We start from the raw sequence: 57,671 nt of genomic DNA, 5'->3' as shown, positions 1-57,671 counted from the left end.
ATGTCCTCTGCTAAATAAGCTGAATTTTCACTCTCAATCGGGTATAAAACAGTGGTTATTTTCAAATAAATTTGGGCATGTTGTTTCTATAGCATATACGGAAAGGAAACAATGTAGATGGAGGCAATACAAGCAATTGAGGAAAAAGATGTAGCAACAGCTATATTTCAATTTATATTCCCGTTTTCTTTTAAAACTGGATATGAACAAAATATGTTCCCTTTCTTACAAAAAAACGATTTTCGTCCTTTTCGGCTCGATCATCTCGATGATGAAAATACATATTATGGGGAGTTTAAAGTTTCACATCAAAATATGGAAGCATACTATCTTTCATTTACCAATAAAATTCTCTTTCCTCACTCAGAGCATCAAAAGGGCTTGCAACGTTATTCAAAGGACCTTAACTTAACTGGACATTTAACAACAAACCTTATTTCAATCCCATTCAAGATACACTCTATTGATGTAACACTTTGTCCTTATGAACTTGGCTTCTTAACAATTCGAACAGAAGTAAACACTGCTCCAAACATGACTTTATCTGAAGCAATCGAATTCGCTGCTCGCTTCCGTGTACTTGAAACTAAAAATGATACAAATGAGACTATTTGTATTGAATGTAACGGAAAAAAGTATTCCCAAGTTGAAAAATTCATTTTTGGTTATTTATTTCATGGTGTAACTGATTTCTTTGAAAAGAAGAGATTAAGAAGTTCATACTTTCAAACCTTCCCTTTCTTCGAAGACCAAAGAATGTACGTCCAAACTTTATTGTCACTAAAAGAAGGTATGGAACTTAATGAAGTGGATGTTTATCGTACTTCTAGTCTTTCCGGATTAACAAGTGATGGTAAGCCATATGTGAGTGCAAATAACCTTCCTTACATTCATGACTATTTAAAAAAACACGCTTACCAGAGATGGGCTCCAAATCGTTATTTCATAATGGAAGAACATATTTTTACATGTGTAACAAATGAAGGAGAACGCGAAATCGCTAAACTTGCTAGTCAAATGTTCGGAGAATTTTATTACGCTTTATTATTAAACCTATTTCATAAAATTGTTTTATTAAAAATGGCAAACGCCTATGCTGAGCTAAACATTGAACAAGATACTAATGAAATAGAGAAATTAATTTATTCGATCAATTCGTTCACTGCTAATTATTTTTCTTTAGAATTAGTATCCCAATCACAAAGTGAAGATATTTTCTTTCGCTTAAGAAAACTGTTTAATATTGAGGTTCTATACTCGAACGCGAAACAAAATCTTGATAGTTTGTTTAAATATCAAGAAAATGTCGCCTCTAAAAAAGATAGCCTTTTATTATTAATTTTAACGCTCTACTCTGTAGTGGGCCAAATGTTAGGGTTTACTATGATTGACCTTTTAAGAAACACCGATTCAAACAAAATATCGTCACCTCTTGAATTTTTCGCTCTATTAATTGCGATTAGCGGCATTGTCATTTCACTTATTTTAGGAGCCCAAAGTTTATACCAATGGGGTCTACAGCATAAACAAAGAAAAGCTTGGGTAAAACAAACGGTACTGTCTGCTGTAAAAGAAAAAGAGGATAAAAACTAAAGAAGGTTATTTTCAAATTCTTGGTGTGCTACAGTAAGTGAAATTTTTATCAGCGATTTTTTAAATATATCGACTTACCGACAAAAAACGACAAATGACAGGACTGGATAATAAAAAAAGGGTACTCCAAAATAAAACTTGGAGTACCCTTTTTATTATACGAATTCAGCTTACTTCCCTGCTTCGATTTTCTCTAATGCAGCAGCTACTTGTTCTTCAGTTAATTCATGTTGTATTACATAGCGGTTACGTGGGCTTACACGACATTCATGAGAACATGCACGTAAATATTTCGCTTCGTTTTCTTCAGAACATAAAATTTTCTTATTACATTCTGGATTTGAACAGTTTACATAGCGCTCACATGGTTCACCTGTAAAGTGATCTTTACCAACGATAACATGTTCTTTTTGGTTTACTGGAACAGCGATACGTTCATCAAACACGTAACATTGTCCATCCCAAAGCTCACCTTGTACTTCTGGATCTTTTCCGTACGTTACAATTCCGCCGTGAAGCTGACTTACATCTTCATAACCTTCACGAACTAACCAACCAGAGAATTTCTCACAACGAATTCCACCTGTACAGTATGTTAAAATCTTTTTACCTTCAAGTGTTTCTTTGTTTTCTCTAATCCAATCTGGTAATTCACGGAATGATTCGATATCAGGTTTAATCGCACCTTTGAAGTGTCCTAAATCAAACTCATAATCATTTCGTGCATCAATGATAACTGTATCTTCTTGTTTCATTGCCTCATAAAAATCTTTTGGCTCTAAATACTTCCCAGTTATTTCGTGTGGGTTAATGTCATCTTCTAAACGAAGTGTAACTAATTCTGGACGAGGACGTACGTGCATTTTCTTGAATGCATGCCCTTCTTCTTCATCTATTTTAAATACGATACCATCAAAACGTGGATCATTATTCATTGCTTCCATGTATTTCTCTGTTTGCTCTACAGTTCCAGAACAAGTTCCGTTAATACCTTCTTTTGCTACAAGAATTCTTCCTTTTAATTCAAGTGAATTACAAAATTCTAAATGCTCTGCAGCAAATTCTTCTGGGTTTTCAATTGTTGTGTACATGTAATATAGTAATACTCTGTATGGTTTTGTAGTTGCCAATGTATTTCTACCACCTATCTAATTTTTAAAATCATGTATAAGTTAACGTTCATATCAAAACATATATAATAAGAAAATGAATCCCATTTTCTTTTCTTTATACTATTTTCTATCAGTTAACAAAAATAAAAAACAAGATTACACATCATAACACTATGGTTATGTTGTAATCCCAATATATTATATATCATACAATTGCAATTCCATCAATTAATATGCTGTATTATCAGCTTTATGTTCACATAAATTTCAAAAACAGCCCTTTAATTCACTATGTTTCCCCATGTCACCACACCATAAACTCCCAATTCATTTTACATTATCACACCATCCATTGCATAAAGGCATATAATTTGCATTAAGGAAACTTTCGTGTTCAAATGAAATTATCACATAACATATTTAAATGTATTGAAATAATGAGTAAGAATAAATACAATAATTTCATCAAGTTAACATTTTAAAGGGGAAAACTACTATGAATAAAGATATAACAAAAGATAAACATCTCCCTTCTGAAAGTACAACTGTACAATCAGCTCACTTAGCTTTAAGTGGAGAAACAAAAGGCTGGAAAAGACTGTTACCATTTTTAGGACCCGCTTTTATCGCGTCCGTTGCTTATATTGATCCTGGCAACTTTGCTACAAATATCGCAGCTGGTTCACAATATGGATATTTACTATTATGGGTTATACTCGCTTCTAACTTAATGGCTGTATTAATCCAAACTTTATCGGCTAAATTAGGAATTGCTACAGGAAACAATTTACCCGAAATAGCTCGTGAAAACTTTCCAAAGCCTGTGTCTATCGGCTTATGGATACAAGGTGAACTAGTTATTATGGCTACAGATTTAGCGGAATTTATTGGAGCTGCATTGGGGCTTTACTTACTATTTGGAATCCCCATGCTACCTGCCGCTTTAATTACAGCAGCCGGATCATTTATTATCCTTGAATTTCAACGTAGAGGATTTCGTCCACTAGAAGCTATTATTACAGGAATGATTTTCATTGTAGTAATTGCTTTTGGGATTCAAGTTTTTTATGCAAAACCAGAATTAAGTCCCCTTCTTTCAGGACTATTTATTCCAAAATTCCAAGGTGTAGACAGTATATTACTTGCAGCAGGGATTTTAGGTGCGACAGTTATGCCGCATGCAATATACTTGCATTCTGCATTAACACAACGCCGTGTGGTCGGAACAACTGACGAACAAAAGAAAAAGATTTTTCGTTTCGAATTTATCGATATTATTATTGCAATGGTTATTGCTGGAGCAATTAATGCAAGTATGTTAATTGTAGCAGCTGCACTATTCTTTAAAAATGGCTTGCACGTTGAAGATTTAGATGTTGCTTACACTCAATTTACCAATTTAGTAGGTCCTGTATCGGCTGCATTATTTGGAATTGGACTTTTATCAGCAGGACTATCTAGCTCTTCTGTCGGTACAATGTCGGGTGATATTATTATGCAAGGTTTCATTCGCATGCATATTCCGTTATATTTACGCCGATTTATTACAATGATTCCACCACTAGTAATTATCGCTTTAGGTGTAAATCCAACATACGCTCTAGTCATGAGCCAAGTCGTCTTATCATTCGGTATTGCTTTTGCATTAGTACCACTTATTATGTTTACAAGCAATAAAAAAATTATGGGTGCGCTCGTTAATCACCGCATAACAACCTTTATCGCTTGGATCATTGCTGCTCTCGTTATCGTTTTAAATATCTTCTTACTGTATCAAACATTTGTAGGGTAATGAAAAAAGGGTATTCCAATTTTTATTTGGAATACCCTTTTTCAATTCATTATTTGTATTAATCCTATAAACTCTTTTTAAGATAAATTATATAATCTATTTCCAGACAATAATTCCCTTACGCCTTGAATAATCTTTATTTTCAGATTAAATTATATAATAACAAATACATTCTATTTTCATGTGAAAAGGAGCGAAAATATGTTTCCTTTATTAAAAACTGAAAGACTTATTTTAAGAGAACTTACCGAAGAAGATGCACCGCGTATACTACAATGCTTTTCTAATACTAATGTACTGCGCTATTATGGCCAAAAACCGTTACAAGATGTTGATCAAGTGAAACAAATCATTCATAACTTTAAGTTGAGTTACAATGCAAGAAGCGGTATAAAATGGGGAATCGAATTAAAAGACAAGAAAGAACTCATCGGTACCATTGGTTTTCACGATTGGTCTTCTGAGCATAAACGAGCCAATATAAGTTATGCCTTTTTGCCTGAACACTGGGGAAAAGGCTATGCGACTGAAGCTGTTTCTGAGGTTATATCATACGGTTTCCATACGATTCATTTAAAGCGGATTGGAGCAATTGTATTTCTTGAAAATGAAGCTTCCAATAAAGTACTATTAAAATTAGGTTTTGAAAAAGAAGGCGTTCTAAAAAATTATATGTATCAAGATGATATCCCATATGATACGAATTTTTACGCTTTATTAAAATCAGTTTAATAGAATTTATGTATAAAAAACCTTACTTTTAAAAAGTAAGGTTTTTTGTATTTATTCATTAGCAATATAAGCATTCTTATAAGTATAAATACCACCAAATTGATGCTTTTCAATTCCTTTTACATAATCCTTTTGTACATATGCTGAGCCAATATGATAAAGCGGCGCCACCGCAGCATCTTCTAATAATACCTGCTCGGCTTCTCGCAACGCTTCCCATCGTTTTTCCGTATCTAGTACAAAATCCGTTTTCGCTTTCTTTATTAATTCATCGTAACGAACATTAGAATAATTCATTTTATTATTCGGATTCCCTGTCGTAAATAACTCTAAATAACTAATTGGGTCTTTATAGTCAGGTCCCCAATTTGCCATAGTTATATCGTAATCACCTATTTGTTCTAACTGTAATTTTTGCTTAAATGGCTGTTGTTTAATTTGTATCGTTAACCCTTGCAAATTCTTCTCTAAATCACCTTTTATATATTCTGCCATACGTATTGCGTTATCTTGTTCGAACGTTAAGAACCCTAGGTTTACTTGTTCTACCCCAAGCTCTTTTTTCGCTTCTTCCCAAAGTTTTTTCGCATTTTGCAAATCATATGAGGAAATATCTCCATTTTCTTTTCTAAAATCTTTACCAGTCACTTCATTTACATGACCAACTGGTACAAGTCCACTTGCAGGTTTTGCTCCGTTATTAATAAAGTGAGCAACGAAATCATCTTTATTTAACGCTAATGAAATAGATTGACGCACCTTTTTATTTGCTAACGCGTTATTTTTTTCATTAAAACGAAGCATAGCAATTCCAGGATCACTCGACATATGTAATTCCTTATTCCCTTTATACTTGTCTACAACTTGCGAATTAATAGGTACTCGATCCAAATCTCCGGCTTCATATAAATTTACAGCTGTCATTGTATCCTTTAGGATATGAAAGTTTATTTCATCTAATTTCACTTTCTTTCGATCCCAATATGTAGTATTTTTCTTTAATTGAAACTCTTGTTCATGCTTCCATTTTTCTAATACAAATGGACCGTTATATATGAGATTACTAGGTTCCAATGCATAATTGTTTCCTTGTTCTTTCAAAAATGATTCATGCTGTGGTAAGTATATAGGTAGTGCTAACAACTGTAAAAAATACGGAACTGGCTGTTCGAGTTCAACTTCTAACGTATAATTATTTATCGCTTTAACCCCAAGTGCATCAAGAGGCATTGTTCCCTTATTGATCTCTTTCGCATTTTTTACATAAAAGAGCATGGACGCATATTGAGAGGCTGTTTCAGGGTTAATTGCACGTTTCCAAGCAAATATAAAATCATTTGCTGTTACATTATCCCCATTTGACCATTTTGCATCTTTACGCAAGTCAAATGTATATTTCTTACCATCTTCACTTCTTTTAAACGATTTTGCTATGGCTGGAGTAGGCTGATCTTGATCGTTTAATACATATAACCCTTCAAATATATTCTGCATAATGTGTGCTGATGTACCATCTGTTGTTTTCACAGTGTCCAGAGAAGGAATTTCTTCTGATACTGTTACATTTAACACTTGTTTTTTAACCTCTATGTCACTTTTATCCGCTTTATTATTACAAGCTGTTAATAATAAAGATGTAACAAGTGCCATTACCATTAAATGGCTCTTTTTTCGCTTCATGAGTTGTTCTCCTTAAATATAAAATATTATAAAGCGTAATATATTATAGCAGAAATACTAGCAGAAAGATGCGACATTCTTTTGAATATTTATTCGTTCAAGAAAAAAACTATCCTTTTAAAAGGATATGGATTACCTTGGAATCTTTTCGATTTTTAACGAAAAAAACATATAAACTAATAGGAGCTTAACTTTTCCTCAATAAAATCGAATTTAATTGTCGCTTCAATACATACTTTCTATTTTATAGCATCTAAATACCACAATACCAAATTAATATTTACGGATATTTTACGAAACTTTCGGAAATTAAGACGAATATTCTGGACTTATCGTTCCGGAATATTTATACTAAGTTACATGAATGGAGGTGTTATAAATTGGGTAGAAGTATTAGTTTTAACAAAGAACACGCTTTAAATAAAGCTATGCATTTATTCTGGGAAAAAGGTTATGATGCTACATATATATCAGATCTTATTGAAACGATGGGTATAAGTCGATCTACTCTCTACGATAGCTTTGGAGATAAGGATGCACTATTTAAACTAGTTTTGGAACATTATAAAAATTATGGCTCTCAAAAGAGAAATTTACTTTTTAGTGGTATAAACACAAAAGCATCACTTAAATCCTTTTTTTATCAACATATTGAAAAATGTTATTCAGGTGAGATTCCAAAAGGTTGTATGATAACTAATTCTTCACTGCTTATTGGACAAATTGACCCTGCCATAGAAGAAATACTCATAAATGATTTTAATGAACTTGAAAAAGTATTTAAGCAAGTTATCGAAGAAGGAAAAAAGAAAGGAGAAATTTCACAAGAGGTTGATACTGAATTAGTTGCATATTCTTTATTAAGTTTAAATCATAGTTTGAATGTAATGTCTAAATATAAAAAAGAGAAAAATTCAGCCTATCATCTAGTAGATAAGACTATTGCAGACCTATAGTCTTTCTTTTTTAAAGTTTCTGGAACGAACGTACCAAAATAAATAAAAGGAATGATAAAATTGACTAAAAAGACAAATTTTCTAATATTTATTTTAGCAATTAGTTGTGGTTCACTTGCTGCAAATATTTATTATGCACAACCAATTGTACAATTCATTGTAAAAGATCTGAACATTTCTTCTGATTTATCTGGATTGCTCACTACTTTGACACAAATTGGGTATGGATTGGGGTTATTTTTTATCGTACCGATGGCTGATTTATTGAAAAGTAAGAAAATAATAGGAATTCTTATCGGGTTAACTATTTTTTCATTAATTGGTACGCTAATTTCGACAAACGGAATTATTTTTTTACTATTAACAACTATAATTGGCATTGGGGCCTGTGCAGCTCAAATGTTAGTTCCACTAACAATGAGAATCGTGCCAATTGAAGAGGCAGGTAAATATGTGGGTAAAGTGATGAGTGGTTTATTGATTGGGATTATGATTGCTCGCCCATTATCTATCGGAATAACAGAGTGGTTTAGCTGGAGAATGGTATTTTTTTTTCATTAATAACCCTAGTTACCGTATTACTGTTAATTCTAAAATTTTTACCCAACTATGAAGTTATCTCAACTAGTAACATGACATATCCAAATTTAATAACTTCTATGGTAAAGCTACTAATAAATACTTCTCCTTTACAACAAAGAGCTTTTTATCACGCATGTTTATTTGCTGCATTTAGCCTTTATTGGACAGCTATTCCAATTTTATTAAGATCAGAGCCATTACATTTTTCAAATAATGAAATTGCATTATTTGGCTTTGTTGCAATTGCTGGAGCTTTATTAACTCCTACTATTGGTAAAATAGCAGATAAAGGTTATATTTTTACAATGACTAATGTATCATTGGCACTCGTACTATTATCGATCGTACTATTATTCTTTGTTCAAGATCATTCACTATTTAGCATAATTTTAATTCTTATCTCAGGTATCTGCATTGATATTGGTGTAGCAGGAAATTTATTATTAGGTCAAAAAATTATCTTTGGTTTGAATCCCGAGATAAGAAACAGACTTAATGGATTATATATGACTATTTTCTTTTTGGGAGGAGCCTTTGGTTCATGGATTGGAAGTTATACTTACTATAAATTTAATAGTGAAGTAACTTTACTCATTGGAGCTGCTTTACCTTTAATCGCCTTAATAGTTCATTTAATACACAATAATACAATAAGTTTATTAAAAACCAAAAATAAATACATGTCCTAACTATCAATGTACTCTAAAACTAGCGTCAACATCAAATTTTTTGGGTAGTATTAGCATTATCACTTCTGTTGCAAAGTTTTAAAAAATATAGTGAGGTTTACAAATTAGAAATAGGCTGTGGAGAAGATTCTCTCCACAGCCTAAAAAAGTTATCTTTGTAAACCTCGTTTATAACGACTTGCTTCAAATATAATACGCTCTTCATCTAACGTTTTACATTCGCCATTCCAAACGACACGTTTTCCGTTAATAATTACATCGCTTATATCTTTTCCACTAGCAGCATATACAAGGTGTGATAACACTTCATCCGCTGGTTGTAAATGCGGCTTATTAGACGGGTCAATCGTAATAAAATCAGCACACTTACCAGCTTCTAGTGACCCTGTTTGTTTCATCCCGATTACTTCTGCAGCCCCTTTAGTCGCAAGTGTAAGAGCTGTTTCAACTGGTAATGCTGTTGCATCTTGGTGAATACCTTTTTGTAATAAAGTCGCTATGCGCATTTCTTCAAACATGTCTAAATTATTGTTAGATGCAACACTATCTGTTGCAATTCCTACTTTTATTCCTGCTTCTAGCATCGCTTTTACATTCGCTATACCAGAACCTAGTTTTAAATTACTATTTGGGTTATGTGCTACTCGAACATCATGTTCTGCTAAAAATGCACGCTCATCATCATTTAATACTACACCGTGTGCAATAACTGTTGGGCGTTTAAACAATCCGCAGCTCGCTGCATATTCTACTGGACGTTTTCCGTACTGTGCTTCAATATCACGTACTTCACGCTCTGTTTCAGAAAGGTGGATATGAACCATTGTTTGATTCTCTACTGCAATCCGTGCGCACTCTTCTAACAATTCTGTACTACATGTATATGGACTATGTGGTGCAACCATCGTAGTTAACATGCCACTTTCGTTATAGTAACGCTTCACATATTTCTCAGCTTCTTCAATCGCTTTCTTTTCATCGTCTTTCGTTCCGAAGCTAAATAAAGTCCTTGAAACAGCAGCTCGCATCCCGCTCCTTGATACCGTTTCCATAATTGCGTCTTGATCTACTCCAATTGGATTAAACATGTCAGAGAATGATGTTGTACCACTTTTCACCATCTCAAGTAATCCTAATTCCGTACTAGCGACCGCAATTTGGGGAGTAAATTGACTTTCCAGTGGCCAAATTCTCGTCTCAAGCCATGGCTGTAATAACATATCATCTCCAATACCTCTTAGGAGACTCATTACAACGTGTGTATGTGTATTTACAAGCCCTGGTAAAACCCACTTTCCTTTCATGTCAATTACTTCATCTACTTCAAAATCATTTGCAAATTCTCCGCTCTTTACATCTATAATTTGATCATTTTCTACAATGATATATCCATTTTCTATCACTTCGTTTTGTTCATTCATCGTTACAATTGTAGCGTTTACATAAGTTGTTTTCAAAAGTATTTCCCCTTTCAACTCTATGAAGTTCCCTTTAATAAGTTACCACCATTATAGTAACTTATTAAAGATTAAGAGTCAAAAGATAATTTTAATTCTTTCGTTATTTTTCCCTTCAAAATGCTATATTGTTTTTCATTTGTATCTGCAAATGCTTCTTCCCGATTTGACTTTTCATCCATATAATTCAATTTCCCATTGAATTGAGTCTCTGTAAAATCAAATCTCTGCCCATCTATAAAGTTATAAAAGTGCCATACCTCTCTTACTTTTGTCTTTTTAATTTCTCCTCCGTATATGTCTTGAACGACAAGAGCTGTAACACCACATTGTCCCTTTGCTGGGTTTTCAATTGTCCACGATTTTATTAGTGCTTCATATATTCTTTTTTCCTTTACATCATCCATTCTAATCTTCCCCTACTATTAATAGTTTTACACATCATATTTCAAAAGAGGCAGTAAACGACCCTTAAAGACAGTTGATGGTGTCTCTCCTATTAACTGTGCTCCCATTTTCAAGTAATATCCTTTTGCATTCGGATCACTATCAATTGTAAAACTTTTTAATCCTAGTTCATTGGCTTTTTCTATTACATACTCCCAAAGTATTTTCCCGTAACCTTTTCCTTTGTAATGAGGATGAATGTACAAGAAATCGAGAGCCTTATCATTACGTAAAAATGAGAAAAAACCAATCTTCGCATTATCGTTTACTAAAACATATACAAAATTATTTTTTATGTACTCTTCCGTAATTGTTAAATCTTCCTTACAAGCAAGTATGAATTCTTCACTATAATTCCACGTTGCTTTTGAATGTAGTGCGAGTTCACTTAATTCATTTGCTTCTCTTAATAATGCTTCTCTTATCTTCATGGTTCTTTTTCCTCACTTTCAATATGTACACTACTAAATTGATTCGGAAAGCACTTCAAAAAAACCTTTAATTTCCATAAATTAGAAATTATTTTTTATAAATCTTTATTATAATCAGTACGATTTTCAACAATTTTTTTAAAGAAAAAGAACGCCATCCCTAAAAGTTGGCGTTCTCTTTTTCTAAATTTTAATCTTCAAGCTCACTCATTCGTTTTACTATTTCGTACGATACAAACCTATACAGTTTCTACTACCGCTTCAAGCATTGTTCCATTTTTAGCATAGTTCGTATGCCAAGAAAAAGCTTTTTCTAAAATATGAGGAGTTTGTCCACCTCTTATTTTTGCTTCTTCGTAATAAGCTCGTAGCTGTTCACGATACATTGGATGTGCACAATTCTCAATAATAAGTTCCACTCTTTCTCTTGGCGCAAGTCCCCTTAAGTCGGCATATCCCTGTTCAGTGACGATAACATCTACATCATGTTCAGTATGGTCTACATGAGAAACGAAAGGAACGATACTTGAAATGTTACCACCTTTCGCAATCGATTTAGTAACAAAGATAGCTAGGCGGGCATTTCTTGCAAAATCGCCAGACCCACCAATACCATTCATCATTTTTGTACCTAAAACGTGAGTAGAGTTAACATTTCCGTATATATCTAATTCTAATGCAGTATTAATTGAGATTAATCCAAGGCGACGAATAATTTCAGGATGATTGGAAATCTCTTGTGGACGCATCATTAATTTGTCACGATATTTTTCAAAGTTAGAAAATACTTGTTGCATTTTCTCTTCAGAAAGCGTGATAGAACAACAAGAAGCAAAATTGACTTTTCCAGCATCCATAAGATCAAAAACTGCATCTTGTAAAACCTCGGAATATACTTCTAAATCTTCAAATTCTGAATCTAACATTCCATGCAATACGGCGTTAGCCACTGAACCAATTCCTGATTGTAACGGCGCTAAACGATTTGTTAATCGGCCTACTTTGACTTCTTCTCGAAGGAATTCTATTAAATGCTGTGCCATAATAACAGTTTCTTCATCCGGAGGAACAATTGTCGATGGCGAATCCAATTGATTCGTAAACACAATTCCCTTTACTTTTTCAGGATCAATTGGAATACCGATTGTTCCAATTCGGTCATCTGTTTTCACAAGCGGAATTGGAAGCCTCTCCCCTTGTTTACCTGGTTCATATAGATCATGTAGCCCCTCTAATTGCGCGGATTGAGCCATATTCATTTCAATAATAATAGACTTAGCATTTAAGGAAAACGCTAAGGAATTTCCAATTGAAGTGGTTGGAATAATCATTCCGTCCTCTGTAATCGCAACCGCTTCCAAAATAGCGAAATCTATATCCAGAACGTCAGCACGGAGTAACTCTGCTGTATGAGACAAGTGTTGATCCACAAATAAAAAGTCTCCGTTATTAATTCCTTTTCGCATAGTCGCGTCAGCTTGGAAAGGTAATCTTTTCCCTAAAATTCCTGCCTCAGCAAATAATTTGTCTACATCCGATCCTAAAGAAGCCCCAGTATAAACATTTACTTTAAAAGATTCATCATTCTTAACTCGGTTTACAAGCGCAAATGGGACTGCTTTTACATCACCTGCACGTGTAAACCCACTTAAGCCTAAAGTCATTCCACTTTGAATCCAGGAAGCTGCTTCTTCAGGTGTAACTACCCGATCTTTTAGATGTTGATCTCTGATTCTATCTAAATTGTTCTCCATATGTAATCCCTCTCTCATTGAATATTCATAATTATTTTACACATTAACACTATCAAAATAGGGATTTTAGTATACAATGCCGAAAATTCAGACAGAACAGCAAATCTAGGTTCTAAAGCAGAAAAATTTAGAATCCTAGAAGTTTACGGAAATAACTAGCGTATGATTGACTAACTGGTACTCTCTCACCATTATCCATCGAAAGTACAAAAGTAGAATGGGTATCAGGATAAATCGCTTTAATATGATTAACATTTACAATAAACGAACGGTGACATCTAATAAATGAATCTTTCGGAAGCAAGTATTCGAATTCTTGCAGAGAGTATTTATGTGTTCCTGATAACTCTTCTGAATTCACATACGTCTTTTTATCTTTAGCCTCTAAATACATAACCTTTGAAAAAGGAACCGGAATCCAGCCGTCTGTTGTTTTTAAAGTAACAACTGACTTTCCATCCGTTAAAGCTGGATAAATTGCCGTTACGCACCCTTCAAGCTTTCCATTGTTTGAAAATGGTACAGCCATTCCATGATAAGGAATACCAAAAACATCCCGATTAATAAACTCAGAGGTTTTTTGATTCATCACCATCGCTTTATGAGCAATCGTTCCTTCCTTTATAGGATCCCCGACACTAATCTTTAAATCAATTCGTTTACTTGGCCGATAGTAAATATATTCTTTCGTATTCGAAACAGCAATTGAAATTTCATCTGAAAATAATTCCCCAACAACATCTAGTAATAAACCTAACGTTCTATCTTCCATTCTATTAACACCTCATTCACTATTATACTACTATTATGAACGAGCATCTGTTGCTTTATAAAAAGTTTGATTTTAGGTTACTTTTAAAATTAGTTTTATTCACTATTACTTCGTTACTACAAAAAACCTCACTTCAGAAAAGTGAGATTTCCTCTCATACAATATTTCTTTATTTTTTGAACGACTATAGAATAAGATTTATTTTTTATTAAGTAAAGTGAATTTAAGAATTTATTGCCCCTATTTCTGTATAATAAATAATCCCAAATTACAAACAGTTTGGGATTATCTTTCTCATTTATTATGCGCATCTAACCACGAAATTAAATCTTTAAATACTTCATCCTTATTTACTTCATGAAACATTTCATGTCTACCATTTTCATATAAACGTAGTGTCACGTCTTTCACACCACATTTTTTATAGTTTTCATATACTTCTTTTACACCTTTCCCCATATCGCCAACAGGATCACGATCACCAGAGAATATATGTATTGGAAGATTCTTTGGCGTCTTCTTGTATTCTTCTAGTTTATTTACTTCTAATACTCCAGAAAATAATTCTCGGTAAAAACTCGTCGTACAAATGAAACCACATAACGGATCCGCAATATATTTATCAACTTGATTATTATCTGAAGATAACCAATCAAATTTTGTACGATTTGGCTTAAAGTTCGAATTGAAGTTTCCGAAAGATAAAAAGTTTAACATTGGACTTTTCGTTTTTGCCCCGCGCAATTTCATTTCGATTGTTGCTACTTTATGACCAATAGCTCCTAAAAGCCCTGGATTTCCACCTGTTCCTGAAATTAGAAATCCATCATATAGTTCACCCCTATGTTGTACAGCACGTCTTGATAAAAAAGAACCCATACTATGTCCAAGTAAAAACAAAGGACTTGACTGTTCTTCTTTTATCCTTTCTGAAACAAAGATAACATCCGATACAACTTGATTCCACCCTATATTTGGTTCAAAATGACCATAATCTTCTTCTTTTTTTACTGTTTTCCCATGTCCTTTATGATCATGCGCATAAACACCATAACCTGCTTCCAATAAAGCATCTACAAATTCTGTATACACCCCTGCATGCTCTGTCATGCCATGTGCAATCTGAATAATTCCTCTCGGATCTCCTTCTGGTAACCATTTACGCAAATAAATTTCCGATCCATCCAATGCCGTAACGAAACTTTCCTGTACATTCATTTCGTCAGCCCCCAAATTTATTATGTATACCTTTAAGAAAAATGAATATCCATTCACTTTTCTTATTTTATATTATATGTAATTGCTTTCATTATGACAAATGATGTATTTTTCAGACTTGCTTTCAAACTAATCTCTTGACGAATCAAAAATAAAATTATATAGTTACTTACATAAAGTAATTATATAATTTTTAGGAGGTTTCTACTGTTATGATGCCATCACTATTTTTAGCACATGGTTCGCCTATGCTCGCTATTCAAGATACAGACTATACACGATTTTTAAAAACACTTGGAGAAACATATAAACCGAAAGCAATTGTTATTTTCACTGCTCACTGGGAAAGTGAAGTATTAACGATTTCCTCATCAGATAACGAATATGAAACAATTTATGATTTTGGAGGTTTCCCCCCTGAGTTATACGAAATCAAATATCGTGCGAAAGGCTCTTCTAGCATTGCATCTATGTTAGAAACAAAATTTAAGAACAAAGGTATTCCAGTCCATCATAATATGACGAGAGGTTTAGATCATGGTTCATGGACACTCCTGCATCGCATGTATCCAGAAGCAAATATTCCTGTCGTGCAAATATCAGTAAATCCATTCCTTTCTGCAAAAGAACAATTTGAAATTGGAGAAGCACTTAAAGGACTCGGACAACAAGATATTTTAGTAATCGGTAGTGGCGTTACCGTTCATAATTTACGAGCACTGAAATGGAATCAAACTACACCTGAAAAATGGGCAATTGAATTTGATGATTGGATTATTAAACATATGCAGAATAACGATAAAGATGTATTGTTTAATTGGGAGAATAATGCTCCTCATGCACAATTAGCCGTACCAAGAGCAGAGCATTTTGTTCCTTTGTTTATTGCAATGGGAAGTGGCGAGAATAGCGGTGAAGTCATTCACCGTAGTTATGAGCTTGGTACATTAAGTTATCTCTGTCTTCGATTTTAAAGAAAAAGGATGAAGCACATGTTGCTTCATCCTTTTTCTTTTTCATTCACTTAGTTAACTAACTTCCAAACGTTGTTTCTCTGATACTTCTTCGTTCTTATTATGAAAATAAACCCAAATACACGCAATAAATAATAGTGATGATGTAGAGAGGAAAACATATTGGAAGCCTGCATGCGCTGCAATTTGTCCCCCGAGCACTGGCCCAATCATATTTCCTAAAAACTGAAACGACTGATTATATCCAAATATTCGTCCCGTAACATGGGTTGGTGTATGTTGTTTTAGTAGAGTTTGTACGGAAGGCAATAATCCTGCTTGTGCGATACCTAATAAAAATCGAAGAATTAATAGTTGCCAAGCTGAGGTTACAAATGCTTGCGGGATAAAAATAATTCCAGCTGCAAACAACGCTACAACTAACGTTTTTTGAGGACCGATATGATCTGATAATCTTCCTAGTCTTGGTGCTGCCAAAATAACTGCTAATCCTGTCGCTGACATAACTGCACCCGCAATTGTTTCAATATGTGCAGTATGAGGACCTACTAAATTTTTCACGTACAATGTAACAATGGGTTGAACTGACATATTAGCAAGTTGAATAATAAATGTTGTTACAAATAAACTAATAATTAAATGCTTCGCTGGGACCATCGTCCATACTTTTTTCGGCTGTGTTTTTTTTGCTTGAGCAGAGTGATTTTCTTCATGCAGGAAGAAAAAAACGATGAGAAAGGAAAGGAATAAAAAAGCTCCTGTAACAAGAAAGACATGACGCATTCCAATTAACTCAGACAAATAACCACCAAGTAATGGGCCAAGTAATGAGCCGCTCACGCCCCCGGTTGAAATTGTGGAAATCGCCCAACCTGAATGTTCTTTCGGAGTTTCTGCTGCAATAAATGTCATCGCGGTTGAAAGGAAACCAGATACTGCTCCCATTAAAAATCTTAGTGCGACTAGTTGATACACATCCGTTACAAACCCCATAAGCGTCATAATAATCGCCATACCGAGGCTCGCACGAATAAGCATCAATTTCCGTCCATGTATATCACCAAGCTTTCCCCATATTGGCGATACGATCGCACCCATTAAAAATGTTACACCAAATGCAAGTCCCGACCACTGTGCAATATTTGAAGTGCCAGTTACTCCTAATTCCTCAATATAAAAAGATAAGAAAGGAATTACTAAACTCATACCGGCTGCAGTGGTAAAACAACCTAGCCAACAAATCATTAAATTCCGTTTCCAGCTGGCCATTTTCACACCTTCTTTCTTTAGATACCCATTCTACACCCTTTCTTGTAAAAAGTTTAGTAATTTGCTTTATATGCAAGATTTACTACAAAACCCGCTATTTTCTAGTAAAAACCACTACATCTCTACATCATTTTCATAATAAAACCAACTCCTCTATATGAAGTTGGTTACTTATTATTTATCGGTATTAAACGAGCATTACAATTTCTCTCGTAAAACTCAATGGGACCTGCTTGTCCAATAATCGCATATTCATATCCATCTTGCTTCATATTATATAAACAATGATGCAATAATTCTTTTCCTACACCTTTCACTCGATTTTGTTTCGCTATGCCCATCGGACCAAACAATCCTTTCTTTCCTCTCACTACATCGTAACAGGCGAAACCAATTATCACTTCCTCCTGCTGTGCAATATAGATAGGTAACTTTTCATTATATGTCCGAAATCCGTAATCAACCGACTGTAACCACCGTTCACCAAATTCATCCGCCACAAATCGTGATAACTTATCAAAATCAGAAGGACTAGCTCTTCTTACATGACAAAATAATGTATTATAAATAGATTTAAAACTATTTAAATCAACCGCTAAGTCTCTCGGTGCAGCTGTAATACGTAATATATCTTCTTGCATTTGTGTATGTATAAATTCGCCAATATCTGTATCTACACGAAATAATGCATACATAACATGTCCTTCATTGATTACTACTTGCTGAAAGCGTTCCATACGTTTCTTCGCTATTTGTAAAATTTCTATCGCTTTATAAGATAGTTTATATTGCCCTATTTTTTTATACTCTTGATTATGTAAATCGAATCGTTTTCGTAACGAAAGTTTTTCTAAAAAATCTGGACCCACTTTATGAAACAAATACATAAATAACTCAGCGCAAACTCCTGTACCTTCTTTACACATACCTATAAACAGATGGACTGGTTGAATTATGTTACACTCACTCTCTTTTGCTGCAATCTCCAATATTTTATGCACACGTTTTGTATATTGAAATTCCTCCATATGTGTTTCCATCCTCTACTAATTTACTAACAAACCGTAACCATAAATAATTGAAACAATTACACCCACTACCAATATACCTGGAAGTAAATTTGCCACCTTGATTTTAATAATACTAAGCAAGTTCAATCCAATAGCAGATATCATAATGCCGCCCGTAGCCGTCATCTCCACTATAAATTGGTTCATTAATTCTTTTGGGACAAAACTATTAATTTGTGTTGCAAAAACTGCAATACCACCTTCATATAAAACAACTGGAATCGCCGAAAATACTACGCCAATTCCTAGAGTTGTCGTTAATATAATAGAAATAAATCCATCGATAATCGCCTTTGTAAATAAAATATCATGATTTCCGCGAATCCCACTGTCAAGTGCACCAAGTATCCCCATCGCGCCAATTGCAAAAATTAAAGTAGCTGTTACAAAACCTTCTGATATGCTACCTTTTCCTTTCGATCCAACTTTATTTTCTAGCCAATCCCCTAAATGTTTTAACTTTTCTTCTAATTGTAACCATTCTCCAATTACCGTACCAATCACTAAACTCAGTATGACAACAAGAAAGTTTTCACTTTTTAATGCCATTTGAAGCCCAAGCACAGTAACCGCTAAACCGATTGCGTGCATTATCGTCCCTTTCATACTTTCTGGAATCCTACTAAATAATTTACCAAGTAAAGTACCAAATATAATACAAATCCCATTTACAACTGCTCCTAATATAACCATTTCTCATTCTTCACCCTTCGAATTCTTTATTTCTATATTTTGGTTTATACATTGATTTACAGGTTATCTATATGTTAACTTAATATTGAGAATATTAACAAATGTTTTCCACTACATAACCCGCTATTTTTTGTAACTTTAATTACCTTTAATAGATTCAGTGTTAATTTAATTGCGGGATAATATTAAAAGGGAAGGTATATATGAAAACTTTACTAAAACGATTTTTGTTAATAGCCTTTTTCATTACACCGATTGTTTTATTAATCAATTACTCTTTTATTTCAAAAGCAAAAGACAAACCCGATTTGCAAAACAAATCTAGTAAAACCGCTTCAAAAAGCGAAAAGAAAATAGAAGACCAAGAAATCACACTCACCTTCTCTGGTGATACAATGTTTGATTGGCAATTACGTCCTATAATCGAAAAGAATGGGGCTGATTACCCATTTCAACATGTAAAAGAAGAAATAAAAAAAGCTGATATTTCTTTTGTGAATTTAGAGTCGGCATTTACAACGAAAGAAAAGAAAGCACCTGGGCAACTGTTTTGGATTAAAAGTGATCCATCTACACTACAAGCTATTAAAAACACTGGATATGACATCGTAAATATTGGGAATAACCACACACTTGATTATGGGCAAGATGGATTATTAGATACGATTTCTCACGTAGAAAAATTAAAGTTCCCTTACATTGGAGCCGGAAAAAATGCGAAAGATGCATATACAGCACGAGAAATGACCGTAAAAGGGAAAAAGTTTAAATTTCTTTCCTTCGTTCGATTTATGCCTGATTCTAATTGGGTAGCTGGTGAGAATAAACCTGGCGTTGCGAATGGCTATGATTTAAATCTTGTAACAAAAACAATTAAAGAACAAAAACAAGATGCAGACTATTTAATCGTCTATATGCATTGGGGCGTTGAAAAATCAAATCGTCCGGTAGAATACCAAAAGCAATATGTACCTAAAATGGTTGAAGCAGGAGCTAACGCAATTGTCGGAAGCCATCCACATTGGTTACAAGGGTTTGAGTATTATAATAAAGTTCCTATCGCTTACTCATTAGGTAACTTTTTATTCCCGAGTTATGTGAATGGGAAAAGCGCTGAAACTGGCGTATTAACTTTAACTTTTAAAGGAAAGGATGTCCAAATGTCATTCAATCCTTATATCATTCGCAACAACCAAGTTTCCCCTGTAAATGAGGGAGAAAAGAAAAAAGCTCTTCAATATTTACAAACAATTTCAACTGATGTAGAAATTGATGATACAGGGAAAATAAAAAACAAACGAAACTAGACAGCTCAAGATCTATTTCTCTGTAATATACTTTACAGAATAGGTGATAAACATGCTGAAAGACTTATTAGAAAATGTAAGTTTGTTAGAGAACGTTTATAAAATTTCTATAGCAGTTCTACTTTTATGTTCCTTTTATTCTGTGAGACTATTTAAAAAAATAAAGCGAGAGAGAAATCTTACTCCTTTTGAATTTACAATGTATGTAATCATTCGTATTGCGATACTCTTTTGGTTAGCTAGCTTTATTCTTCTTGAATTTAATGAGTACCTAGTTTAACTATAAAAAAGATAGAACAAGCACTATATTCCCTCGCTTGTATCTATCTTTTTTATTTACATTCTAACTCTTTCCTTCTATTAAATAAGCAAATCAAACAAAACAGGGTTTTTATTAAGTTCCATAAATTGAATATTATTTTCTTTAAAGCGAGTAATTAATTGCTCATAATCTTCTTTATGTTTTAATTCTACGCCGACTAATGCTGGACCATTTTCTTTATTATGTTTCTTAATATACTCAAAGCGCGTAATGTCATCTTCTGGTCCTAATCCTTTATCAAGAAATTCTCTTAGCGCACCTGAACGCTGTGGAAATTCAATGATGAAATAATGCTTTAACCCTTCGTAAATGAGAGAACGTTCTTTCATTTCTTGCATTCTATCAATATCATTATTTCCACCACTTAGCGTACATACAACTGTTTTACCTTTTATTTCATCCCTGTATAGATCAAGGGCTGCAATAGAGAGTGCACCAGCCGGTTCAGCTACAATCGCATTTTTCTTATACAGTTCTAAAATCGTCGTACAAACTTTCCCCTCTGGTACTAAAACAATGTCATCAATTACATCTCTACAAGTTTCAAAAGTTAACTTTCCTACCTTTTTAACCGCTGCCCCATCAACAAAACTATCTATTTTCTCTAATGCGACATTATCATTTTGAAGAAAAGCCTCTTTCATAGATGCAGCTCCCATCGGTTCTACACCAATAACCTTTGTAGTAGGACTAACACCTTTTACATATGTACCAACTCCTGATGCTAATCCACCACCGCCAATTGCTGTAAAGATATAATCAACTGATTTCTCCATATCATGCATAATTTCAACTGCCACTGTCCCTTGACCTGCAACGACATACGGATCATCAAACGGATGAACAAATGTCATCTTATTTTCTTCACAATAGCGCTGTGCTTCTTGGAAAGAGCTATCGAATGTATCACCAACTAATACAATCTCTGCGAAATCACCACCGAAAAATTGTACTTGTGATACTTTTTGTTTCGGTGTTGTTGTGGGCATAAATATTTTTGACGTAATCTTCAATAAATTACACGTATAAGCAACTCCTTGCGCATGATTACCAGCACTTGCGCAAACAACACCGTTTTGTAATTTTCCTTTCGGTAAGCTTTGAATTAAATTGTACGCACCACGAATTTTGAAAGAGCGAATTAATTGTAAGTCTTCTCGTTTTACATAAACGTCACAATCATATTTCTCAGATAAAACTGTATCACGTTGTAACGGTGTTTTAATAACGATATCTTTCAGGCAATTATGAGCCATTAAGATATCTTCAATTTTCACTCTCTCCTTTACCTTTTGCACCATTATATATCATCCTTATCTCTTTTAAATTGGCTCAATCAAAATGTGGGATTTTCAGGACAGCCCCTGTATTCGCCGATGTTACCATTTGTGCATAACGTCCGAGCCAGCCAGTTTTTACTTTCGGTTCTGGTCGTTTCCATTCTTTTTTACGCTTATCTAATTCTTCATCACTCACTCTTACTTCTAGTAAGCGTTCTTCAACATCAATACATACAATATCCCCTTGTTCAAGAAGTGCAATCATCCCGCCAGCTGCTGCTTCTGGTGAAATATGTCCTACTGAAATTCCACGTGAAGCTCCAGAGAAACGTCCATCCGTTAATAATGCAACCTCAGCACCTAATCCCATTCCAGCAATTGCTGATGTTGGTGCTAACATTTCTGGCATACCAGGGCCACCTCTTGGTCCTTCATAACGAATGACAACTACATCTCCTTTTTTCACTTTCCCAAGCATAATGCCAGCAAGTGCCTCATCTTGTGAATTAAAAATAACGCAAGGTCCTTCAAAACGCTTTACTTCTGTTGCACCGCTTTTAATAACTGCTCCATCTTTCGCAAGGTTGCCTTTTAATATACGCAATCCTCCTTCCTCACTATGAGGGTTTTCGAGAGAGTGAATAACTTCCTTATCTTTAATCTCTGCCTCAGCAATATTTTCTCTTAATGTTTGCCCAGTAGCAGTTATTCGATCAAGATGAAGTACTCCTTCTTTCCGGCTCATCTCTTTCAAAATTGCACTAATCCCGCCCGCACGATCAATATCTTCCATATGCCAATTTGAGGCTGGACTTACTTTACATAAATGGGGTACACGTCTTGAAACTGCATCAATACGGTTCATATCATAATCTAGTCCTGCCTCTTGTGCGAGTGCTAGCGTATGTAATACTGTATTCGTTGATCCACCCATCGCCATATCAAGTGCAAAAGCATCGTCAATTGCTTCTTCTGTTACAATATCACGTGGCTTAATATCTCTTTCAATTAAAATTTTCAATTTCTCTGCTGCTTGTTTAATTAACTCTTCGCGTCTTGGATCAATTGCTAAAATACTCCCGTTACCAGGAAGAGCTAAACCTAACACTTCACATAAACAATTCATAGAGTTCGCGGTAAACATACCCGAACAAGAGCCACAAGATGGACAGCCATGATCTTCAATATCTTTTAATTCTTCTTCTGAAATTTTCCCAGATTGATAAGCTCCTACTCCTTCAAAAACGGAACTCAGATCAACAACTTCTCCTTTAGATGTTTTTCCAGCCGCCATCGGGCCGCCTGAAACAAACACAGTCGGAATGTTAATACGAAGTGCAGCCATCATCATACCTGGTGTAATTTTGTCACAGTTTGGGATACAAATCATGCCGTCAAACCAGTGTGCATTTACAACCGTTTCTACTGAATCTGCAATAATTTCACGACTCGGAAGAGAATAACGCATACCGATATGTCCCATCGCAATACCATCGTCAACTCCAATTGTATTGAATTCGAATGGTACCATACCTGCCGCGCGAACTGCCTCTTTTACAAGTTTCCCAAACTCGTTCAAGTGTTTATGCCCTGGAATAATTTCAATAAAAGAATTACAAATCGCTATGAAAGGTTTATCAAAATCTTCATCTTTCAAACCAGTTGCTTTTAATAAACTACGGTGCGGTGCTTTATCAAAACCTTTTTTAATCATGTCACTTCTCATCTTGTCAAATCCCCTCTTACATATTTTTCATTTATACTCTCTTACTCTATTTCTTTACTAATTCTTTCGGTGCATGAATCCAGCTCATCATTTCACGAAGCTCTGCTCCTACTTTTTCTAATTGATGATTTTGTTCTGCTTTTTTCATTGCGTTATACGTCGGACGCCCTGCTTGATTTTCTAAAATCCATTTCTTCGCAAATTCACCTTGCTGAATTTCTGTCAGAACACGCTTCATTTCCTTCTTCGTTTCATCTGTAACAATTCTCGATCCTGTTACATAATCTCCAAACTCTGCCGTATCTGAAATAGAATGGCGCATAGTCGTTAATCCACCTTCGTACATTAAGTCAACAATTAGCTTTAATTCATGCAAACATTCAAAGTATGCAATTTCAGGACGATATCCGCCTTCTGTTAATGTTTCAAAACCAGCTTTCACAAGTGCAGTTACCCCGCCACAAAGTACAGCTTGCTCTCCGAATAAATCTGTTTCTGTTTCTTCTTGGAATGTCGTTTCAATTACACCTGCACGTGTACAACCTACACCTTTTGCATACGCAAGTGCTACGCTTAATGCCGTGCCCGTAGCATCTTGATGTACTGCGACTAATGCCGGAACACCATTTCCTTCTTGGAATACACGGCGAACGAGATGTCCTGGACTTTTTGGTGCGACCATCGCTACATCTACGTAACTTGGCGGATTAATTTGTCCGAAGTGAATGTTAAATCCATGTGAGAAAAGTAACATTTGTCCTTCACGAAGATTCTCTTCTACCTCTGCTTTATACACATGAGCTTGCTGTTCATCTGGCAATAACATTTGTACAACTTGTGCGGTTCGAACCGCTTCTGAAACAGACATTACTTCAAATCCATCCGCTTTCGCTACTTCATACGACTTACCAGGACGAACACCAACTACAACCTCTACACCAGAATCACGTAAATTTTGTGCTTGCGCATGACCTTGTGATCCATAACCAACTACTGCAACAGTTTTTCCTTGTAATAACTCTACATTTGCATCTTTTTCATAATATGTTTTCATATTCCATACACTCCTTATAATTTATTTACTTGCAGAACATCAATTAATTTTTTCAACTGACTAACAAGTAATGTCGCTTCATTTTCAGTACAAACTGCTGTGAGTTTCATTTCAGAAACACCACTAGTATCTCTTTCTTTTAAATGTAAAGAAGAAATATAATAACCACGCCGAGCAAAAATCCCACTTATACGTAATAAGACGCTTGGCTCGTTATGAATAACGAGTGAAAAAGTATGACTCATTCTTCCCACCTCTTCATAATCATTTCGTTATTCCCTTTGTTTGGCGGAACCATCGGAAATACGTTTTCACCTTCTTCTACACAAAAATCAACTACGACAGGACCTTCGTGAGCAAATGCTTCTAACATCACTTGTTTTGCCTCGGTTGAATTTGTTGCTCTTAATCCCTTTACTCCATAAGCTTCTGCTACTTTCACAAAATCTGGTGATCCAATTTTTGATTCTGATAAACGATTTTCATAAAACATTTCTTGCCATTGCCTTACCATCCCTAAAAATTTGTTATTTATGATAAATACTTTTACAGGGATGTTATTTTCAGCAATTGTTTGTAGTTCTTGAATGTTCATTTGAAAAGAAGCGTCACCTGCAATACAAATGACAAGTTCTTCTTTTTTAGCTAGCTGAGCACCAATTGCCGCTGGAAAACCAAACCCCATTGTTCCTAATCCTCCAGAGGTAAGGAACGTCCGAGGTTTTCTTGCTTTATAGAAGTGAGCAGCCCACATTTGATGCTGACCTACTTCTGTTGTGACAATCGCTTCACCATTCGTTAATTCACTTACTAAGTTGATCACATGCTGTGGTTTTAACTCAGATTCTTTTTGCTTATAAGAAAGTGGATATTCTTCTTTCCATGTCTTTACTTTCTGAAGCCATTCGTCTGTTTGTGTATAAATAGACATATGTAACAGCATGTGTAACGCTTTTTTTACATCACCAACAATCGGATGTTCTACAGTTACATTTTTATGAAACTCAGAAGAATCAATATCAATATGTACTTTTTTCGAGTGCGGAGAAAAAAGTTCTAATTTTCCTGTTACACGATCATCGAAGCGAACACCTAATGCAAGTAGTAAATCACAATCTGTTACCGCCATATTAGCAGCGTATGTCCCATGCATACCAAGCATCCCTAGAAACAATGGATCATCCGGTGGATATGCACCAAGTCCCATTAAAGTTGAAACGACTGGAATACGGTTCTCCCTTGCGAATTCGAAGAGTTCATCGGATCCACCTGAATGAATGACACCTCCTCCAATATAAAGAAGTGGACGCTTAGATTTTGAAATTGCTTTAGCCACCTCTCTAAGTTTCATGTTGTCTGGTACAAGTTCTGGTTTGTACCCCGGAATATCAACTTCTTCATTAAAGAAACTGGTGACTTTTGCATTTTGAACATCTTTTGGAATATCAATTAATACTGGTCCCGGGCGCCCGCTTTTGGCGATATAAAAAGCTTCTTGCACAATTCGTGATACATGATTCACATCACGAACCTGGTAATTATGCTTCGTAACAGGTACTGTAATTCCGACAACATCCGCTTCTTGAAATCCATCTTTACCAATTAAAGGCGTTGCAACTTGCCCGGTAATGACAACTAAAGGAATCGAATCCATATAAGCGTCTGCTAAACCCGTAACTAAATTTGTCGCCCCTGGGCCAGAGGTAGCAAAGACTACCCCAACCTTTCCAGAAGCTCTCGCATATCCTTCAGCCGCATGAATGGCAGCTTGTTCATGACGAGTTAAAACATGTTTCAAACCACTTTCGTATAACGCATCGTATACTGGTAAAATCGCTCCGCCTGGATAGCCGAAAACGGTCGTTACACCCAATTTCTTCAAACATTGAATCACGTGCCCAGCGCCTGTCATTTCTTCATACTGTAATTTCTCATACGCTGTATACTGCTGCTTCATTTCCATTAACTCCTCTCCTTATTTACGCTAAGCTTTCCGTCAGCCCGGGAACACGTACTCCTCTTTCTCTCGTTAATTTTTTAAATTCTTCGGTCAATTGTTTCGTTACACTTCCTGGTTTCCCATCTCCAATTTCTCTGGAATCAACTTTTACAACTGGAATTAACTCCGCTGCTGTTCCTGTTAAAAATACTTCATCCGCTACATATACATCATGGCGAGTGAACGGTCTTTCCTCACACGGAATACTCAGTCGCTTACATAGCTCGATAACACTATTTCTCGTAATACCTTCTAATGCTCCTAAATAGGATGGCGGGGTTAATACTTTTCCATCTTTCACAACGAAAACATTATCACCAGAACCTTCACAAACATATCCTTGTTGATTTAACATAAGAGCCTCTAACACTCCTGCTTGTGCTGCTTCGATTTTTACAAGTACGTTATTTAAATAATTCATTGACTTAATACGTGGATCTAACGCATCTGGCGTATTACGTCTTGATGCAACCGATACAACGCTTAGCCCATTATCATAAAATTCTTGTGGGAATAACTTTAATTGTTCTGCAATGATAATTACGCTCGGCTTCACACAACTTCTCGGATCGAGCCCTAAGTCACCTTTTCCTCTTGAGACAATTAAGCGAATGTAAGCATCAGTATATTCGTTTTTTTGGAGTGTATGTAAAACTGCTTCTTCCATTTCTTCTACCGTCATTGGAATTGTTAGTAAAATAGATTTCGCTGATTCATACAATCGTTTCACATGTTCTTTTAAACAAAATACATTTCCTCCGTAACTACGAATCCCTTCAAATACACCGTCTCCGTATAAAAAACCGTGATCATATACTGAAACAACTGCCTTTTCTTTTTCTACAAATTCCCCATTCATGTAAATGTACTGGTTTCCCATCTCACATCGCTCCTCTTTTTTCTCTATTTTTTGCAATCTATTTCTACATCGATTGCTGAGATGAGTATTTTTAACAGAATATTCAGTATATAAACCTTAAAAATATACTCGTCTCAACAATCGATTACTTACATACTTGTAGCAATCCATTGCTGAGACGAGGGAATCGTGGTACCACTCAGCTTCCTTATACTTCTCACGAAATATAAGCTCTGCAAGTCCAATTAGACTTTTGTTTTTCTATCGGGAACAACCCCGCTACTTTTTACTAGTTTTCAAAAGTAGTGCTCCAAGGTGATTTTCAATGAGTGAATTGTTACCACCCTCACAGCCTCGGGGCAGCTCTCTGAAACAATCTTTATCATTTACTCTCCTCTTCTACGCATTCTCTTCTTCTATTTTTAAAAATAAAAACTCTCGCCTCAGCAATCAACTACTACAATTTAGTAGCTTTGATTGCTGAGGCGAGAGTTTCGCGTTACCACTCAGCTTCCTTATACTTCTCACGAAATATAAGCTTTGTAGGTCCAATCAGACCTCCGTCCTTTTACCGGAGACGATGCCGCCGCCCTCTACTCAGTTTCCCTTTCGCAAGCGATGCTCCGAGGTGATCTTCAATGATTCGATTGTTACTACCCTCACAGCCTTGGAGTAGCTCTCTGAAACGATCATAATCATCTACTTTCCTCTTCTTTACATATACAACATATAAAGTTAGAAAATTCTTAATTAACTTTTATTTGTTACACGTATTATAGGACGTTGTTCTTTTCCTTGTCAACATGTTTTTTCAAAAAAATCAAAATTCATTCTATTTATTTTTTCTCAAATCAAAATTGGAATGCATTACTTACATACACTCATATATTACTTAAGTATGTTTGCATTACTACATAAAGAAAAACTTATAAAGTTTATGAGGAGATGAGGAAACTATGTTAAAAGGGAAAGTAGCGTTAGTTACAGGAGCAAGCCGAGGAATTGGACGAGCAATCGCTAAACGTTTAGCAAATGACGGTGCATTGGTTGCTGTTCATTACGGTAATCGAAAAGATGACGCTGAAGAAACTGTTCATGAAATTCGATCAGATGGTGGCCAAGCTTTTTCTATCGGCGCAAATTTAGAATCCTTACACGGTGTAGAAAACCTTTATAACGCTTTAGATACTGAATTACAAATGCGCACTGGTGAAACACAATTTGATATTTTAATAAACAATGCTGGCATTGGTCCTGGTGCTTTTATTGAAGAAACGACTGAACAATTTTTTGATAGAATGGTTTCAGTAAATGCAAAAGCTCCATTCTTTATCATTCAACTAGCACTACCACGTTTACGTGACAATAGCCGAATTATTAATATTTCATCCGCTGCCACCCGCATTTCTTTACCTGATTTTGTTGCATATAGTATGACGAAAGGCGCTATTAATACAATGACTTTTACGCTAGCAAAACAGCTTGGAGCACGAGGAATAACGGTGAATGCAATACTTCCAGGATTTATTAAAACAGATATGAACGCAGAACTCTTGAGCGACCCAATGATGAAGCAGTACGCTACTACTATTTCCGCTTTCAATCGCTTAGGTGAAGTAGAAGACATTGCCGATACTGCTGCATTCCTTGCTTCTCCAGACAGCCGCTGGGTTACTGGACAATTAATTGATGTGAGCGGAGGATCTTGTTTGTAAAAAACATATATTTTCAAATCTTTTTTATTGCGCAATGAAACAATTTATATAATACTATATAAAACATATACATTTAGGAGGATTACAGCAATGTCCGAAAAAACATACGAACTCGCAACCTTCGCAGGCGGTTGCTTTTGGTGCATGGTAAAACCATTTGATGAACTTCCTGGTATTCATAAAGTACTTTCTGGCTATGCAGGAGGTCATGTAGAAAACCCAACATATGAACAAGTAAAAGCTGGAACATCTGGACATTTAGAAGTTGTTCAAATTACATTCGATCCTTCTATTTTTCCTTATCAGAAATTACTAGACTTATATTGGCCACAAATCGATCCAACTGATGATGGCGGACAATTTTTTGACCGTGGTCCATCTTATCGTACCGCTATTTTTTATCATAACGAAACACAAAAAGGGCTTGCTGAAAAATCAAAACAAGCTCTTGCAGAAAGCGGTATGTTTAAAGATCCAATCGTGACTGAAATTCGTCCTGCTACACCTTTTTACGAAGCAGAGGAATACCACCAACATTTCTATAAAAAGAATCCAGAGAAATATGCTACTGAGCAAAAGGAATCTGGTCGTGAAGACTTTATAAAAGAAAATTGGCAAAAAAAATAATAAAAACGCATCGTGCTTTTTGAGTACGATGCGTTTTTATTTTTGATAAAAGTACCATACAATTAATAGAACAATTGCTGTTAGTGACCAAAGTACTATCTCGTTTTTCACTCTATTCTTTTTCTTAGTCATTTCATTCCCTCCTAATAACTATTAAACATATTCAATTTTTTCTTTGTTTAATTGTCCATCTTATATACGTGAATACATCCTTACAAATTCTAATAGCAAGACCACCAATAATTCCGATTGAAATGGAAATTACTAGCATCTGTCCAAAACTAAAAGAATTTGTGTACATTATGTAGAGAACGATACATATAAGTAAAACATCCGGTAAAGAAAGTAAAAACCTTTTAAGCATTCCTTTATCTCCTCTATACTTTTTAATTTATATCTTCTACTGTAATTTTGAAATAAAATTTGTTCAAAAATTCCATTTATACCCTCATTTTATGAAAAATAATAAGAATCCCTTTTCAAAAGAGATTCTTATTCAGCAGATTTAAGTTTAATTATTTTCTACATATCCTATTCCATAATTACTCCTAAAATAGAATAATATTACTAATGATTTATTGTAAATTGACTATTTGCCAGGCAACCGAATGTCGCGCCAGCTACCTACATTGCATTGGCCAAATTCATTATTACCTACCGCTATCACCGTGCCGTCTGATTTTAGTCCGACTGTATGTGCACAACCAGCCGCTATCGCTACAATATCTCTCCAATCACTTACGTTACATTGACCATACTCATTCCAACCCACTGCCACCACGGTACCGTTTGATTTAAGTCCGATTGTATGATTCGTACCAGCCGCTATTGCTACAATATCTCGCCAGCCACTTACATCACACTGGTTATGTTTATCATTCCCCACTGCTGTCACCGTACCGTCTCGTTTAAGACCAACAGTATGAAGATACCCAGCCTTGACCGCTACAATACCTCGCCAGCTACTTACATTGCATTGACCATATCGATTATTCCCCACAGTCGTCAATGTGCCGTCCAATTTAAGACCGACTGTATGCCAGTCACCCGCTGTGACTGCCACAATACCTTGCCAACTGCTTACATTGCATTCTCCTTCTTTATTTCGGCCCACCGCTACTACCGTGCCATCCGATTTCAGGCCAATAGTACGACGCCACCCTGCCGCAACTGCTACAATATTATGCCAATCGTTTATATCACATTGTTCATGCTTATTCCAACCCACTGCTACCGCAGTACTGTCACATGTAAGACCGATTGTATGAGCATTACCCGTGTTCGTTGCCATATGAACATTGCCCACTGCGACTGCTTCAATATCTCGCCAGCCACTTAGATTACATTCCCCTTCTTTATTCCGGCCCACCGCTACTACCGTGCCATCCGATTTCAGGCCAACTGTATGACAACGCCCCGCCGCTATCATATCTTTGGGCCATCGCTTCACTTTTTCTTTCGATAAAAGGTAATCCATGTTTTACCTCCTTGCATATAAGCAACTGTATCATAATAGATATTTTTATCAAATTTCATTATAAATCTACATTTACAAAGAAAGCTTATTTTACTTCTTCAAAAAATAAAAACCTCCAGTTTAAATACTAGAGGTTTTCTCGTTATTTCTTCAAGCGTTCAATAAAATCGTTCAATTTATCTAGCGATTTCATATTCTGATTGCAAGCTACACCATCTTTGCAAATGTAGTTTCCTTTTTTAACGAAAGTTCCTGGTACATCGCCTTTAATTTCAACTAAAAACATTCCTACTTCTTCATGTCCATGACATAACGAACAAATGCTTTTTTTATTTAAACTTTGGAACGTTCCTTGCAGACCAACAAATTTATTTTTATCATTTTTCGCTATAATAAATTTCCTGCTTGACCCCTTATCAATCCAGCTTAAATAAGATATTTCTTTCATATCCATTTCTTCCATATCAGGAAGTTTTAACTTTTTCGCTTTAGGAAATAATTTTTTTAATGTTTGTGCTGTAACTTCTTGAAACGGAATTACATACGGATTTATTTTCATTAAAAATGATTCTGCATCTTCTCTATTTTGAACTGTTAATACCGTATCAATTAACTCTTTCTGTTCATCCGTTAAATTCTCAAATACATGTATTATCTTTTCAATCGCAAGCGATTTTAACGCTTGAATTACACCTCTATCATTTGCCGTTGCATGCCCGTTTGCTAAAATATAAGCTTGTGATTTTATAAAATTATATTGATCACTTCTAATAAACGCTTCCATCTTTATCACTCCATACAAATTGTTGATCTAGTTTTATTGTATACAATGATTACGTTTTTTGATATGTAAAAGATAACTTAGAAACAAACATTACATATATCACTTATTCTCTACCGCTGCATTTCCTGACAAAAGAAGCCATCATCTGTTTTCCATTCCGCATATAATACGTCTTCAAATTTAGTAATTCCTTTTTGCTTTATTTGTTTATAAAGCCATCCTTCATCAAATCCCGCTTCCCTCAAATTATCCTTAACTACTTTTCCATCACTAATTAATGAAATTGGTAAGTATACAGGCTTATGTTTTAAACTTAAATCATTTATAGTAGGAGATTCGTATTTACTTTTTTTCAGAACGCTTATGTTTCCGTTCGGTTCCAATATCATATATTCAACTTCTCGGATTGAAAATATATCTTTTTGTTGCCTAAGCATTTGTTGTAATTGGTTTATATCCAAATGATTTACGCTTAATTGTTCACGATCAATCTTTCCGTTACGAATAATAATTGAAGGATACCCTTCAAAAAACCTTCTTGTTCCTCTTACTTTTTGTGTTATCACTTCTATAGTATAAATTAAAATTACCCAAACAAATACTGAATATAAAATAGACCATACTTTAATTTTAGGATCATATATTGAATTTCCAACGAGCTCACCTAGGACGATTGCAGAAATAAAATCAAATGGCGTTAGCTGAGATATTTGTGTTTTCCCTAATATTTTTGTAGCAATTAATAGAACAAAAAAACCAACTAAAAGCTCTATCGTTATTTGTCCAATATGATTCATATATGTTCACCTTTCTACTTTTCAAGTGCTCTGTATACCATTTAATAAAAAAACGGCACATTTTTTCTATTATCATGCCCGTTCACACCTCATATATCCAATACACATAAAACAAAAAGAGTCTGATTCAAAGTAATATATGAATCAGACTCTTTTCCTCTTATTTAGAATACACAATCTTTTTAATCGTTTCCCCAGAAAGAAAATATTCTTCTGCAAGTTGATGAATAGCAATCCCACTTTTAAACGCTTCTTTAATTGCTTTATTTCTTTCATCTAGTTGTTTTCTTCCGCCAGATCGTGTACCCCATTTATAATGTTTCGTTTCTTGTTTCGGAATGTAAATTGTTTCACCTTGTATATACTTTTGAATTTCAGTAATTAAACTCTCTGGTAAAACAGCATTAGCTTTTACGTATTTCATTTCTGCTCGCCCCTTATTTTTTATGGTTCATTTCAATAAGGTGCAAAGCCAAATATAAAAAATGATACGAGCTCATATAGGCGATTGTATATTACTTGTCTACCTCACGCAAAGTATCGCCATTTCCATACTTGGCTTTGCATGAGACGTTGCAGTGTCTGGCAATTGAATTATAATCGCCATATAAACACCTCCTAATATACCTTTTGTATTTTATTATATGATAAATTCCTTCTCCTTGCATCCACACCCTTCTTAAAGCACGAAATTACTTAGTTTGATATAATACTTTTTAATTGAATCAAAAAACATTGTGAGGTTACATTATGAGGAAAAAAATTATCATTACAATCGTTACACTATTCTTTATTATCACGGCATTATTTGGAACATACAAATTGATGAATGCAAGAAGCTTTCAATTATTTGGAGATTTAACACAACGCGTAGAAACAAATGAAAAAGTGATTGCTTTAACTTTTGATGATGGCCCTACTAACAATGTAAAACAAATATTACCGCTACTAGATAAATACAACGCTAAAGCTACTTTCTTTTTAATTGGAAATGAATTAGAGCAAAGTTTATCGTTAGGAGAAGCTATCGCGCAATCTGGGCACCAACTTGGAAACCATACATATTCTCATAATAGAATGGTTTTCAAAATACCTTCTTTTATTAAAGATGAAATAGAAAAAACGAATTCATTAATCCGCCAAACAGGATTTACAGACGAAATTGATTTTAGGCCCCCTAACGGTAAGAAGTTAATAGGGCTGCCATATTATTTAAATAAAAACAATATCGAAACAATCACATGGGATCTTGAGCCCGATACTTTTTATAAATCTGCGGCTGATAAAATTAAATACGTTAATAAAAATGTAAAACCAGGTTCTATCATTTTACTGCACTCTATGTATGATGAGTCTAATGAAAATTTACAAACGATTGAAGGTATTTTAGATTCTTTATCTAAGAAGGGCTATCAGTTCGTAACAGTAAATGAATTGCAAAAAAGAGCAAAATAAAAAGGTAGCGTATCTTTGTATGATACGCTACCTTTCTTTTTATATAATGCCAAGTACATTTAAGAATACGATAATAATCGCAATTGGTGCGATATAACGAAGTAAGAATAACCATAATACGAATAGTTTATAACCTTTATTTTTACTTACACCTAGCTCTTTCATTAATACATCTTTCTTCATTTTTAAAGGAACAAAGATAGAAACTAATAATACACCAAGTGGCATTAATACGTTACTTACTGCATAGTCCGCTAAATCAAAGACTGTCTTCCCGAAAATCTTCAGATCACTTAATATACCGAATGATAATGCTGATGGTACCCCAACAACGAAGATTAATAACCCTACGATTAAGGCCATTTTTTCACGTTTCCCTTTACCTTTTGATGTTAACGATGCAACACTAATTTCTAACATCGAAATTGCTGATGTAATCGTAGCGAAGAAGAATAGTAATAAGAAAACAATGAAGAATAATTTTCCGAACGCCATTTTACTGAAAATAGCTGGCAACACGATAAATAATAGTCCCGGCCCTTGAGATGGTTCCATTCCAAATGCGAACACAACTGGGAAAATTGCAAGTCCTGCAAGTAATGTAATAACAAGAGTTAAGGCTACGATAGAAAATGCTGAACGTGGTAAGCTTTCTTCTTTCGGTAAGTACGAGCTATACGTTACCATAACGGCTACCCCGACAGATAATGAGAAGAACGATTGCCCCATTGCGTATAATATAACTTCTGATGTTACATGTGAGAAATCAGGTTGTAAGAAGAAACGAACGCCTTCTCCAGCACCATCTAATGTAAGTGCACGAACGATTAATACAAAGAATAAAACGAATAATGCTGGCATGAAATATTTATTTACTTTTTCAACACCATTTTGTACACCTTTACTTACGATGAAAATAGTAATAAGGATGAATAATAGCTGTGATCCAACTGCTAAATATGGATTGGAAATGATTTCACCAAACGTAGCTTCGTATGCTCCATTTCCTTCCCATAGTCTACCTGTAATTGCATTCCATAAATATAATAAAATCCAGCCCCCTACAACACTGTAGAAAGAAAGTAATATGAAACATGTTACAATTCCTAATTTACCTAACCAAGGCCATAACGTTTTAGGAGCAATCTCTCTATATGCATCGACAGCCTCTTTTTGTGTACTTCTTCCAATAACAAATTCAGCTAATAATAGCGGTAAACCAATTAATAATGTGAAACCGATGAAAATTAGGAAGAACGCTCCGCCTCCTCCAATGCCGGCCATATATGGGAATTTCCAAATCGCCCCAAGACCAATTGCCGAACCTGCTGCAGCTAATACGAAACCTAATTTCGATGTCCATTGCTGTGAATTCATTTGTTAATCTCCTCTCTATCTCTTTTTCTTTGTTACAATTTGGTATTTATATTGTTCTATCAATACTCTTTTCTAATACGTTCACTTCCTCCCTAATAAAAAAACGTCCCTACGTAAATACGTAGGGACGACAAAAATATCGCGGTACCACCCTAGTTGTGAAGAACACTAAGAAACCACCTAAATAAAAACGCCCCTACGCAAAAACGTAGGGACGATAAAATATCGCGGTACCACCCTAGTTATGAAGACACAACAAAGTTAGGACCTAAATAAAAAACGTCCCTACGTAAATACGTAGGGACGATAAATATCGCGGTACCACCCTAGTTGTGAAAAAATCTTCACCACTTTATTTGATAACGGTATAAACTACCGTCTTTCATTTCCTCATAATGCGAGATTTATGAAAGATGCTCCAGGACGAACTTCATGAATAATCTATATACTGATTCACACCAACCATCAGCTCTCTGAAATAGGGAGATATTCACTACTATACCCTTTCATTGCCCAAATATTATTTTCCGAATTGATTACTATCATTTTTATCACACATTAAAAATAGTGTCAACTTATATTTCGAATTTTTATGTATTACAATCTATTTCAAAATTCGAAATGTGAGTTTTAGTTTAGAAAACAAGTGGATTAGTACATAACGAATTCTAACAGGCAATAGAAAAAGAATTACGTATTATTGATACTTATTCAATAATACAAATCATCTAGAAACATAACTTGTCTCTCTGTATTAATTTTTTAAGAGTTTGATGGATACCAAGAAAATTTCGCATCACTATCCAGTGGTCTATTTTTCGTTTCTTCTTTAATTACACGAAACCATTCATTTAGAATTTGAGTTTTGGGCAATTGAGCAGCAAGGTTATCTTCCCAAATTATATGTGAAAACCAGGCTTTCGTTTCCCATTCAAACTGCAATTGCGCAAACGAAATTATAGGGTGAGCAGCTTCATGAAATTGCTCATTTACTGCATTTGAAACTTCTGGAGCTTGCGGTAACAACTCGTTCTGAATTCTATTTCTTATCGTCTCATTTTCTAGCTGATCCCAGAAATACAATTGCCCATTTATTTGATAGAAAATATCAAATGAAGCCTCACCTTTCTTCAAATTCAATAATACGAAGGCACGTTCCACATCATTGTCAGCCGCCTTTACAGCATTAACAATTATATTTTGTGCCATTGATACCCAGTAACTAGTCGCTTCCTCTACCGGTGATTCAACATACAATTCTTCACTTAATTCATGAAGAGTGGCTTCTTGCTCATTTACTTTTTCAACTTTTTTAAAAAACCTATTAAAAAAACCCATAACTTCCCCCTTATTACTATTTTCTATTTCACAAAATAAAAAATAGATTTTTCTTGCTCATCCACATTTACTCCTGGCGCGTATGTATGAACTTGTTGCAACACTTCTTCTATTAGCAACTCTAACTCCTGCACACTATTATCTGGACTCCCTATTAATGTGTCCGCCATACATTCATATAAATTTTCAGGTTTAATAGTCATTCGTTCCACATTATTAGGCATCCATTTAAACGCTGGATGATGTACATACATTTTATTCAAACCAAATAAAACACCGAATACGTTCCTTTGTACTTCGCAAATAACATCATAAAGCATAAGCCAATCTTTCCGTTTTAAAAGCGCCTTTCGATTGTGCCAACGATTACTTAACCATAGATTTTCTGAAATCATCCGTTTTGCTAGTTCATCTGGATATGCCGCTACTTTTTCTTTTAATTCATTCACTTTCCCTTCTCCATACAAACTAACACCATCATGAATGGATGATACAACACATTGTTTTTCATAACTTATATCATATTGATCCACCACATCCGAAATCACTTTCTCTACTGTCTCTGTTAAAAAGTTACTAATCTCTAATTTAATTCCCTCTTTCGTTAAATACGTTTCCGACCATTCTTCTTCCTCATACGGATGATACGATAATATTTTCCCATCAATATGATAAATAGGGGCCCTACGATCCTCATCTTCCGGCGGTGTTGACCATAAAATATGTAATTCTATATCTGAATGTTCATCTTCAAGCTTTCTAGCTACTGAACCCGCTAAAATAATAGCTTCTACTTTCGGATTTTTCCTATAAATCTCTGACATCTCTATCGCTTTCTCTTTTAATCCCATTTCATTTCCCCCTAAAATTGCAGTAATCCCCTATATTTTATTTATCCATTTCGATATTACAGCTTGCATTACCTTTTCAAATTCCTACTACATCATATTTCTATCCAATAGCGCTGAATAACTTCACCAGTACGAGAAGAAACTACTTCATTTTCTAACACACCTCCAACCTTTTGAATCGTTTTAGCAGAACCGATATTGGATTTATCGCAAGTTATTAATACTTTCTGCAATCCTAATTTTTGTGCTTCAGCTAATGCAAGTTGTAGTTGTTTCGTAGCGTAACCGTGGCGACGTTTATTCGGATGGACACTATATCCAATATGACCGCTTTCCCGTAATAATTCTGGATTTAATCTATGTCTAATATTCACAAAACCTATAAGTTCCCCTTTTTCAAAACTTAAAAACTGACTAGATGGCACTCGATTAGCTAGTAAATTTTCTCCTAGTTCTTGTTTACTCACTTTTTCAAACCATTCATCAAGAGAATCAAAGTTTTGTAAAGAACTACTTCCATGTGGTTGTTCCCCTGAGTGTAAAAACGCTTGTCTATACGCCGTAATATGCTCACTATATTCATGGATTGGTTTTAATAGTTTCATTGTTCTTCTCCCCCTCTTCATTCCATAAAACAAACACCTTAATAGCAGCTATTCACTATTAAGGTGTTTCTATCCTTTTTATTCAAATAACCCCATGCTCAAATAACGTTCACCTGTATCAGGCGCAATACATAAAACTTTTTTACCAGCGCCTAGACGTTTCGCTATCATGATTGCAGCGTAAACAGATGCTCCGGAAGACGGCCCAACTAATAATCCCTCTTGTCTAGCTAAGTTTCTCATTGTCGTTAAAGCCTCTTCGTCTGCAATTTGAATAATTTCGTTATACACTTCTGTATTTAAGTTTTTCGGGATAAACCCTGGGCTTGTTCCTACTAGTTTATGGGGACCTGGTACACCACCTGATAAAACGGGAGATCCTTTCGGTTCCACTACTGCAATATATAAGTTTGGTAATTTCTCTTTTAACGTTTCACCAGTCCCTGTAATCGTTCCGCCTGTTCCTGCCGTTGCAACAAAAGCGTCCAGCTCTCCATCCATTTGTTCGTAAATTTCAAGCGCAGTCGTATAACGGTGAATATTCGGATTAGCTGGATTTTCAAATTGTTGCGGGATAAAACTATTCGGTATTTGTTTTTGCAGTTCTAACGCCTTCGCAATTGCTCCTGGCATTCTTTGTTCTGCTGGTGTTAAAACTACTTCTGCTCCGTATGCTTTCAATAAATTAATACGCTCTTTTGACATATTATCTGGCATAATTAAAATCGCTTTATACCCTTTAGCTGCTGCATTCATCGCTAAACCAATCCCTGTATTCCCGCTTGTCGGTTCAATAATTGTATCTCCTGGTTTGATGAGACCATTTTCTTCTGCAACGTGAAGTAAATTATAAGCAGCACGGTCTTTCACACTGCGCGATGGATTAAACATTTCTAGTTTCACATACACATCTGCTGCGTCTTCCGGAATAAATTTAGATAATCGGACGACAGGTGTATCTCCTATTAATTCCGTAACGTTTTCACACAATTTCATAGCGTATCCCCTATTCTATCGTTTTCTTATCACTTGGCAGTAACCATGAAGTGAGTCCAATTAATGGTAGACAACTACATAATAGCATAATAAATTGCAGGCTATATATATCTGCTAATTTCCCAAGAACTACAGCACCTAATGCTCCAAGTCCAAACGCAAGACCTACGATTAATCCTGACACCATTCCCACTTTTCCAGGTACAAGCTCTTGTGCATATACAACAATTACACTAAAACTACTTGAACTAATAAAACCGATACATAAAAATAACGGTACGACCCACACAAGTGAGACATGTGGTAATAACAGTGCAAGTGGCGCTGAACCTAACATTGAAAATACGATGATATTTTTCTTACCAAATCGATCTGCTAACGGTCCTCCGAAGAAAGTTCCTAACACACCAGCAATCATAAATGCGAATACGAAATACTGGGCATTTTTTATAGATAAACCGTAATGCTCTATTAAGTAAAATTGATAGAAATTCCCGATACCAGCACCGTACCAAGAGCGTACAAAAGTAAGAAAAACAAGAAGTATAATAACGAATTTAATGTGTGTACTTACAATTGCATTTTCCGCCTCAAGTGCAGCCCTCTTCTTCCTTCTTACAGCACCGGTTGCTAATTCATTTTTGTACCAATTCGATACGAAAATTAATAATACAATTCCTACTGCTGCAAATGCTGTAAAACCTAATGAACCAATTTGACCGAGTGGAACGAAAATTAGCGCTGTAAAAATAGGAGCTAGAGAATTCCCCGTGTTTCCCCCAACTTGATAAATTGCTTGCGCTAACCCTCGTTTTGCACCTGCCGCCATATACGCAACACGAGCGCCTTCTGGATGAAAGACCGCGGAACCTAAACCAATAAATAAAACAGAAATAATAACAATAATAAAGTTTGGTGCAAACGCGAGTCCAATCATTCCAAGCATACTTGAAAACATGCCGAGTGGTAATAAAAATGGTGACGGCTTCTTATCTGAATACATACCAAACACCGGTTGCATAATCGATGACGTCATATTTAATGCAAACGCAATCCACCCTACTTGCATATAGGATAAATTCATCGTTTTTTCCAAAATAGGAAACAACGCCGGCACAACTGCTTGCATCGAATCATTTAAAAAATGCCCAAAGCTAATCGCAAATAAAATTCGATATATTGTCGGTGTTTCTACAGTTTTTTTGTGTGAAACTGCCTGCATATGTGAATCTCCCCTTTCTGTACAAAATATATATTTATTACAGTAGGTGTAATAAATTCTGACTTTTGAAACATTTCTATTCTATACTGCTTTCATTTCTTTTTCCAGAAATATAACTTAACTCCCGTCATTGGCTTGCATCCTTGTAACTTTCAGCGGTAAAACAGTACAAAAAAAGACAACCCAATCACATACTGGGTTGCCTCTTACATTAAATTGCAAAATGCTTATACTTCTCGTAATCACTCGTCTTACATTCTATTTCTAATTTGGTACCTTCGTTTTCGTAACTCGTAGATAAAACGTGTGCATGATTATTGAAATACGAAACTACCTGTCCTTGATCATATGGAATTAACATTTCACACTTCGTATATTCTTTATAGATGTGTGAGCGAATCATTTCTACAAGTTCTTCAATTCCAACATGTTTCTTCGCTGATAAATAAACGCGATCTTCTTGCACTTTCGGAATTTTAACATCTACCATATCTGATTTATTATAAGCATAGATCGTTGGAATATTTTCTACTCCAATTTTCTTTAACGTTTCATTTGTAATATCAATTAATTGTTCATAATTTGGATTTGCGTAATCTACAACGTGAATAAGTAGGTCTGCTTCCGCTACTTCTTCTAACGTTGAACGGAACGCCTTCACAAGATGATGTGGTAATTTACTTACAAATCCAACTGTATCTGTTAATAAAAATGATTTATTATCTGGCAAATCAATATTTCGTACAGATGTTTCTAACGTCGCGAATAACATATCTTTTTCAAATACTTGTTTTTCTTCTGTACCATTATAAATTTCAAGCATTGCATTCATCGTCGTTGACTTTCCTGCATTCGTATAACCTACTAATGCTACAACAGGTATTTCATTTTTCTTACGCTGCTTTCGCTGCGTTTGACGCTGGGCAACGAGCGCTTCTAAATCTTTATTCAACACTGAAATTTGTTCTTCAATTTTACGACGGTCTAACTCTAACTTCTTTTCACCGACACCTTTATTTTTCGTACCAACGCCGCCGCTCTGTCTCCCTAACGATTCACGAAGACCGATTAAACGAGGCATCATATACTGAAGATGTGCTACTTCTACTTGTAGCTGTGCTTCTTTCGTTTTCGCACGTTGCGCAAAAATATCTAAAATTAAAATGGTACGATCAATTACCTTACAATCTAAATCCTCTTCTAAATTTCGAATTTGTGAAGGAGATAATTCATCATTAAAGATAACCATATTCGCATCTATTTCTTGTACATACGCTGCAACTTCTTCAATCTTTCCTTTTCCGATATAATGCGATGGATTTACTCGTTGTAAATTTTGCGTTACTTGCCCAATTACCTCTACATCACAAGCTTCCGCAAGATTTGTTAACTCTTCCATCGAATATGCAAAATCATCTTCATTACCTACATTTACTCCAACTAAAACTGCTCTTTGTAATACTTCTTCCATATATTTATTCCTCCATTTCGATTACGTAAAATAAAAAACACAGGTCGCTGCCTGTGTTTTCGTAAACGGATAAGGGTTCACCAAAGAAATAGAAGAAAGCTATGCTTTCATCCTATTTTATAGTCAAAAAGTCCCAAGATTGTATACGTATCCACAGTAAGTGTTCACTTATACAATCCCATTCTATTTATAAAGGCAAAACAAAAAGAGGGCGTATTCGTCCCTCCCTCTTTTTCACATATAAGCTTAATAAAGGGTTCCTTTAAAATAGGCAGACCAATCCCGTTCACTCTGTACACAGACAGAGCCTTTGAGCGCTATTCAATTATTGGCACAAAGTATTGAGACGTAATCTGATTAAGATCAAAGGAAGCCCCTCCGTTCATTTTAAGTTACATAAAGTGTAGCATAAGTAATTCGCTTTCACAAGGTTTAACAACCTATATCACACTAAAGAAAATCTTTATATTTTTACTTTAATCGTCATTTTTTGCGAGTTTTTCTCACAATAAAAAATAACAAAAGCAATTATCAATTTTAGAAACTTCTCGTATATTATTTTTACAGCACTCGCCAAATTCCTTCATAGTAAGTTAAGTATTATCGTTTTAATACAACAAAAATCTTTATTGACATTTTTATAACCTGATATTAGTATCAGGTTATAAAAATAAAAATTAGGAGATGTTCCTATGCATTCTAAATCTCGTATTACTGCAATTGGTACTTATGTTCCAGATCAAATATTGTCTAATAACGATTTAGAAAAGATGGTCCATACGAATGATGAATGGATTGTACAAAGAACAGGAATGAAGGAAAGAAGAATCGCTAGCGACGAAGAATACTCCTCAAACTTAGCCATTAAAGCAATTGAAAATTTATGTACAACATATAAGAAAAACTTAGAAGATGTCGACTGTATCATTGTCGCTACTACTACTGCCGATTACGTTTTCCCTAGTGTTGCTTGCCAAATACAACAATACTTCAACATACCTCATACACTAGCTTTTGATTTAAATGCAACTTGTGCTGGTTTTACATATGGACTACACGTCGGTAATAGCTTAATCACTTCTGGTTCACATGAAAAAGTACTTGTCGTAGCGACAGAGACATTATCTAAAGTTACTGATTATACCGATAGAACGACCTGTATTTTATTCGGTGATGGTGCTGGTGCTATTTTATTAGAAAGAGATGAAAACACCCAAAGCTTTATCGCTGCTCACATGGGAACAAACGGTGATGGCGGCATTCATCTATATAGAACAAACTTATCTACTACTATGAATGGCACACCACTGCAAACAAATGAAAAAATCGTTCAAAATGGAAGAGAAGTATATAAATGGGCAACACGCACAGTACCAAAAGGCATAAAAAATTTATTACATACCGTAAATATGCAAGTAGATGATATAGACTGGTTCATACCCCACAGCGCTAACTTACGAATGATCGAATCTATTTGCGAAAAATCTCAAATTCCAATACAAAAAACATTAACGAGCGTGGAATATATGGGGAATACCTCTTCAGTCACCATTCCACTCGCTTTAAATTTAGCTATAAAAGAAGGAAGGTTAAATAACGGAGACACACTTTTACTATACGGATTTGGTGGCGGACTTACGCATTTAGGACTTATTGTAGAGTGGAATTTAATTTAAGTGTATAAAAAGAGGTTCTAGTCAGTAACTAGAACCTCTTTTTCATTTAATTTCTTGCCCCTTTTCGAGACCATATCACAACAGGAATAAGTAATAACGCTAACACGCCTCCAGCCAATGACAATGCCGCATAACTTGAATTCGCTACTACCATACCTGACATTGCTCCACCAGAAGCTCCAGCTAGCGCAATAAAAACATCTATTTTCCCTTGTGTTTTAGCACGTGTAGACGGTGTTGTGGAATCAACGATTTGTGCTGTACCACTTATCAATCCGAGGTTCCATCCTAGCCCAAGTAAAGACAGAGCAACGATTAATAATAATAAAGAATCACTTGGCGCTATCGCAGCTATGACACCCGCTGCAAGTAAAATCACTCCACCAGCTATGCTCATTGTAGTTCGGCCAATTTTATCAATTAACATTCCTGTAACGAGAGATGGAAGATACATTGCACCTACATGAAAACCTATCACAAGTCCTACTGCACTTAAACCGTGACCGTGGTGTCCCATATGAACTGGCGTCATCGTCATAATCGCAACCATCACTATTTGCGTAAGTATCATTACGATTGCTCCAACTGTAATACCTCGTTTATTTTCTTTCGCTTCTTCTGTTATTGGTTGTCCTTTATATGTATGTTCCTGTTTATATCTTTCTATTATGTTAGCAATAATCAAAGGATCTGGACGAAGCATAACAAAAAGAACTAGACCCGCCAGTATAAATGCTGCTGCCGATAGTATGAACGGACCTGCAAGTTTAGGAACTCCAATTGAATGAGCAAAACTTCCCATTACCCCTACTAAATTTGGTCCTGCAACTGCACCGAAAGTCGTCATTACCATCGTAATACTAACAGCCGTTGCTCTCTGCTTCTTATCTGCTAAATCTGTACCTGCATAACGAGCTTGTAGATTCGTGGCTGTACCAGCACCATATATAAGTAAAGAAATAAGTAAAAGAATAATACTATTTGTTAAAGCTGCCATTACAACACCAATTGCTCCAAATCCACCTACTATAAACCCTGTTGCAAGACCTATCCGGCGTCCATATCGTTGCGAAAGCTTCCCTACTATGAAAGCTGCTAATGCCGATCCTAATGTAAACATAGCAGTTGGTAATCCTGCAAACGCATCTGTTCCAAGCATTTGCTGCGCAAGAAGTGCTCCCACCGTAATACCAGCAGCTAGTCCTGCACCGCCAAACATTTGTGAAATGCTGACGATTATTAACGTTCGTTTGTATAGTTTTTGTTGCTCTTCTTCTGTGTACACATGATTATCTATTAAAGCCCCTGCCTTATCTAGCAATTCCCCATCCTCCTTTTAAAATTAATCCCTCTTGTTAATGTACTATGTATAACGTTACATATTCAATGGCATTTTCCATTCATCCCTTTCATTCTAAAAAACTTTCTAATCATACTCGACTTATCCCATGCTATATTAAAAATACTACTATTCACAATATGCAAGGAGAAAACAATGAAAAAAACAGGCTGCTATAGCCTGTTTTTCTTTACGCTTCTTCTACTAATCTTCCCCTTCTCTTTTTACTCAAAGCTTTCCCTTCCCAAAACAACAAACTTACGAAAGCACAAATTAAAATAATTGGCACACTTGCTTTATATAAATCTGTAAAACTCATAGCCATCTGATTCTTGGCATAATGATTCACATCATTTGAAAATGTGAGTACCTCTTTCTTTATACTTTCCTCTTGTTTTTCAACTTCTTTTGTCACTTGCCTCATAACTTCTTCTCTTTTTACATCTCTATATTCTACTGGAACTTTTCTTAATATTTCATCCGTCTTGTCGCGAATCAATTCTTCCTTTTTCTCTTTACTTAATCCCATTGTCATTGCATTTTGTTTCTTATTTATATTCGACTCTAAACTTTGATTCTCTATTTTCTCTTTAGTCATTTGTAAAATTTCAGTTTGCTCAGTACTATTCACATGAATAGTACGCACCTTTTCTTCTGCATAACGATATACTTTTTCTTTATTTACAGTTAAATTGTGAGTTAAGTTAGAGACAAATATTGCGACTGCCAATACAATTCCGACTTGTCGTAACATTGATACAACACTTTGAGAAGCAGTTAACAATTCTCCTTCAAACGAAGACGCACTTAAAACTGTAATTGGCCCCACTACTAAACCATATCCAACACCTAATATCATACATGGAATAATAATTTCTATATTTGTTGAATGAACATCAATCATTTGCAACCAATAGTAGGAAAGCCCCATAATAAGAAATCCTGACAAAATAATAGTTACTTTTCCGAGTTTTTTAATTAAAGTTGCTGCAACTGGTGAGACAAAAAATATCATTGCTGAAATAGGTGTCACTAAAAAAGCCGCTTCAATTTCCGTTCGACCTTGTAGTTTCGTCAAGAACGTTGGAAGCAATACAGTAACTCCAATTAAAAATAAATTACTTAATATAACAACGATAGACGCTCCGACAAACATTCGATCTTGAAATAACTTTAAATTCACCATTGGATTATGAATCTTTCGTTCTACTAAAACAAATAGAATAAGAGAAATAGTGCTAATTGCATAACAAGACAAAGCAATATTACTTTGCCATCCCCATGTATTACCTTTTACTAATATGAGAGTAAATGAAAAAATTGCTGTGCTACTTAATAGTAGTCCTATCCAATCTATTTTTGAAATAATACGTTCTTCATTTTTTATTTGTAGCATGATGCAACATAACACGATTCCTATTATACAAACCGGAACATTAACGAAGAACACCCATCTCCATCCTAAATTTTGCGTAATAATTCCACCTATTACTGGTCCCATAGCAGCTGACAATCCTTGTGTTACTCCTAAAATCGCAAGCGCAACATGCCTCTTAGCTAATGGCATAGCTGATACACCAATTACCATACTTGTTGGAAATAAAATCGCTGCCCCAATACTTTGTATAAAACGAGAAAAAATAAGAAAATCACCTGTATTAGCAAAAGCGCAAAGTACCGATCCACCACCAAAAATCACCAGACCAAGAATATACATCTTTGCTTTTCCAAAGATATCAGCTATCCGCCCTAACGGAATGGCAAGTACTGCAATCGTCATTGTATAAACATTTAATACCCAAGACATCTTTTCTAACGAAGTATTTACACTCGATTGTATTGCCGGTAAAGCTATATTCATAATTGTCGTATCAATCATACAAAGAAAGATACCTAGACACATTAAAAAGACAATCTTAATACCCTTTGATTGCTCCATCTTTATATACCCCTTTATTTATTGTGAACGCGTTTTTCATTCTTCTGTTTTATTGTTTTCTTTCGCCTCTAACTCTTCTAATTTTTTCTTCAAAGTCTCCACTTGTGCACTATACGATGCAATACCTACATCTAGTGAAATTTCTTCGACGAAAGTAATACCTACTCTCCACTTTTCATATTTCAATCGAAGATCTGCAATGTACGCTTCTTTTCTTTCAATTTCATCTTTAATCCATTTTTTTATTGTTACATCATTACTATAGTTACCAAAATACATTCTCATTAAAAAATCCGAACGTAAAACATCCTTCTCTACAGGTGTCTGCATGTATTGATAAAATTCTTCACGCCCCTCATCTGTAATAAAGTACATTTTCTTATTCGGTTTTCCCTCTTGCATGACAACCTCTTTTTTTATTTTCCCTTCATTCTCCAATTGTCGTAACGTTGGATAAATCATTCCAAAACTTCCATCAAAAAAATGAGTAAATACGTCTTCAAACACAATTTTAATATCGTAACCAGACAATTCCTTTTCCATTAGTAAACCTAAAACAACATCTCTTCCCTTCAAAGTAAAACCCCCACATAGTATATAATCAATAATCATATTAACAATGTTAATATGATTATTGATTATATACCTTATTCTGTTAATTGTAAAATGTTTCTAAATAAAAAAGCCCCATAATTTGGTTTCACCAATTCACAGGACCATTTTCTTTTTTACTCTTTAACACCTACATCTTGCAAAACTTCAATATCCTCTTTCATTTCATAATAATAAGAAGGCAATTCTATACCATGTTCTAAGAAATAATCCTCAATGAATGAAATAATGATTTTTAACGTTTTCACACGGGCATACAATTTATCGTTACTTTCAATAATATGCCACTTCGCATTTGGCTTACTTGTTTTTTCAAACATGTCTTCCATTGCTTCAACATATTCATCCCATTTTTCACGATTACGCCAATCTTCGTCTGTAATTTTCCATCTTTTCAAAGGATTTTTCTCTCTATCTTTAAATCTCTTTAACTGTTCCTCTTTACTTATATGGTAGAAGAACTTCCCTATTATGTAATGGTCATCTGTTAGTAGTTTTTCAAAATCATTAATCTCATCATATGCTCTCATCCACTCTTCCTTTGTAGCAAATCCTTCAACACGCTCAACTAACACACGACCGTACCATGAGCGATCAAAAATGGTGATTTGCCCGTACTGTGGAATTTTGCGCCAGAAACGTTGCAAATAATGGTAACGTTTTTCATGAGGTGCAGGTGCTCCAATTGGATTTACTTGGAACCCACGTGGATCAAGATGTTCCGTCACCCGCTTAATTGCCCCACCTTTACCAGCCGCATCCCATCCTTCCATAACAAGCATAACCGCGATTTTTTCTTCTTTCAAAATTTGTTGTAATGCTAATAAGCGCCTTTGATATTTTTCGAGTTTCTTGTTGTACTTAGATTTTGATTCAATTTTTTTCGTTAAGTCTACTTTAGCAAGATGTCCATTTTCCATAAAACAAATCCCCCTTGTTGTATGACAATATTATTTTAACATATTTTGGAAGTTTTTTCATATCCTAAAAAGCTGTGTAGAAACATCTCTACACAGCTTCCTTCTCTAATTTCACATATATAAGCACATTTAACTACATTAAAATAAATAATTTATACGGAACTCTTAGGATATTCTTTTTATTAAAACGTAAAAATAGCCCTTTTAAAAAGGGCGGCAATCTAAGTATAGAAAAAATAAATTTATTCTTTCTTACTACATACGTAATTATGCCAGCTATAAGAGTAGTGAATAAGATATTAATTCACTACTCACAATAACTACTTTACATTATATGGTATATTCACTCGTAAAAAGAAGATAATAACAAGTAAATCCATTAAAGAATGGGAGCTCTCAAAAAATGAAACGAAAAATATTAACTCTCTTTACGCTTATATGTTTAGCACTACCAATGCAAGCTAGTGCTTACACATTTCAGTCACTACCGATTGCATCAAAGTCTAAACAATGGTATGTCGAAATTGATAAATCTCATAACTCAAACAAGCAAGCAATCCAGCCGAAACAAGGTGTATTTGATACGTATAGTTTACTCGTAAAAAACATCGGTCATGATGTATCAAACGTATCCGTGGAAATACTTGATAACAATCCTACCTCTAAGGCTACCTTTAAACCTACTACACCTAATGAAAATATTTCTAAAAGTCATACAAGCTTTGACTACATGGTATTCCCATTAGACTTTAATAGTCATAATTTTAAAGTTGTGATCACTTGGGAAGAAAAGAATTTCTCTTATAACGGCCATCCGGTAAATGAAGGTAAAAAAATGAAACAAACATTTGTATTTAATGAAGAATAAGTCCTAATTTCTTTAGGGCTTATTCTTTCTTATGGATACCAATCGATACAGCACTAAAGCTACCTATGCAAACTTGGTTTAAAGAAAGATTCCCATTATTTTTTGAAACAGGCACTTTTGAAATTCAACGTGTTTGGGATAATGAGCTAAATAAACAAATTTCTATGACAATTACCCATACATAAAAAAGCTTGGAAACCCATCCAAGCCTTTCTTACTTCTGTGCAATTTTTTCAATCTTATAATGAATATGTAAAAATTCAAGTCCAAATAGCCACATGCTATGATGAGCTGTTAACATTTTATCCTTCCCCTCTGTAATGATGAAAGTCTCTGCTAACGGTAAACGGATTGTTAAGAACCGAGTATGTAAATAAATCCCCTCATCTCCCTGGCCATTTTCTCTTAACTTACTAGTAATGATTAAATCATGATTATCATTACATAGCCTCAAAATACCAGTCATATTCGAATAAGGTAAAGGCAAGGCGATATTCATATATGTCTCATCCTTATCTGTATGCTTTGAATAAAGAGCTACAAAAATAGATTCACCTGCTTCATTTTTCCTTAGCCAAGCCCTTACATTCTCTCTTCCATCTTCCTCATCCATTACACCAATGATAGAGCCATGCATCGTTTCCCACTTGTCGCCCATTCCTAAATGTATTTGTCCTACATGCTTGCTCATTTTCTCATAACAAAATGCAAATAGGCGGAACCAACGAGCCCATTTAATATTTGATTGCAACTCATACTCTGTTGTATTTTCATAAAAACGAATAATACTTAAAGGTACCTCCGTCACGTCAAATGACTCACTATGAAAATCAGTTATTTGATCAACTAAACCGTTGTATTCCTTACTGCCTACTAAATTGCCGCTATATAAAAAAGCCTCACCAATTGCCACATTTCCTCTTAATTTACTCATTGGTTTCCCATAGTATTTATAATTCGGAACACTCTTTTCGATCATCCAGCCGACAAATGCCGGTAACGCTACTCCAATTCCGTTGACAACACCGTGAATCCAAACCATTTGAGCAATTGTAATCGTCATTACATGCTTCAAATTCCCGTATGAGTATATAAGTGAGAACATAATTGTAACCATGAGTGTACTAGACGAAACGATTAAAAGAATCTTTGCACTGATAGCATTAAATTTTGCTCTCCAAACGTAAAATCCATATCCATAAATCGCACATAAATATAGGAGCACTGCAAAAAATTCAAATATTCTCGAGTATGTAATTCCTATTGCAACTGTCATAGGTGAAATCATGATTATAAACATAATAGCATCATATACTTTACTTCTCTTTTCTCTTTTTCTCCCTATTAAACCAGCTGATAATGGCAATAGAAACGCCGAATAATGAAAATGTGCAGCTGTGAGTAAAACAATGTCAGAGCTAAAATGCATAATTGAAAGTTTTGCTGCTGAAGCAAAAAACCAAAAACCACCTAAAAACAAATAAATAAACGCACTATCTATGGCGATCTCTTCTAACGGCTTCCATCCTCTTTCTAGCAATCTACTTACACCAAATAACGCAACGATTCCTGTATATACAAACCAAACTAGCGCAAATACATAGTGATTTGTGACGAAAGCTAGCATTGCACAAATTGCTGCGATTGGATATAAAAACGATACGAATTTATAAAATAATAAATACGATCCATCTCTTTTTCTTTTATCAATAATACAAAGTGACATTGGTATAAATAATAAAACAGATAATAATATAATTGCTTCAACTGGATTTGTATTCGACCGCTCACATAATAGAAAAACAACATAACAAGCAAGCCCAAATATTATATTTTTCATATCATTTAGTTCCTTTCCATAAATGTTCCCTTATATGAAAAAAGCGAGCCAATTAACGGGTTTCGTACTTGTACATGAATTCGAAAACATTGTAGTTCATCATCATAACTTTCAACAATTTTTGCTTCACCATACAAAAATTTTGGTAACGGAATTTTTCTTCCAAACATATAAAACCATTGTTTCTTTGAAGAAATATGCATTGCACCTAACTCATCGATATGAAAATGCAGTGTAGAAACGAGTAAATGTGGTTCGCCAAAATAATCTACAATTTCATTTTCTTTTTCATCCAATTGCATAACTGCATTAAAATATCTTTTCTTATTATGAAAATAAAAAGTACGATTCCACCTTACTAATTCTTGTCCATATTCATCTCGCTCAGCTGTATTTTGTATCGTAAATGGAATTTCCTCTCCTCTTTCTGAGAAAAACATTCGAAACTTCGATGCAATTTTTAATATAAATTTCACGAAAAAAGAGCCACCGTAAATTTCATCCATCTTTCCTTCACCTGTAAAACTATTCTCTTCTGTAATCGCATAACGCTTCTGCAATTCAGGATGAAGATTTTTATAGGTATCCCCTAATAATCGTTCATATATATTAGCCATACACTTATCCCTTTCTCGCCCTATTGCAATTTTTCGCTATTGGTAAATCGAAACTATTTATATAACCGACAATTGATAACCCCATTAGAAGAACATTTAATGTAATCGGATTAAACGGCCCTGTAAAGCTTGCAATATTCGTAAATCCTGCCGCTAATGTTAAAACTAGTAATACAATAATATGCAGTATAAATAATTTTCGTTTTGTTATTGGCAACAGCCATACAACACCGAAAATTATTTCTAACACCCCAATTATTTTAAGTATATATACACTATTTTCATTTGAACCGATTAATACAGAAAGCATCTTTACTTCTTCTAAATGAGTAAAAAGTAGTTTTGGCACTATCCCTTGATATATCCATACAAAAGCAAATAAAAAACATACGAGCCAATACGTCATTGTTCTTCTAATTAGTAACCTAGGATGAAGCCCCTTTTCTAACCATAATTTTAAGGCATCAAAACTCCAAGCAGTCGCCCAACCTAATAACGGACGAAAAATATAGGAATCTATCACATTTCCTATACGACCAAATCTTGTATCATAATCATATTGTGTCTCAAAATGGATGTATTCTTTATTCGGCGTATACTTCCAATAACCACGTCCTATTTGAATAAGAGATAATGTATTATCCGTCCAAAATTTTAAAGAAGAAATTCTTTCACCAGTTTCTTTTCTTATTTCACCTATTGATTCCCCTTCTCCAGCTATTTCAAGCCCAAATCCAATCTTTGTTTTATACAAAAACTTCTGTGGTTCTCCTTCTTTTTTCTCTAAATACGAAATTTCAGTAAAGCGAGCATCCCACTCTGTATGTATATCTGGTTCTTGCGTATATTCCCATAATTTTCCCATCGTCGTGTTCATTTTTGTCGCAACATAAATAGGCTGTTTCCTTTTCATTCTCCCACCTCCTATGCACTATAAGTTTAATGTACATGCAATGAATTTATTTTGCTACATTTTTCACAAACTTCCTCAGAAAAAAGAAAGAATTTTTAAAATATATATAAAACACTTGATTCCCCGAAAAATTTAAATTATTATAAAACAAATGTTACCAACAACTTCATAAATCAAACACTCTCGCCTAAAACGTGAGATAGAGGTTGCGATACTTATGAGTATTCTAATGGAGACACAGAGATGTCTATGAACTTAGATGAAAGGAAGTATTGCCGAAATTGATAAGTTTCTCTGCATTTATCAATTGGGGCTGTTTTCGAATAGAAACAGAACTGTCATATGTACAGACGTGTACGTATGAAGAGCTATCTACAAAAAAGAGATATCATTTTTTATGATATTCCTTTTTTGGCGGTTTTTTTATTAGCTCCGTTTTCTGTTTCCCTTTTCCTGTAACAGCACCATCCTCACTTATTTGAGATGGTGTTTTTTGTTTGTCTTTCTGGTAACTACAGGAGTATTGGGATTTATATATTTCCTAATCTATTCTTAAAAATAGACGAAAGAAGGAATTTGTAATGGAAACAATTGTTCAAAAATTTGGTGGCACTTCTGTCGGAAGCGTCGAGCGCATTCAACATGTAGCAAATTTAATTATTGAAGAATATGAACGAGGTCATAGCGTTGTCTCTGTCGTTTCAGCAATGGGAAAAAGCACGGATGAACTTGTCGCACTCGCTAACGTTATTACAGAAAATCCAAGTAAACGTGAAATGGATATGCTTCTATCTACAGGAGAACAAGTAACTATTTCATTATTAACAATGGCACTGCAAGCAAAAGGCTATCGTGCAATTTCATTAACAGGGTGGCAAGCTGGTCTTACGACAGAATCTGTACATAGTAGTGCACGGATTACTGACATTCATACAGATCGTATTCAATCTTATCTTGCTGAAGGCACAATTGTTATCGTAGCTGGTTTCCAAGGTATAAGTGTAGAAAATGAAATTACAACGCTTGGCCGTGGTGGCTCTGATACGACTGCTGTCGCACTAGCCGCTGCACTTAAAGCAAAAAAATGTGATATTTATACGGATGTGACAGGCGTATATACAACGGACCCACGAGTTGTAAAAGACGCTTACAAATTAGACGAAATTTCTTATGACGAAATGTTAGAGCTTGCTAATCTCGGTGCTGGCGTATTACACCCGCGCGCTGTTGAGTTTGCTAAAAATCATAACGTAGTTTTAGAAGTTCGCTCAAGTATGGAACAAGAAAACGGAACAATTGTAAAAGGAGAATGTAACATGGAACAACAATCAATCGTTAAAGGTATTGCATTTGAGGATAACATTACACGTGTCACAATTAAAGGACTAGAACAAGGCTCGCTTTCAACAGTTTTCTCTACATTAGCAGCAGCACACATTAATGTAGATATCATCATTCAAAGTATTACAAATGAAGGAACTGTACATCTCTCTTTCTCCATTCACTCGAATGATTTAAGAGAAACTTTAAAAGTTTTGGAACAAAATCAAGAAACTCTTCACTACGAATCTGTAGAACATGAAAATCACTTAGCAAAAGTATCAATCGTAGGATCTGGCATGGTATCTAACCCTGGTGTCGCTGCAAATATGTTTACTACTTTAAAAGAAGAAGATATTCATATTAAAATGGTAAGTACATCAGAAATTAAAGTGTCTGTCGTTATTGACCGCCTTCATTTAGTAACAGGGGTTGAGGCGCTACATCAATCATTTATGGCGAAAATTGAGCCTTTAGTACAAATGAGCTAATTTGATATGCTCAGTAACACTTATAAAAAAATCATATTAATCTACTTCCTTCCTATTAAATAAAAGCTGTTCGTTAACAAGATGCTATATGACATATAAAAAAACACCTTGTCACATTTTCCTATACTATGACAAGGTGTTTTTGACTGAAAGGAATTTGTAACTACTTAGTAGTATAATTATGAGGATGATTAAATAATAAATTTTTATACATAAGGAGATAAGACTATGGCAAAAAACAAATTACTACGAATGGACAATGTCAGCATCGTTGTAGAATCCCTTGATGACGCAATCTCTTTCTTTGAGGAGATTGGCTTGAATCTCGAAGGTCGAGCCAATGTCGAAGGTGAATGGGCTGGTCGCGTAACTGGACTCGGTTCTCAGTGCGTAGAGATCGCTATGATGGTCACTCCAGATGGCCACAACCGAATTGAACTTTCGCGATTTCTCATCCCTCCTACTATAGCAGATCACCGAAAAGCTCCTGTAAACGCCCTCGGTTATCTACGCGTCATGTTCACCGTTCAAGATATTGACGAAATGGTATCCAGACTCACTAAGCATGGTGCAGAGCTCGTTGGCGAAGTAGTTCAGTACGAGAACTCGTATCGTCTCTGCTACATTCGTGGAGTCGAAGGAATTTTAATCGGTTTAGCGGAAGAACTCGGTAATAAATAAGCAAGTGACGTTTTATAAAAAGGCACTATCATTGAATAAAACGTAGACTCTTAAGCGATTTTATTATTATATTTTGAACCCCGTCCTAGCTTTAGAACGGGGTTATGCTTGTTTGAGCTTTTAAAATTAAATAACTTTATTATCATTTTACATATAGATTTCAAGGATCTACCCAAATAGCTTTCATATTACCGATATCCCAAAATCATTATAATACAATAAAAATATTCGTTATACCCTTTCCTAGGAAATATAACTAACTCTTCTCACTTTTTATCACATATATCTTTTCGCTCTTTCTCTTGAAAAAACGATCTATATTCATTCAAAATAACTTTCTTCACATTCGAATAAAAAACCATCATGAATAGTGCAACTCCTAATACAAATACTTGTATTCCTTCATAATCAATGAATGCACTCATAATTAGCAATCCAAACCCAATATAAAAACCAAAATCATTCTCTTTCTCAAAATCCTCATCTTCTTCATCAATATGTATTTTTTCTTTAATATTCTGTTTCCCTTTTATTAACTCATCAAGCGTAACATTGTACATTTCGCTTAGTAAATAAAATTAGATTATCAATATCAGGATAACTTTTATCATTTTCCCATTTGTACACTGCTTGCCTCGTCACACCAATCTTTTTAGCAACATCCTCTTGCGAAAACCCCTTTGATTCTCGTAGTTTTTTTAGCTGCTCTCCTATGCTCATAACGTCCCCTCCTTTAACAAATTATTACATAAAAAGAGATATAAATGAAAGAAACCATTAGTAAAACTCTCTGTAAACCATTCGTTTACACAATTAAAAAAAGAGGGAATAGCTCTATATTTAAGCTATTCCCTCACTTCTATTAAAACAGATGAATGTTTTCTTTTTTACAAGCTGCACGTAAATCGTCAGGCCATACAGAAGATTGAACTTCACCGATATGTGCTTTACGTAAGAAGTACATGCACATTCTTGATTGTCCAATGCCACCGCCGATTGTTAATGGTAGTACGTCTTCTAATATACCTTTATGGAAATCATAATCACGTTTGAAGTCTTCACCAGTTTTCGTTAACTGCTCATCAAGCGATTTACTATCAACACGAATTCCCATTGATGATAACTCAAATGAAGATTGTAGTACTGGGTGCCAGAATAAAATGTCACCGTTTAATTTCCAATCGTCATAATCAGCTGCGCGTCCGTCATGCTTTTCACCTGAACGAAGTGCATCACCAATTCCGATAATGAAGACTGCACCGTGTTCTTTTGCAATTGCATGTTCACGATCTTTCGGTGTTAATTCTGGATATTTATCTTCTAATTCTTGAGAAGTAACGAAAACAATCTCTTCTGGTAAATACTTTCCAAGGAACGGATATTTTTCAAATAAGTGATCTTCTAAATCTTTGAATATTCCATAAATTGTTTGTACTGTTTTTTGTAAGTATTCAACAGTACGCCATTCTTTTTGAACGATTTTTTCCCAATCCCATTGGTCAACATAAATGGAATGCGTTGCATCAAGTTCTTCATCACGACGAATCGCGTTCATGTTTGTATATAAACCTTCACCAGCTTCATATCCGTATTCATGTAATGCAAATCGTTTCCATTTCGCTAGTGAATGAACAATTTCTAATTCTTCTCCTGAATGTAACATATCAAATTCAATTGGACGTTCTACACCGTTTAGGTGATCGTTTAATCCTGATTTTTTCGTTACGAATAATGGTGCAGATACGCGGAATAGTTCAAGGCGTTTTGCTAATTGGTCCTCGAAGAATGTTTTAACTTCCTTAATTGCGATTTGAGTCTCTCTTACTGTCATTAATGATTGATACATGGTGGTTTCCTCCTAAAATGTTTGGATGTTGTGAAAAGAAGCCAACAAAAAAAGCCCTTCTTTCCCAAAAAACTGGGACGAAAGGCTTTGGTTCCGCGGTACCACCCAAATTAGCAACAGAGGTTG

General features: G+C 34.9%; 51 protein-coding genes, 3 pseudogenes, 1 riboswitch and 3 other annotated features (1 of these 58 only partly in view). Of the genes and pseudogenes, 16 read left to right on the top strand and 38 right to left on the bottom strand.

The genetic code is table 11. The features are described from left to right. Positions 1–117 precede the first annotated feature (117 nt). Entirely contained in the window at positions 118–1,593 is a 1,476-nt protein-coding gene (locus QCI81_RS23300; protein ID WP_071730951.1) for a hypothetical protein, read from the top strand. Positions 1,594–1,763: 170 nt separating this feature from the next. Here QCI81_RS23300 and trhO read toward each other — a convergent pair whose 3' ends face one another. Further along, on the bottom strand, positions 1,764–2,723 hold the full coding sequence (trhO, locus tag QCI81_RS23295; RefSeq protein WP_061666774.1) for an oxygen-dependent tRNA uridine(34) hydroxylase TrhO: 960 nt from the start codon (positions 2,721–2,723) through the stop codon (positions 1,764–1,766). A 478-nt stretch (positions 2,724–3,201) separates the two neighbouring features. Here trhO and QCI81_RS23290 point away from each other — a divergent pair, with 478 nt between their 5' ends. Both QCI81_RS23290 and QCI81_RS23285 read left to right on the top strand, forming a co-directional pair. Then, positions 3,202–4,497 (top strand): Nramp family divalent metal transporter, encoded by a 1,296-nt coding sequence (locus QCI81_RS23290; protein ID WP_023521681.1) that lies wholly within the window; start codon positions 3,202–3,204, stop codon positions 4,495–4,497. 201 nt (positions 4,498–4,698) lie between these two features. After that, positions 4,699–5,229 (top strand): GNAT family N-acetyltransferase, encoded by a 531-nt coding sequence (locus QCI81_RS23285; RefSeq protein ID WP_000484225.1) that lies wholly within the window; start codon positions 4,699–4,701, stop codon positions 5,227–5,229. 51 nt (positions 5,230–5,280) lie between these two features. On the opposite strand, the gene QCI81_RS23280 is transcribed toward QCI81_RS23285, so the two are convergent. Beyond that, positions 5,281–6,909, bottom strand: a complete 1,629-nt coding sequence (locus QCI81_RS23280; protein WP_071730950.1) for a peptide ABC transporter substrate-binding protein — start codon at positions 6,907–6,909, stop codon at positions 5,281–5,283. Between the two features lie 380 nt (positions 6,910–7,289). On the opposite strand from QCI81_RS23280, the gene QCI81_RS23275 reads away from it, so the two are divergent. Both QCI81_RS23275 and QCI81_RS23270 read left to right on the top strand, forming a co-directional pair. Further along, on the top strand, positions 7,290–7,865 hold the full coding sequence (locus tag QCI81_RS23275; protein ID WP_000533752.1) for a TetR/AcrR family transcriptional regulator: 576 nt from the start codon (positions 7,290–7,292) through the stop codon (positions 7,863–7,865). Between the two features lie 51 nt (positions 7,866–7,916). Continuing rightward, positions 7,917–9,136 (top strand): annotated as a pseudogene (locus QCI81_RS23270) (MFS transporter). A gap of 149 nt (positions 9,137–9,285) precedes the next feature. Here QCI81_RS23270 and QCI81_RS23265 read toward each other — a convergent pair. From QCI81_RS23265 to QCI81_RS23240, 6 genes are all read right to left on the bottom strand, one after another. Continuing rightward, a complete protein-coding gene (locus tag QCI81_RS23265) occupies positions 9,286–10,611 on the bottom strand; it encodes a bifunctional S-methyl-5'-thioadenosine deaminase/S-adenosylhomocysteine deaminase (RefSeq protein WP_002023818.1) in 1,326 nt (441 codons plus the stop codon). Positions 10,612–10,664: 53 nt separating this feature from the next. Continuing rightward, complete coding sequence (locus tag QCI81_RS23260; RefSeq protein WP_071730946.1) at positions 10,665–11,000, bottom strand: YunG family protein; 336 nt, start codon at positions 10,998–11,000, stop codon at positions 10,665–10,667. 27 nt (positions 11,001–11,027) lie between these two features. Then, positions 11,028–11,471, bottom strand: a complete 444-nt coding sequence (locus QCI81_RS23255) for a GNAT family N-acetyltransferase (protein ID WP_071730944.1) — start codon at positions 11,469–11,471, stop codon at positions 11,028–11,030. Positions 11,472–11,710: 239 nt separating this feature from the next. Beyond that, positions 11,711–13,225, bottom strand: coding sequence for a succinyl-CoA:acetate CoA-transferase ScpC (locus tag QCI81_RS23250; protein WP_071730943.1), 1,515 nt, complete (start codon positions 13,223–13,225; stop codon positions 11,711–11,713). Between the two features lie 127 nt (positions 13,226–13,352). Then, positions 13,353–13,997, bottom strand: a complete 645-nt coding sequence (locus tag QCI81_RS23245) for a LytTR family DNA-binding domain-containing protein (RefSeq protein WP_000390209.1) — start codon at positions 13,995–13,997, stop codon at positions 13,353–13,355. A gap of 294 nt (positions 13,998–14,291) precedes the next feature. Continuing rightward, complete coding sequence (locus QCI81_RS23240) at positions 14,292–15,215, bottom strand: alpha/beta hydrolase (protein WP_071730941.1); 924 nt, start codon at positions 15,213–15,215, stop codon at positions 14,292–14,294. Positions 15,216–15,427: 212 nt separating this feature from the next. Between QCI81_RS23240 and QCI81_RS23235 the strand changes: the two genes are divergently transcribed. Next, positions 15,428–16,189, top strand: coding sequence for a DODA-type extradiol aromatic ring-opening family dioxygenase (locus QCI81_RS23235; protein ID WP_353810896.1), 762 nt, complete (start codon positions 15,428–15,430; stop codon positions 16,187–16,189). Between the two features lie 54 nt (positions 16,190–16,243). Here the strand turns inward: QCI81_RS23235 and QCI81_RS23230 are convergent, their stop codons facing one another. From QCI81_RS23230 to QCI81_RS23220, 3 genes are all read right to left on the bottom strand, one after another. Further along, positions 16,244–17,458: a multidrug efflux MFS transporter gene (locus QCI81_RS23230; protein WP_000179289.1), complete on the bottom strand. Its 1,215-nt coding sequence runs from the start codon at positions 17,456–17,458 to the stop codon at positions 16,244–16,246. Positions 17,459–17,625: 167 nt separating this feature from the next. After that, positions 17,626–18,486, bottom strand: coding sequence for a GNAT family N-acetyltransferase (locus QCI81_RS23225; protein WP_071730938.1), 861 nt, complete (start codon positions 18,484–18,486; stop codon positions 17,626–17,628). 18 nt (positions 18,487–18,504) lie between these two features. Continuing rightward, positions 18,505–19,221, bottom strand: coding sequence for a DUF554 domain-containing protein (locus tag QCI81_RS23220; protein WP_000236030.1), 717 nt, complete (start codon positions 19,219–19,221; stop codon positions 18,505–18,507). Between the two features lie 203 nt (positions 19,222–19,424). Here QCI81_RS23220 and QCI81_RS23215 point away from each other — a divergent pair, with 203 nt between their 5' ends. Both QCI81_RS23215 and QCI81_RS23210 read left to right on the top strand, forming a co-directional pair. After that, positions 19,425–20,528, top strand: a complete 1,104-nt coding sequence (locus QCI81_RS23215) for a CapA family protein (protein ID WP_000854539.1) — start codon at positions 19,425–19,427, stop codon at positions 20,526–20,528. A 52-nt stretch (positions 20,529–20,580) separates the two neighbouring features. Next, positions 20,581–20,808, top strand: coding sequence for a hypothetical protein (locus QCI81_RS23210; RefSeq protein WP_000910229.1), 228 nt, complete (start codon positions 20,581–20,583; stop codon positions 20,806–20,808). 80 nt (positions 20,809–20,888) lie between these two features. Here QCI81_RS23210 and ilvA read toward each other — a convergent pair whose 3' ends face one another. Genes ilvA through ilvE form a run of 6 tightly spaced genes read right to left on the bottom strand, consistent with a single transcriptional unit; the run spans position 20,889 to position 27,789 of the window. After that, on the bottom strand, positions 20,889–22,151 hold the full coding sequence (gene ilvA / locus QCI81_RS23205) for a threonine ammonia-lyase IlvA (RefSeq protein ID WP_071730936.1): 1,263 nt from the start codon (positions 22,149–22,151) through the stop codon (positions 20,889–20,891). Between the two features lie 31 nt (positions 22,152–22,182). After that, on the bottom strand, positions 22,183–23,856 hold the full coding sequence (gene ilvD / locus QCI81_RS23200) for a dihydroxy-acid dehydratase (protein WP_001255813.1): 1,674 nt from the start codon (positions 23,854–23,856) through the stop codon (positions 22,183–22,185). 46 nt (positions 23,857–23,902) lie between these two features. After that, entirely contained in the window at positions 23,903–24,910 is a 1,008-nt protein-coding gene (gene ilvC, locus QCI81_RS23195; RefSeq protein ID WP_023521657.1) for a ketol-acid reductoisomerase, read from the bottom strand. A 14-nt stretch (positions 24,911–24,924) separates the two neighbouring features. After that, positions 24,925–25,155: an ACT domain-containing protein gene (locus tag QCI81_RS23190; RefSeq protein WP_000019909.1), complete on the bottom strand. Its 231-nt coding sequence runs from the start codon at positions 25,153–25,155 to the stop codon at positions 24,925–24,927. After that, complete coding sequence (ilvB, locus tag QCI81_RS23185) at positions 25,152–26,867, bottom strand: acetolactate synthase large subunit (RefSeq protein WP_053565516.1); 1,716 nt, start codon at positions 26,865–26,867, stop codon at positions 25,152–25,154. Before ilvB ends, QCI81_RS23190 begins: the two co-directional genes overlap by 4 nt. Positions 26,868–26,889: 22 nt before the next feature. Further along, entirely contained in the window at positions 26,890–27,789 is a 900-nt protein-coding gene (gene ilvE / locus QCI81_RS23180; protein ID WP_071730933.1) for a branched-chain-amino-acid transaminase, read from the bottom strand. 150 nt (positions 27,790–27,939) lie between these two features. Next, positions 27,940–28,179, bottom strand: a binding site (T-box leader). Positions 28,180–28,724: 545 nt separating this feature from the next. On the opposite strand from ilvE, the gene QCI81_RS23175 reads away from it, so the two are divergent. Both QCI81_RS23175 and msrA read left to right on the top strand, forming a co-directional pair. Then, positions 28,725–29,483 (top strand): SDR family oxidoreductase, encoded by a 759-nt coding sequence (locus tag QCI81_RS23175; RefSeq protein ID WP_065228619.1) that lies wholly within the window; start codon positions 28,725–28,727, stop codon positions 29,481–29,483. 90 nt (positions 29,484–29,573) lie between these two features. Continuing rightward, positions 29,574–30,110: a peptide-methionine (S)-S-oxide reductase MsrA gene (gene msrA, locus QCI81_RS23170; protein WP_023521654.1), complete on the top strand. Its 537-nt coding sequence runs from the start codon at positions 29,574–29,576 to the stop codon at positions 30,108–30,110. Between the two features lie 163 nt (positions 30,111–30,273). Here the strand turns inward: msrA and QCI81_RS23165 are convergent, their stop codons facing one another. From QCI81_RS23165 to QCI81_RS23145, 5 genes are all read right to left on the bottom strand, one after another. Beyond that, entirely contained in the window at positions 30,274–30,474 is a 201-nt protein-coding gene (locus QCI81_RS23165) for a hypothetical protein (RefSeq protein ID WP_000919315.1), read from the bottom strand. Positions 30,475–30,699: 225 nt separating this feature from the next. After that, complete coding sequence (locus QCI81_RS23160; RefSeq protein WP_071730931.1) at positions 30,700–31,587, bottom strand: RCC1 domain-containing protein; 888 nt, start codon at positions 31,585–31,587, stop codon at positions 30,700–30,702. A 142-nt stretch (positions 31,588–31,729) separates the two neighbouring features. Further along, positions 31,730–32,371, bottom strand: coding sequence for a FusB/FusC family EF-G-binding protein (locus QCI81_RS23155; protein WP_000387074.1), 642 nt, complete (start codon positions 32,369–32,371; stop codon positions 31,730–31,732). 110 nt (positions 32,372–32,481) lie between these two features. Further along, complete coding sequence (locus tag QCI81_RS23150) at positions 32,482–33,168, bottom strand: DUF421 domain-containing protein (RefSeq protein WP_001015543.1); 687 nt, start codon at positions 33,166–33,168, stop codon at positions 32,482–32,484. 160 nt (positions 33,169–33,328) lie between these two features. Then, on the bottom strand, positions 33,329–33,592 hold the full coding sequence (locus QCI81_RS23145) for a CD3324 family protein (protein ID WP_000878325.1): 264 nt from the start codon (positions 33,590–33,592) through the stop codon (positions 33,329–33,331). A gap of 326 nt (positions 33,593–33,918) precedes the next feature. Between QCI81_RS23145 and QCI81_RS23140 the strand changes: the two genes are divergently transcribed. Further along, entirely contained in the window at positions 33,919–34,623 is a 705-nt protein-coding gene (locus QCI81_RS23140) for a polysaccharide deacetylase family protein (protein ID WP_071730928.1), read from the top strand. A 39-nt stretch (positions 34,624–34,662) separates the two neighbouring features. On the opposite strand, the gene QCI81_RS23135 is transcribed toward QCI81_RS23140, so the two are convergent. From QCI81_RS23135 to hflX, 7 genes are all read right to left on the bottom strand, one after another. Then, the gene (locus QCI81_RS23135; protein WP_001088187.1) at positions 34,663–36,000 is read right to left on the bottom strand and encodes a sodium-dependent transporter; all 1,338 of its coding nucleotides are present in this window, start codon (positions 35,998–36,000) and stop codon (positions 34,663–34,665) included. 296 nt (positions 36,001–36,296) lie between these two features. Next, positions 36,297–36,519: a binding site (T-box leader), on the bottom strand. Positions 36,520–36,762: 243 nt separating this feature from the next. Further along, on the bottom strand, positions 36,763–37,338 hold the full coding sequence (locus QCI81_RS23130) for a hypothetical protein (protein ID WP_071730927.1): 576 nt from the start codon (positions 37,336–37,338) through the stop codon (positions 36,763–36,765). Positions 37,339–37,361: 23 nt separating this feature from the next. Next, the gene (locus tag QCI81_RS23125; protein ID WP_071730926.1) at positions 37,362–38,189 is read right to left on the bottom strand and encodes a DUF4037 domain-containing protein; all 828 of its coding nucleotides are present in this window, start codon (positions 38,187–38,189) and stop codon (positions 37,362–37,364) included. Between the two features lie 92 nt (positions 38,190–38,281). After that, a complete protein-coding gene (locus QCI81_RS23120; RefSeq protein WP_000771270.1) occupies positions 38,282–38,794 on the bottom strand; it encodes a GNAT family N-acetyltransferase in 513 nt (170 codons plus the stop codon). Positions 38,795–38,872: 78 nt separating this feature from the next. Next, complete coding sequence (cysK, locus tag QCI81_RS23115; protein ID WP_000762271.1) at positions 38,873–39,790, bottom strand: cysteine synthase A; 918 nt, start codon at positions 39,788–39,790, stop codon at positions 38,873–38,875. Between the two features lie 10 nt (positions 39,791–39,800). Continuing rightward, complete coding sequence (locus QCI81_RS23110; protein ID WP_001149399.1) at positions 39,801–41,012, bottom strand: MFS transporter; 1,212 nt, start codon at positions 41,010–41,012, stop codon at positions 39,801–39,803. 211 nt (positions 41,013–41,223) lie between these two features. Beyond that, positions 41,224–42,483, bottom strand: coding sequence for a GTPase HflX (gene hflX, locus QCI81_RS23105; RefSeq protein ID WP_071730924.1), 1,260 nt, complete (start codon positions 42,481–42,483; stop codon positions 41,224–41,226). Between the two features lie 692 nt (positions 42,484–43,175). On the opposite strand from hflX, the gene QCI81_RS23100 reads away from it, so the two are divergent. Continuing rightward, on the top strand, positions 43,176–44,159 hold the full coding sequence (locus tag QCI81_RS23100) for a ketoacyl-ACP synthase III (RefSeq protein WP_071730922.1): 984 nt from the start codon (positions 43,176–43,178) through the stop codon (positions 44,157–44,159). Between the two features lie 46 nt (positions 44,160–44,205). Here QCI81_RS23100 and QCI81_RS23095 read toward each other — a convergent pair whose 3' ends face one another. The 4 genes from QCI81_RS23095 to QCI81_RS23080 form a co-directional block, all read right to left on the bottom strand. Then, positions 44,206–45,480, bottom strand: a complete 1,275-nt coding sequence (locus QCI81_RS23095; protein WP_000884513.1) for an MFS transporter — start codon at positions 45,478–45,480, stop codon at positions 44,206–44,208. Between the two features lie 208 nt (positions 45,481–45,688). After that, positions 45,689–47,437, bottom strand: a complete 1,749-nt coding sequence (locus QCI81_RS23090; RefSeq protein ID WP_000438116.1) for an MDR family MFS transporter — start codon at positions 47,435–47,437, stop codon at positions 45,689–45,691. 36 nt (positions 47,438–47,473) lie between these two features. Beyond that, positions 47,474–48,013 (bottom strand): PadR family transcriptional regulator, encoded by a 540-nt coding sequence (locus QCI81_RS23085; RefSeq protein WP_071730920.1) that lies wholly within the window; start codon positions 48,011–48,013, stop codon positions 47,474–47,476. A 152-nt stretch (positions 48,014–48,165) separates the two neighbouring features. Next, positions 48,166–48,969 (bottom strand): polyphosphate kinase 2 family protein, encoded by an 804-nt coding sequence (locus QCI81_RS23080; protein WP_000427319.1) that lies wholly within the window; start codon positions 48,967–48,969, stop codon positions 48,166–48,168. A gap of 403 nt (positions 48,970–49,372) precedes the next feature. On the opposite strand from QCI81_RS23080, the gene QCI81_RS23075 reads away from it, so the two are divergent. Then, entirely contained in the window at positions 49,373–49,837 is a 465-nt protein-coding gene (locus QCI81_RS23075; protein WP_000823337.1) for a hypothetical protein, read from the top strand. 29 nt (positions 49,838–49,866) lie between these two features. Continuing rightward, a pseudogene (locus QCI81_RS23070) lies at positions 49,867–50,022 on the top strand (DNA mismatch repair protein MutT); the annotation flags it as partial. A 29-nt stretch (positions 50,023–50,051) separates the two neighbouring features. On the opposite strand, the gene QCI81_RS23065 reads toward QCI81_RS23070, so the two are convergent. The 3 genes from QCI81_RS23065 to QCI81_RS23055 are packed head-to-tail and all read right to left on the bottom strand — an operon-like array spanning position 50,052 to position 53,207. Next, positions 50,052–51,677, bottom strand: a complete 1,626-nt coding sequence (locus QCI81_RS23065) for a YndJ family protein (protein ID WP_071730918.1) — start codon at positions 51,675–51,677, stop codon at positions 50,052–50,054. A 5-nt stretch (positions 51,678–51,682) separates the two neighbouring features. Then, positions 51,683–52,294: a DUF4166 domain-containing protein gene (locus QCI81_RS23060; RefSeq protein WP_063547021.1), complete on the bottom strand. Its 612-nt coding sequence runs from the start codon at positions 52,292–52,294 to the stop codon at positions 51,683–51,685. Positions 52,295–52,298: 4 nt separating this feature from the next. Beyond that, complete coding sequence (locus QCI81_RS23055) at positions 52,299–53,207, bottom strand: DoxX-like family protein (protein WP_071730916.1); 909 nt, start codon at positions 53,205–53,207, stop codon at positions 52,299–52,301. 192 nt (positions 53,208–53,399) lie between these two features. Beyond that, positions 53,400–53,586: riboswitch (Lysine riboswitch) on the top strand. Between the two features lie 202 nt (positions 53,587–53,788). Here QCI81_RS23055 and QCI81_RS23050 point away from each other — a divergent pair. Both QCI81_RS23050 and QCI81_RS23045 read left to right on the top strand, forming a co-directional pair. After that, positions 53,789–55,018, top strand: coding sequence for an aspartate kinase (locus tag QCI81_RS23050; protein ID WP_071730914.1), 1,230 nt, complete (start codon positions 53,789–53,791; stop codon positions 55,016–55,018). A gap of 228 nt (positions 55,019–55,246) precedes the next feature. Next, positions 55,247–55,699 (top strand): VOC family protein, encoded by a 453-nt coding sequence (locus tag QCI81_RS23045; RefSeq protein WP_071730912.1) that lies wholly within the window; start codon positions 55,247–55,249, stop codon positions 55,697–55,699. A 266-nt stretch (positions 55,700–55,965) separates the two neighbouring features. On the opposite strand, the pseudogene QCI81_RS23040 reads toward QCI81_RS23045, so the two are convergent. Together QCI81_RS23040 and asnA are read right to left on the bottom strand one after the other, a co-directional pair. Next, positions 55,966–56,419, bottom strand: a pseudogene (locus QCI81_RS23040) (helix-turn-helix domain-containing protein). A gap of 142 nt (positions 56,420–56,561) precedes the next feature. Further along, complete coding sequence (gene asnA, locus QCI81_RS23035) at positions 56,562–57,545, bottom strand: aspartate--ammonia ligase (RefSeq protein ID WP_071730910.1); 984 nt, start codon at positions 57,543–57,545, stop codon at positions 56,562–56,564. 70 nt (positions 57,546–57,615) lie between these two features. Beyond that, positions 57,616–57,671, bottom strand: a binding site (T-box leader) (it continues 203 nt past the right edge of the window).

Source organism: Bacillus cereus group sp. MG20 (genome assembly GCF_040459885.1).
GTDB lineage: Bacteria > Bacillota > Bacilli > Bacillales > Bacillaceae_G > Bacillus_A > Bacillus_A cereus.
Note: the sequence above shows the minus strand (reverse complement) of the source record. Positions and strands in the feature narration are given on the sequence as shown.

Coding starts and splice junctions, on each gene's coding strand:
- QCI81_RS23300 (WP_071730951.1), top strand. CDS start 118: ATGGAGGCAATACAAGCAATTGAGGAAAAAGATGTAGCAACAGCTATA.
- QCI81_RS23290 (WP_023521681.1), top strand. CDS start 3,202: ATGAATAAAGATATAACAAAAGATAAACATCTCCCTTCTGAAAGTACA.
- QCI81_RS23285 (WP_000484225.1), top strand. CDS start 4,699: ATGTTTCCTTTATTAAAAACTGAAAGACTTATTTTAAGAGAACTTACC.
- QCI81_RS23280 (WP_071730950.1), bottom strand. CDS start 6,909: ATGAAGCGAAAAAAGAGCCATTTAATGGTAATGGCACTTGTTACATCT.
- QCI81_RS23260 (WP_071730946.1), bottom strand. CDS start 11,000: ATGGATGATGTAAAGGAAAAAAGAATATATGAAGCACTAATAAAATCG.
- QCI81_RS23255 (WP_071730944.1), bottom strand. CDS start 11,471: ATGAAGATAAGAGAAGCATTATTAAGAGAAGCAAATGAATTAAGTGAA.
- QCI81_RS23250 (WP_071730943.1), bottom strand. CDS start 13,225: ATGGAGAACAATTTAGATAGAATCAGAGATCAACATCTAAAAGATCGG.
- QCI81_RS23245 (WP_000390209.1), bottom strand. CDS start 13,997: ATGGAAGATAGAACGTTAGGTTTATTACTAGATGTTGTTGGGGAATTA.
- QCI81_RS23240 (WP_071730941.1), bottom strand. CDS start 15,215: ATGAATGTACAGGAAAGTTTCGTTACGGCATTGGATGGATCGGAAATT.
- QCI81_RS23235 (WP_353810896.1), top strand. CDS start 15,428: ATGATGCCATCACTATTTTTAGCACATGGTTCGCCTATGCTCGCTATT.
- QCI81_RS23230 (WP_000179289.1), bottom strand. CDS start 17,458: ATGGCCAGCTGGAAACGGAATTTAATGATTTGTTGGCTAGGTTGTTTT.
- QCI81_RS23225 (WP_071730938.1), bottom strand. CDS start 18,486: ATGGAGGAATTTCAATATACAAAACGTGTGCATAAAATATTGGAGATT.
- QCI81_RS23220 (WP_000236030.1), bottom strand. CDS start 19,221: ATGGTTATATTAGGAGCAGTTGTAAATGGGATTTGTATTATATTTGGT.
- QCI81_RS23215 (WP_000854539.1), top strand. CDS start 19,425: ATGAAAACTTTACTAAAACGATTTTTGTTAATAGCCTTTTTCATTACA.
- QCI81_RS23210 (WP_000910229.1), top strand. CDS start 20,581: ATGCTGAAAGACTTATTAGAAAATGTAAGTTTGTTAGAGAACGTTTAT.
- ilvA (WP_071730936.1), bottom strand. CDS start 22,151: ATGGTGCAAAAGGTAAAGGAGAGAGTGAAAATTGAAGATATCTTAATG.
- ilvD (WP_001255813.1), bottom strand. CDS start 23,856: ATGAGAAGTGACATGATTAAAAAAGGTTTTGATAAAGCACCGCACCGT.
- ilvC (WP_023521657.1), bottom strand. CDS start 24,910: ATGAAAACATATTATGAAAAAGATGCAAATGTAGAGTTATTACAAGGA.
- QCI81_RS23190 (WP_000019909.1), bottom strand. CDS start 25,155: ATGAGTCATACTTTTTCACTCGTTATTCATAACGAGCCAAGCGTCTTA.
- ilvB (WP_053565516.1), bottom strand. CDS start 26,867: ATGAAGCAGCAGTATACAGCGTATGAGAAATTACAGTATGAAGAAATG.
- ilvE (WP_071730933.1), bottom strand. CDS start 27,789: ATGGGAAACCAGTACATTTACATGAATGGGGAATTTGTAGAAAAAGAA.
- QCI81_RS23175 (WP_065228619.1), top strand. CDS start 28,725: ATGTTAAAAGGGAAAGTAGCGTTAGTTACAGGAGCAAGCCGAGGAATT.
- msrA (WP_023521654.1), top strand. CDS start 29,574: ATGTCCGAAAAAACATACGAACTCGCAACCTTCGCAGGCGGTTGCTTT.
- QCI81_RS23165 (WP_000919315.1), bottom strand. CDS start 30,474: ATGCTTAAAAGGTTTTTACTTTCTTTACCGGATGTTTTACTTATATGT.
- QCI81_RS23160 (WP_071730931.1), bottom strand. CDS start 31,587: ATGGATTACCTTTTATCGAAAGAAAAAGTGAAGCGATGGCCCAAAGAT.
- QCI81_RS23155 (WP_000387074.1), bottom strand. CDS start 32,371: ATGGAAGCGTTTATTAGAAGTGATCAATATAATTTTATAAAATCACAA.
- QCI81_RS23150 (WP_001015543.1), bottom strand. CDS start 33,168: ATGAATCATATTGGACAAATAACGATAGAGCTTTTAGTTGGTTTTTTT.
- QCI81_RS23145 (WP_000878325.1), bottom strand. CDS start 33,592: ATGAAATACGTAAAAGCTAATGCTGTTTTACCAGAGAGTTTAATTACT.
- QCI81_RS23140 (WP_071730928.1), top strand. CDS start 33,919: ATGAGGAAAAAAATTATCATTACAATCGTTACACTATTCTTTATTATC.
- QCI81_RS23135 (WP_001088187.1), bottom strand. CDS start 36,000: ATGAATTCACAGCAATGGACATCGAAATTAGGTTTCGTATTAGCTGCA.
- QCI81_RS23130 (WP_071730927.1), bottom strand. CDS start 37,338: ATGGGTTTTTTTAATAGGTTTTTTAAAAAAGTTGAAAAAGTAAATGAG.
- QCI81_RS23125 (WP_071730926.1), bottom strand. CDS start 38,189: ATGGGATTAAAAGAGAAAGCGATAGAGATGTCAGAGATTTATAGGAAA.
- QCI81_RS23120 (WP_000771270.1), bottom strand. CDS start 38,794: ATGAAACTATTAAAACCAATCCATGAATATAGTGAGCATATTACGGCG.
- cysK (WP_000762271.1), bottom strand. CDS start 39,790: ATGAAATTGTGTGAAAACGTTACGGAATTAATAGGAGATACACCTGTC.
- QCI81_RS23110 (WP_001149399.1), bottom strand. CDS start 41,012: ATGCAGGCAGTTTCACACAAAAAAACTGTAGAAACACCGACAATATAT.
- hflX (WP_071730924.1), bottom strand. CDS start 42,483: ATGGAAGAAGTATTACAAAGAGCAGTTTTAGTTGGAGTAAATGTAGGT.
- QCI81_RS23100 (WP_071730922.1), top strand. CDS start 43,176: ATGCATTCTAAATCTCGTATTACTGCAATTGGTACTTATGTTCCAGAT.
- QCI81_RS23090 (WP_000438116.1), bottom strand. CDS start 47,437: ATGGAGCAATCAAAGGGTATTAAGATTGTCTTTTTAATGTGTCTAGGT.
- QCI81_RS23080 (WP_000427319.1), bottom strand. CDS start 48,969: ATGGAAAATGGACATCTTGCTAAAGTAGACTTAACGAAAAAAATTGAA.
- QCI81_RS23075 (WP_000823337.1), top strand. CDS start 49,373: ATGAAACGAAAAATATTAACTCTCTTTACGCTTATATGTTTAGCACTA.
- QCI81_RS23065 (WP_071730918.1), bottom strand. CDS start 51,677: ATGAAAAATATAATATTTGGGCTTGCTTGTTATGTTGTTTTTCTATTA.
- QCI81_RS23060 (WP_063547021.1), bottom strand. CDS start 52,294: ATGGCTAATATATATGAACGATTATTAGGGGATACCTATAAAAATCTT.
- QCI81_RS23055 (WP_071730916.1), bottom strand. CDS start 53,207: ATGAAAAGGAAACAGCCTATTTATGTTGCGACAAAAATGAACACGACG.
- QCI81_RS23050 (WP_071730914.1), top strand. CDS start 53,789: ATGGAAACAATTGTTCAAAAATTTGGTGGCACTTCTGTCGGAAGCGTC.
- QCI81_RS23045 (WP_071730912.1), top strand. CDS start 55,247: ATGGCAAAAAACAAATTACTACGAATGGACAATGTCAGCATCGTTGTA.
- asnA (WP_071730910.1), bottom strand. CDS start 57,545: ATGTATCAATCATTAATGACAGTAAGAGAGACTCAAATCGCAATTAAG.